Here is a 57,671-nt window from a genome sequence, read left to right as displayed (position 1 = left end):
GTTTTCTAAATAAAGCATAAATTAAATCGAAATAATAAATAACGTGTACACGTTATTTAGTTAATTCCAACTTACTATTTTTTATATTTACGAAATATTGTATAATACTATATATTGATGTACATGCTCAATTGACACACGTAAAGACATTTAAAGAAGGAGCATATATGGATCCAAGTTTTGTTATCAGCCGTTTAACTACAGGAGATTGTGCAGCAGCAGCCGCAAGAGCTGCCGCAGTTTGTCTGCTCTTTAAAACGGATTATGAATATGTATCTATCCAACATGGAGATAATAGTCCCAGGACTATTTCTGTATATCAGGTATCTTCGGCTTGTAATGACGAATCAGCCCATTACTATGCCATTATGGAAGGTGGCAATCCACCTGACATCAGAGAAAAGGCTGAGATTCACGTAACAGTTTCCAAAATTAAAAATTTATATGACGTAAGCGATAATGCTCATATCGACATGAGATATGGGAATCTTTTCTTGTGTGGCGGCGAAGGAATCGGCACTGCGCAGATGGATACTGCTGACATCAAAAAAGGTGAACCTCTTATCGAGAAAAATGCCAGAAAACTCATATTTGATGCAGTTGGAGAAGCCTGCGAGATCTCAGATGGAGCTCAGCTCCTTCAGATTACAGTCAGCTGCCCTGATGGAATGATGATAGCAGCCAAGCAGACTATGGGACAGAACATGTTTACTGGTGGCATCTCGATTCTTGGTGATTACGGCAGGATTTTTAGAATCCATCAAAGGGACATTACAAGTTCAATTGCAGATCAGGTCAAGAAACAGGCAAATCTTGGGGTTAAAAACTTCCTTGTAGCTCCAGGTAATTACTGTGCAAAAGAAATAAATGACAGCCTTCACGTATCTCTTAAGACTGCAGTTAGATGTTTTAACTATCCAGGTGACGCAATCGATGCTATAGTTGCAAATGGCGGCGAGAACATGCTTCTTGTAGGAAATGTAGGTAAACTCGTTAAGCTTGCGGCAGGTATCATGAATACTAATTCCTATGCATCTGACGCCAGAAGAGAGATCTTTTCCGCACATACAGCAATAGTGGGCGGAACCTCTAGTCAGGTCAGAACAGTCATGGGATGCAATACAACAGATGAGATTCTTGCACTACTTGATTCATGGGGCATTAGGGATAAAGTAATGTCAAGCATCATGTTAGAGATATCAAACGCTGTTTATAGAAGGAGCCATGGCAAGCTCAAGTTTGGCGTTGCGCTTTTTTCAAAAGAATTTGGACTTTTGGGACAGACTGATGATACCAGAAATGTACTGGTCAAGGTATCTCAGGAGCAATATGCATTATCACTTAAGTTAAAATGATATAGTAGGAGATGTAGACGTATGAAAAATATTCTTTTTGTGGCATCAGAAGGGGTTCCTTTCATAAAAACAGGTGGACTTGCTGACGTAGTAGGTTCTCTTCCTAAGGATATCGATAAACGATATTTCGATGTCAGGGTGGTGTTGCCACTGTATAAGTGCATTAGCCAGCCAATGAAAGACAAAATGGAGTATGTCTCAAATTTCTACATGGATTTCCATTGGAAAAATGAATATGTAGGAATCTTTAAAGCAGAAATTGACGGAATTAAGTATTATTTTATTGATAACGAATTCTTTTTTAACGGAATGAAGCCCTATGGCGACGACGTTATTTTTGAGATAGAGAAGTTCGCCTTCTTTTCTAAGGCAGCTCTTTCTATACTTCCTGTTATTGACTTTAGACCAGATATCATCCACTGCCATGACTGGCAGACAGGACTTGTGCCGGTTTATTTAAAAGAGAGATTCCAGGGAAGTGAGTTCTATAGAGGAATTAAGGCTGTTATGACTATCCACAACCTTAAGTTCCAGGGTAAGTATGACATTAAGACAGTTCAGGATATCACAGGTCTGCCAGATTATTACTTTTCACCTGATAAGCTTGGCCTATACAAGGATGCAAACCTTTTAAAGGGAGGAATTGTCTACTCAGATGCCATTACTACAGTTAGTAAGGCTTACGCAGAGGAAATCAAGACAGAGTTCTATGGTGAAGAGCTGGACGGACTCCTTCGTGCAAGGGCTAATGACCTTAGAGGTATCGTAAACGGCATCGACTACGATGAATTCAATCCTGAGACCGATAAGTATATTCCTTACAACTACAACGCCATCAACTTCCGCAAGGAGAAGGTCAAGAATAAAAAGGCTCTGCAAAAAGAACTGGGGCTTAAGGAAGATGAGAAGGTCATGATGATCGGTATCGTCTCAAGGCTTACTGATCAGAAGGGCTTTGATCTTATCAACTACGTTCTTGATGAGCTTTGTCAGGATGCAATTCAGCTTGTAGTTTTGGGAACAGGTTCTGAGCAGTACGAGAACTCTTTTAGACACTTTGATTGGAAGTACAATGACAAAGTTTCAGCAAATATCTATTATTCTGAACCTATGTCACACAAGATATATGCGGCTTCTGACGTATTCCTTATGCCATCACTTTTTGAACCCTGTGGACTTTCTCAGCTAATGGCGTTAAGATATGGTACAATACCGATTGTAAGACAGACAGGCGGACTTATTGATACCGTTGAGCCTTACAACAAATTTGAAAGCACAGGAACAGGTTTTGGCTTCCTCAACTACAATGCTCACGAGATGCTTGGTACAATCCGCGAAGCAGAGCATGTGTATTATGATCAGAAGCGCGAATGGAATAAGATGATCGATCGTGCCATGGCAGTTGACTTCTCATGGAAGGTTTCCGCTGAGAAGTATCAGGAAATGTACGATTGGCTGAAACCTTAATGATTATTTATGAATAGACAGGAAAATTCAAAGAAAAATCTATTAAAGCAGGCTGGTATTCTTGCGATAGCTGGTATTATCTCAAGAGTTATCGGCCTGTTATATGGTAGTCCACTGGCAGCAATAATAGGAGATGAAGGAAATGGCTATTATGGAGCTGCTTATAATGTTTATACCATTATTCTTTTAATATCTGCATATAGCATTCCATCTGCTATGTCCAAGATTATCTCAGGTAAACTCGCGGTAAAAGAGTATAGGAACGCACACAGGATCTTTAAATGCGCTCTTGTATATGTTTCAATCGTAGGCGGAATCGGAAGTTTCATTTTGTTCTTTGGAGCAGATATTCTGGCAACCGGTAATTCTGCACTTGTTCTTAGATTTTTTGCACCAACGATCTTCATATTTGGCTTCCTTGGTGTCCTCAGAGGCTATTTCCAGGCCCACAGGACAATGGTTCCAACATCCATTTCTCAGCTTATCGAGCAGATTCTCAACGCTATAGTCAGCGTCGGCGGAGCCCTTATTCTTACTAATATTGCGGGCAATGAAGATACTACCAAAAGAGCTGTCTACGGAGCCATTGGTAGTGCCATCGGTACAGGTTCAGGAGTTGTCATAGCTCTTTTGTTCATGTACTTTGTATACTGTGTTAACAGAAAAGGAATTCATAGGAGAGTAAATGCAGATACCCATGAAGATATGCCATCCTCTGAGATATTCAGGATGATCCTCATGATCGTTACGCCTTTCATTATCAGTACTGCAATCTACAATCTTTCTTCATACCTGAATAATGTTTTCTTTAACAGGATCCTTATGCATGTGAGAAATATTGATGAGCAGAAGGTTGCAACTATGTATGGAATCTTCATTAGAAAGTCCATGCTCATTACAAATATTCCTATAGCTTTTGCCAGCGCAGCAGCTTCTGCTATGATGCCAGAGCTCTCAGCAGCATTTTCAAAGGGAGATAAAGCTGAAGTTAGAGATATTGTCTCAAGGGTTCTTCGAGTGATCTACATGATCTCAGCACCATGTGCTGTTGGTCTTTTTGCCCTTGCAAGACCAGTAGTTACAATTCTGTTCCCACAGAAGTCTTCTATAGGAGAGGCTTCAATGCTACTTATGGTTCTGTCTGTGACAGTAATCTTTTATTCAATATCAACTGTAACAAACGCAGTACTTCAAGGAATAGGTCAGCTTATTGCACCTGTTATCAATGCAGCACTTTCACTTGTTGCTCAGGCAGCTATACTGGTGCCACTTCTCTTATACACTGATCTTAATGATATCGCACTTTGTATCGTGACTATTGTTTATTCACTTATGATGTGCGTACTCAATAATGTTGTAATGAAAAAGCATATTCGTGTTCGAAACGACTTCAAAAAGGCGTACATTCTTCCAACAATTTCAGCAGTAGTCATGGGCGGCGTAGCTTTTGGAGTATATAAGCTCTTTGAATTTTTGTTTGGTCTCTTTGTGCCTAGCTGGTACTTCGTGAATCTCTTTGCAACTATGTTTGCAGTTGCCGCCGCAATTCCAGCCTACTTCGTAGTGCTCATCAAGTCCGGCGGCGCAACAGAAGATGATATCAAGCGTTTCCCTAAGGGTACAGCAATCGTGAGGTTGCTCAAGAAGTTTAGGGTGATGTAAGCTTTATGGCCCTTGTCTTTGTAAATGAAGGCAATATGACAAGATTTCTCTTAATTCTTTACCCTTTTGGCCTATTTTAGCCCCTTTTTGCAAGTTTTATTTTCAATAGCGAGGCGGTTTTGAAAAAACTTTACCCCTAATCACGAATTTAGGGGTAAAAAACGAATTCTTAAGCAATCTTAAGAAATTCCTACAATAAATCTTAAGATTTATCTGCTACACTAATATTTGAGCTCATTCAGAGCGAAATGCAACTTTCTGTTGCAAAGGCGATTTATGCCGACAATCCCATAATCTGCTACAAAAGAGTTAGTTGTTGATAAAAAAAGGCGGTGATATAATTACAATGACTGAAAGCGAAAAACAGCGAGTGGACTGGCATTCCGGATTTGAAGGTGGCTTGATGCTGAGCTTGCGCGCTTATGCAAAAGATATTGAGGTGGAGCGTGAACATCCTCTTTCAAGCGAGCCACTCAGAATTGACTATCTAGTTATCAAGAAGCGCCACGATGTTTATGTTGATAATGCAATCGGGCGAGATTACAGGACTTACAATATCATTGAGTACAAGAACCCAAATGATGAGCTCAATGTTGATGTTCTGTGGAAGGTGATTGGATATACTTGTATCTTCAAAAGCCTTGGAAAGACGGTCGATGAGATCAAAGCAAGCGAGATAACAATATCGATATTTAGAGCGGCCAAGCCAGTTAAGTTATTTAAGAATTTAAGAGAAAAAGGTGTGAGAGTCGAAGAGCAGGACCCTGGTGTATACAAGGTTTACGGAATGATAGACATTCCGATATCCGTTGTTGTCATCAGTGAGCTCAGAGATTCAAGTTTAAAAGCTTTATCTGTAATGAGAAAGAAAGCAGATGAAGATACAGTAAGACAATTCCTTGAAGAGGCAAGTAAATACACTGAGCCAGGAGACAAGCGTTTTGCTGACGCGGTGCTACAGATCAGTACCATGAGCAACAAGGAACTGTATGATAAGCTGAAAGGAGATACTAGTATGTGTGAAGCATTGAGAGAACTTATGGCTGATGAACTTAAGGATGCCGAGAACAAAGGCGTTGAACTGGGTATAGAAAAGGGAATAGTACAGGGTATAGAGCAAGGAATAGAACAAGGAATAGAACAAGGAATAGAACAGAGAGACTTTGATAAGATTTCTGACATGCTCCGAAGAGGAAAAAAGCCAGAAGAGATCGCGGAATTCTGTGACTATCCATTAGATCAAATCTTGGACGTACAGAACAAATTAAAATAATCCAAATGGGTAAAGAATAAGCAAAAACATGTAAATATAGACAAAAAAGGCGACAAAACTGTTGCCAAGAATAAAAAGACTTCTACCATCTTGGTAGAAGCCTTTTTACATTACATTGCTCCAAGTAAAAAATGAGCCCTAACCTCCGTCCCTAGGTCTCAAAAAATGGTCCACTAACCCCGTCCCCTAGGTCCATTTCGGAAGTCAACCTTAGCAGCAGTAGCCGATGAGAAGCTTCAGCGTATTCTCTGCGCCGTCGCGGTGGCTGCGTTCGTAGCCGTGAGATGCATAGACACCTGCGCCGATGAGACCGTGGCGTAGGTCATTGCCGGAGCGGAGAGTAGCTTCAACGTCGCTGCCGTAATGAGGGTAAATGTCTACAGCGTAGTCAGCGCCTGTGTCCTTGGCAGCTTTCATAAGAGCCTGAACGATAGGATAGCTGTAAGGGCCGCCGCTGTCCTTGGCGCAGATAGAAACCTGACGCTCTGTGCAGGTAAGACCATCGCCAACACAACCCATGTCTACTGATATAGCTTCTGTGCAGCCTTCAGGAACTGAGCCGCATCCGCCGTGTCCAACTTCCTCAAATACAGTAATATGAGCATAAAGAGCTCTCTTAGGAGTGATCTTGTTCTCCTTGATATACTTAGCAAGACCAAGAAGGATTCCTACGCTAAGCTTGTCGTCAAGGAAACGGGACTTGATGTAGCCAGACTTGGTAACGCGAACATTAGGTTCAAAGCAAACAATGTCGCCAACAGAGATGCCGAGCTTTTCAACATCTTCCTTAGAATTAACATCCTCATCAAGGACAATTTCGCAGCTCTCCCAAGTTCTCTTGGTATCATCGTAGTCGCCATTCACATGGATAGAAGCGTTGTTTAGCTGGAAAGTACCCTCATAGATGCCATTAAACTTAGTAACAACGCGGACATTCTCAGTCTCAGCATTGTTAGGGTTCATGCCACCAAGGTTTGTAAGCTGGAGACGGCCATTTGACTTGATAGTAGCAACCATACCTCCCAGAGTATCTGTGTGAGCCTCGAGTAAAAGACCATTTTTCTTGTCTTTACCTGTAAGATCAACGATAACGCCGCCCTTGTTAGTGAGAGTAGCCTTAAAACCAAGATTTTCAAATTCCTTCTTGACCCAAGCTGCAGCCTCCTCAGTGTAGCCGGTAGGAGAGTCAATGTTTAGAAGATCTGAAGTCTCTTTGACAATAAAGTCTGTGTACTTTTTAAGATTCAATTTTTTCATTTGTTTTCTCCTTCATTTATAAGTCTAAGTCCCGAAATGTCAGGAGCTATAGCCATAGAATAATTAGTGTAATATACCACAAAACCAGGCTTTGCGCCGTTTGGCTTTTTGACATCCTTGCGTTTAAGATAGTCAATCTCAACCTTTTCCTGGTTCTTGCCCTTTGAATAGTAGGCAGCAAGAGCCGCAGCCTCCTCGAAGGCTCTGTCAGGCACCTCCTTACCCCCTGTTAAAAGAACTACGTGTGACCCTGCAATCTTCTTGGAATGGAACCACCAGTCGCCCCCGTTAGCCATCTTGAAAGTAAGCTCATCATTCTGAAGATTGTTTTTACCCACATATATGTCAAAACCATCAGAGCTCACATAGTGTAAAGGTTTTGAAGTAACCTTGTCCCTTCGGCCCTTCTTGCCATTGTAGTGAGCCTTAAGATATCCGCTATCAACAAGCTCCTGCCTTATCTGAGCAAGGTCAGCCTCATTTTCTGCAATCTCAAGAGCTGACTCTATTGATTCAAGCTGTGAAACCGCCTCCGAAACTTCTTTGATCTGTTCATCAAGAGCCTCAGCGGTACGCTTAAGCTTGGTATATTTGTCAAAATACTTCTTGGCATTCTGATTAGGTGAAAGAGTAGGATCAAGAGGAATCGTCACATCCTCCCCGGTGTTGTAGTCATTCACTGTGATAGACTTATCACCCTCCTTGGCGCTGTAACCATAAACAGTAAGAAGTTCGCCGTAAACCCTGTATTTGTCTTTCTTTTCGCTATCAGCAAGCTGCTTGGTCTGAAGGTCAAGCTTACGGACATTACGTTCAAGGGCAGTCTGGACGATCTTGCGAAGGTCAACAGACTTCTGGCGTATCCTAGTAGCCACGTCTTTCTCAGCATAATACTGCAAGATCAACTCAGATATATCACCCACTTCCACACACTCAAACCTACCAGAAATTCCTCCCACAGCATCAACAGAACCATCCACAGAATCATCAACAGATTCCCCATCAGAAGCTCCATATATCTTTAGAGGAATAGAAGAGTATTCTTTAGGAACTCCCTCTTCATATATTATCTGAGGCACAAACTCTCCATTTCTTACAATACTCATAACCTCATCAAAAGCCTTGTAAACCGCGATAGCCTCCGCCGTCTCAAGCGCAATAGCAGACTTATCCGCGTCCACACTAGCTCTATAGCAAATCTCTTGAGCAATAATAGGACTAAGACCAGTATATGAACCATAAATAGCTTTAAATATAGGCATCCCCTTACTCAGAACACAGGATGAAAATTCATCTGCAGAAGTCTCAAGAGGATTGCACTTATCCTGACTTGGAATAAAGTACTTCCTGCCAGGCAAAACCTCACGGACAGAACTTACTGAAGCAGGGATATGCTTGATAGAGTCAATGATCACATCCTCCTCATCAGTAAATATGATGTTACTGTACTTGCCCATGATTTCGATGATAAGAGTCTTGTGACGAAGATCCCCCATTTCATCAAGGTGCTCAACCTCCATCCTGATGACCCTCTCAAGGCCCCCAGGCTGAGTCACAGACACAATGCGGCCATTCTGTATGTGTTTACGAAGCAGCATACAGAAATTAGGCGCAGTCATAGGTGAGTTCTTGTTGTCATCAGTCATGTAAACAAGAGGAAGAGTAGCATCAGAAGACAGCACAAGCCTCTTTTGCTTGATACCATATTTGTCCGCATTCTCATAGGACAACTTAACGGTGATAACAAGCTCATCACTTTCCGGCTGAGCAATCTTATATATACGTCCACCCACAAGGTAGTCGCTTAAATCTTTGGTAAGATTTGCAATTGTAATTCCATCAAAAGCCATAATAAAAAACCTTTCTAAAATAGAACAGGAATACCGTAGAAATCCTATTCAATAAAAAACATATTCAGTATAGCATAGAATCAGCTTGTAAGCCCTAATTTAAGTTAAAAAATTCTTCTTGTAAACGCTTACATTTCTATGCTATAACTTATTATGAAAAATAACATTTGAAACAACAATGTAAGAGGTTACATTTTAAGGAGGATATAGCAATGGAACAATTAAACTATGATGTCTTATCAAGATCAGGCTACGAAGGCTTCATCCAGAAGGAAGCTCCAGTCAAGGTGCTCCAGTTCGGCGAAGGCAATTTCCTTAGAGCCTTTGTAGATTACTTTTTTGACATCAGCAATGAGAAGGCAGGCTTTAACGGCAAGGTAGCCCTGGTGCAGCCAATCGCCCAGGGCCTCACAGACCTCATCAACAAGCAGGAAGGTCTCTACACCCTGTACCTTCGTGGCAGCGAGAACGGTCAGAAGGTCGATATGAAAAGAGTCATCTCAGCCGTAGACTGTTGCCTCAACCCATACAATAAGAGTGACTACGACAAGATGATGGAGATCGCAGCAAGCGACGACCTTGATATCATCGCATCCAATACTACAGAAGCAGGTATCGCCTATGATCCAGCCTGCAACTTCGCAGATACTCCAGCAAGCAGCTTTCCTGGTAAGCTCACTCAGGTCCTCTATACCAGATTTAAGGCTGGCAAGAAAGGCGTAGTAGTTCTTTCCTGCGAGCTCATTGATAATAATGGAAAAGAGCTCCTTAAGTGCGTAAATCAGTACATCGACCAGTGGAACCTTGAAAGCGACTTCAAGACCTGGGTGAATAAAGAAAATATCTTTTGCTCAACCCTTGTAGATAGGATAGTTCCAGGTAGGATCCGCGACGAAAAGGAAGTAGCAAAGCTCGAAGAAGCAAACGGCTACCATGACGAACTAATCGACGTAGGTGAGATCTTTGGCGTGTGGATCATTGAAGGCCCACAGGAACTTGAAGATAGACTCCCATTTAAAAAAGCCGGCGTAAACGTCCACGTTGTTCCAGACGTTATGCCATACAAGCACAGAAAGGTTAGGATCCTAAACGGCGCTCACACAGGCTTTGTCCTTGGAGCATACCTTGCTGGCTTTGATATCGTAAGAGACTGCATGCACAATGAGACAGTAGCAGGCTTCATGAACAAGATGTTAAACGAAGAAGTTATCCCAACCCTCGTAGATCACCTTGATGAGAACGACCTCAATAACTTCGCTACAGCAGTTAAGGATAGATTCAATAACCCATTCGTAAACCATGAGCTCATGTCAATTTCCCTTAACTCAACAAGTAAGTGGAAAGCCCGCAACATGCCATCATTCCTGCAGTACATTGACAAGAATCATAAACTCCCAACTTGCCTTACAATGTCGCTTGCAGCTTATATCGCATTTTATTCAAATGATGTTCAGGAGCTCACTGAGGCTGGCCTTGTATGTAAGAGACCAAAAGGCAATACCTACACAGTAAGCGATAATAGATGGGCTCTTGAATTCTACTATGAACACAGAAATGATTCAGAAAAAGACCTTGTGGCAGCAGTACTTGGTAATGAAAAGATGTGGGATCAGGACCTTAACAAGATCGAAGGCCTCACAGAGAAAGTAACAGAAAACTTACATCTCATCAGAACAGAAGGCGCAGAAAAAGCTTACGCTTCCTGCCTATAAAATTCCATGCTATAATATTGCCTGTTGCGATTAAAAATAGATGAGGTAAATAATGAGTATTTTAAACGTTGAACACTTAACTCACGGTTTTGGTGATAGAGCAATATTTGATGATGTGTCTTTTAGACTGTTAAAAGGCGAACATATCGGCCTAGTAGGAGCTAACGGCGAAGGTAAGTCAACCTTTATGAATATCATAATAGGTAAGCTCATGCCAGATGCCGGCAAGATCGAGTGGGCCAAGAATGTAAAGGTAGGCTATCTTGATCAGCACGCAGTCCTCCATGAAGGCATGACCATCAGGGACGTGCTGGCATCAGCCTACGAGCCACTTTATGACATGGAGCGCAGGATGAACGAGATCTGCGACGCCATGGGTGAAGCTGATGAAAAGACCCTTGAAGAGTACATGGAAGAGCTTGGAACCATTCAGGACCTTCTCACCAACCACGACTTCTACCTTATAGATTCCAAGATAGAAGAGGTTTCAAGAGCACTGGGCTTTTTGGACCTTGGTCTTGATAGAGATGTTACAGAGCTTTCCGGAGGTCAGAGGACCAAGATCCTCCTTGCTAAGCTTCTTTTGGAAAAGCCTGATATCCTTCTCCTAGACGAGCCTACCAACTACCTGGATGCAGAGCACATCGTATGGCTCACCAGATACCTTCAGGAATATGAGAACGCTTTTATCCTCATATCTCATGACATTCCATTCCTCAATAGCGTAGTCAACATCATCTACCACATGGATGGCCAGACTCATACCCTTGAGAGATACGTTGGTGACTACGACAAGTTCATGGAAGTCTATGAGATGAAAAAAGCTCAGAGAGAAGCAGCATATAATAGGCAGCAGCAGGAGATCGCAGAACTAAAGGACTTCGTTGCAAGAAATAAGGCCCGCGTTGCCACCAGAAACATGGCAATGGCAAGGCAAAAGAAATTAGACAGCATGGACATTATTGAAAAGGTTCAGGAAAAGCCAAAGCCAGAGTTTAATTTCAAAGTTGCCAAAACTCCAGGTAAGATGATCTTTGAGACAAAAGACCTTGTGATAGGCTATGATGAACCACTTTCATCTCCGCTTAATATCAACATGGAGAGAAACTCTAGGATCGTCCTTGTAGGAGCTAACGGTATCGGTAAGACAACACTCCTTAAGAGCATCCTGGGCCTCATCCCAGCCATCAGCGGCTCCGTAGAACTTGGAGAAAACGTAGAGATCGGTTATTTCCAGCAGGAGATGGATCCTAACATAGAAACAACCTGTATGGAAGAAATCTGGCAGGAATTCCCAGGCTTCTCTCAGTATGAAGTTCGCTCAGCCCTTGCTAAGTGCGGCCTCACAACCAAGCACATCGAAAGCAAGTGCAAAGTCTTATCAGGTGGTGAACAGGCAAAGGTTCGCCTGTGCAAGCTCATCAACCGCGAGTCAAATCTCTTAGTTCTCGACGAGCCAACAAACCACCTAGACGTAGATGCCAAGGACGAACTCAAAAGAGCCCTCAAAGAATATAAGGGCAGCATCCTCATGGTATGCCATGAACCAGATTTCTACGAGGATATTGCTACAGAGATTGTGGACTGTTCTAAGTGGACAACGAGAATTTAATAGTTTTATAGAGTATAGTATGGAGCCAGCCCTGAAAGGGGCTGGTTTTTTGGTGGGCGATTTATAGGATAAATGATGAATTAGAATTTTAACATGGTATTAAATAGCTGCTCAATAGAGTATGGGAAACAGCTTAACAGGAGGATAAAGAAATGAAGAAAAATAATGAATATTGTGCTTGCTCAGGAAGAAGAACTATTACCACGGGATTCGAAGATGATTTTGGTTATTGGGATGTATGTACTAATTGTGGTAAGAAGCTTGAAGATGGGTACCACTATTACAACCATTATGATGGCGAAGATCATGAAGTGTTCTGGGGCCCGAATGGAGATATTATTGATTAAATTTGACTTTTTTTGACTTAATTAAGGGACTACTGGCAAATGTCAGTGGTCTCTTATCTGCAAAATAAACTAATTGCATCATCATTTTAGTAAAGGGTATGTTATAATAAAAAGTAGCGCAATTATGGGAGTTGACGCACTTTTCAGTGCAATTATTCGACCTTCAAAATGGTTGAATGTAATTGGAGAAAAAGGAACAGTATAAATATATGAAGGGAGAAGTGGTGGTTGATTTTTTATTAAGCAATATTGCAAGTGCCATATTTGGTTCGGTATTTACGTCAGTGATTGATTTTTTCAAAAATACGAAAGGTTATATAAAAATATGGTTTGGATTGCTGGGGCATAGAAAAGAAAGAATAAGATTTAGTTGTGGATATCTGTTTCGTATAAAAATGGATAATAAATATCTATTAATTAAAGGAAAAAGAATTGAGCAGTTTCAACCTATTGGGGGAGTCTATAAGTATTACTCTTCATTTAATGACATCAAAAATAGTTTGAATATAACGGAAGAACAAAATTCAATTTTTTATGAAGATGGGGACTTACGAGTATATGTTCCTGGTAAAAATGTCTTAAAGTTTATCCGTTGGTTCAATTCTGGGAAAAATAGGGAAGTTAATGTAACACGGGAATTTTATGAAGAACTTGTAGTTCCAGGATATATACCAGAAAATGCAATAATAAATGCGAAATTTGAGTTTATTAAACAGGCAGAATGTAAACTTGGGTATTCGAATGCATTTAGATGTAAAGAAGTCTTGATTCACAATATTTATGAAGTTACTTTTTCTGATTCTACATATCTGGAAAAGCTGAATAATGTCATTAATCAGGGCGAGAAGAGTTTACGTTTTGTATCTCAGAGTGATATTGAGCGTGAAGCAGTAGAGGTTAATGGCGTAGAAAACAAAATTGGAGCGCATGCAAAAAATGTAGTTTAGAAAGAGGGGGGAATTTTGATTAAGTATTCAAAGCAGCTAATGGAATTATTGAAAGATATAGAAGTACCAGATAGTGATTATGAAAAAGCAGTCTCTCGATATGAAGCGGTAGCAAATTATATAAATAATCATTTTGAACAATATGGTCCTGAACTGTTTTTACAGGGTTCATTTAAGCTAGGTACAGCGATAAAACCATTAACAGATGATGGTGCATATGATATTGATATTGTTTGCTGTATGAAAGCGTATAGTAAAAAACAAATAAGTCAAAATCGTCTTAAGAAGGTAGTTGGTGAAGCTGTAGTTTCGTATGCAAATGCTAATAGTATGAAAGAAGAGCCACACGACGGAAAACGTTGCTGGACTTTAAGCTATGTTGATGAACATAATTTTCATTTAGATATTCTGCCATCTGTAGTGAATGATGGTTGGAGTAATGTAATAGCTTTCACTGACAAAAGAAATCCCAATTATTATGATATATCAAATAATTGGAACATTAGTAATCCTAAAGACTATTACAAATGGTTTATAGAAATATCGCAGCATAGTTTATATAAAAAGCAATTTGCTGCAGTTCAAATGCGTGCTATTGAAAAAGTTCCAGATTATAAGGTGAAAACTCCTCTTCAAAGAGCTATTCAATTATTTAAGCGTCATGCCGAAGTGATGTTTGAAAATGACATGGAACATAAACCATCATCAATAATAATCACTACTTTATCGGCTAAGGCTTTTGGTACATATGGTTCTAATATAGAAAGCTTTGAAGATTTATTATCTATTTTATCTAATAAATTGATTCTGTTTTTGGATAGAGAGAATGGAAAAGAATGCGTAAAAAATCCTGTAAATCAGAATGAAAACCTCTCAGAAAAATGGATGAATGATAATACATATTATCAAGAATTTTTAAAATGGCAAAAAAAGCTTTCTGAGGATTTTTCATTTGATAGATATGAAACACGGGCATTTGCTTACAGTAATCTTGAGGGGAGTTTAAAAAGAAAGCATAGCATAATTTCACAGAATGAACGAAATGTTCTTGCTATACCACATCATAAGAAACCTAAGTGGCGTCTTAAGCTATCTAAGGATGTCAGAATTAGTGCAAAGTATAAATTGAATGGGGGGATATTTCATCCTCTAAAAAACGGAACGCCATTGATGAAGCAAGTAGATTTAAGATTCGAAATACAAGCTGATAATCTGCGTTCATATGATATATTTTGGCAAGTTACTAATACGGGATATGAAGCGTCCAGTGTTGGGCAGCTTCGTGGCGATTTTTATAATTCGGACATTATAGAAGGAAAACGAGTTAGAACAGAATCTACTAAGTATAAAGGTGACCATTATGTGGAAGCATATATTGTAAAGGACGAAATATGTTACGGAAAAAGTGAGCCTTTTTTAGTGATAGTAGTTTAGATAAAGTAAAAAAGTGAAAAAAAGGGGAAAAATGACCAACGAAAGATGGAAGGCTAATTATATAAGCTATTTACATGACGGGAAATTAGGAAATGCAAATAAAGTAAAACGTGAAAATATGCCATCAAAATTGTATCGCTTTGAAAGGGTTGAAGATAATAGATTAATCACCCTACGAAACAATCAATTATATGTATCACTACAAAGGGATTTGATGACCCATATGATGCAAAAGGGTAGCTTAACTGTCAACTATTGAATTAGTTTAATGTTCATATCATATTATGTACACACATTACGACACACATTATGCTTTATAAGGTTACGAAACAAAACAGAAAGTTACGTTTCGTAACCTTTTTTGTTGCCAAAAACATACCTGATTCATATAATGTGCTACATCAGAGTCGACTACTGATAAGGAGCAAGAAGCATGGATGAAAAAGATAAGCAGATTTTGAAGATGATCAGAGACAATGCTCGTATGAGCTATCAGGAGATTGGAAGAAGACTTGACATATCAAGAGTTGCTGCAAAGAAAAGAGTTGCAAAGCTTGAGAGTGAAGGTATCATCCGTCAGTACAACACATACATCAAGCGTGATGATGAGATCACAATGTTGATTGATATTATTACTACACTAGATGGCCTTGACAGAGTGCTTGAGTATGCGGCAACCAGAACAGTTTATGTCAGGCAGATCTATACAACTATGAAGGAGTATCATATTCATCTTGTTGCTGTATCTGATTCATCCGAGCAGATCAATTACATGGCCAAGATAATCAAGAAGGCATGCGCAAATGATATTGTAGAATATCATGCCCGCACAGTCCGAGAGGTTATCAAGGATGTATACGGAGGAATTGAATATGAGCGCAGATCAGAGTCAGGCACTGTCACAGATAATAGAACAGATAACCGGAGATCACATACGTGAAAAGAAGGGTGGAAAGTTCTTTTACCGAATCTATCTGAATTCTAAAATGAGTGAGACACCAATTGAAAACCTCGAACTTGGAGTTAAAGCATACAATAGCTTGAAGCGTGCAGGTTTCTGCACTATCGGAGACTTGGCAGAGGCGATAGCATCTGGAACAGAAATCAGTAAGATCAGAAATTGTGGCACTAAGAGTTGCAGAGAAATCATGGAGAAGCTCTTTTTATACCAGTTAAGTTGCCTTCCACAGGAGAAAAGAGAGAGCTACGTGAAAGAGGTGATTCTCCTTAATGTCAACAAGAAATGTTAAAAAGTACAGTAAACATGCGGGGGTGAATTGTGAGAGGTTTATTGGACTATAAATCATTCATAATGTGTATTATCAAATAACTAGATTCTAACGAACAAATAACTATAAATGAACCCAAAATGAAAAAGAGAGTTTTGAATAGTTCTAGCACTATTTTATGTGGAAAAATGATATAATATTCTGAAGAATGTTTTTTGGGAGTGAGAGAAGTAATGATAAGATTAGCAACAGTATTTTCGGGGATCGGAGCAATTGAACATGCATTGGACAGGATGGGACTTGAAAGTGAAATTGTTTTTGCCTGTGATAATGGTGATGTTAATATTCTCGATAAAGAAGTTGGGATGAATATAGATGATATAGGCGTTGAATTGAGCACTTTAGATTCGACTATCAGGGATATTAGTTTTGCTGATGAATATGATGACCTATATAAGAAACAGCTAGAAGGAATGCTTAAAGAGGCCCAAAAAGAGTATAAAAAGGCGATAAAGGCTCTGAATGCGGTTGATATTAATGAGGAAGCATCGATTGTGGCGCTCCTTGATAAAATAATCTCAATGGATGGCGTGAAGAAATCTAGGGTTAAAGAGTACATAACATTTAAGAATTCTTTTAATGCTGGATCTGATATAGAGAGGAAGTTTAGAAAGCTTCAGATCATCTTGGAAGTAAGCAATGATTTTAAGAAGGATAATTCTCTTGATGAATTAGGAGAGTCATCTGATTTTGAATCTGTAGATAACATAGATTGGAAAGAAATTTCTAGCTCTTTGAAGGCTTTATACGATTATCTAGAGGGAGTAAATGGAAAGAAGATAATTAGAAAAGTACAGGATATTTCTCAGAGAACAAGTCAGTTGTACGAGAAAATCAATTATATGAAGGTGCAAAGGCATCTTGATGATTTGGGCGATGATTGGAAGGCAAGAAAGGAATACATTGACTCGCTGTATAAGGGGCTTGAGTCTAGGAATAAAGTCAAACAGTCATATATGGCTAATTACAAAATAAGTGAGGATGATTTTCATTGGAATGTTGCCTTTTTGGATGGTAAACAATATGAGGGACAGGTAGACTTGTTTGTTGGAGGAAGCCCATGTCAATCATTTTCACTTGTGGGTAAGCAGCGTGGCCTAGACGACACTCGTGGCACATTGTTTTATGAGTATGCTCGTTTGATCGATGAAATAAAGCCTAAAGTTTTTATATATGAAAATGTCAGAGCGGTTACATCTCATGACAAAGGTAAGACTTGGAAGAAAATGCAAGAAGTGTTCAAAGAGCTGGGGTACCATTTCTCATGGAAAGTGCTAAATGCGAGGGATTATGGTATTCCTCAGAATCGAGAAAGGCTTTTTGTTGTTGGATTTAGGGATGATCTCGATTTAGATCATGAATTTGAATTTCCAGAGGCAATGGCATTAGAAAGAAAGATGAAAGATTTTCTTTTTGACAATGCACCTGGCGGATATTTTCTTCCTAAAAAGGGAGTTGAGTTTGTAACCAAGGAAAAGAATCTAGAAAAGAGATTCACACAAATTGATGGTGACATCCAACTTTGCCAAAAGAAAAATCAACAGTTTAATTGGCATGGAGATTTTGTGTTCCAGTCTGAGGATGATGCGGTTAAGAATAATATTCCTGAGTTGGAGAAATATTTCTTATCAGAAAAAGTAGTGAAATATGTGCTTTCGTCAGGAACCAAGAATTTTTATAGTAAGCCAAAGACGGATCTCGACATAGCGCGTCCGTTGTTGACTACTATGCATAAGATGCATAGGGCTGGAGTAGATAATTATGTGACTACAGATGGAAGACTTCGAAAGCTTACACCTAGAGAATGTCTTAGATTAATGGGATTCTCAGATGAGTTTAAGATTGTTGTTGCGGATACGTCCATGTATCAGCAAGCGGGAAATTCTATAGTTGTCGATGTTTTAATCCACATCATGGAAGAGATTCTTTCAGCGTATCCGCAGCTGGAAGGAAAGGAAGAGCTGAATGTTGGAGCCTAAGACTCAGAAAATCAGAATAGCCAATGAAACATATGAAGTGCTTGATGCTCTTAATAACATTACTTTAGCAGATTCTTTTGTTAAGAATAAGACTGGAACGGGGCATGGCGAGGCAAAACTATATGTTGGTAATGTTGGCGATAGATATCATGAGTTTTTCGACAATCTAGATAGGGAGTTTTTCTTTTTAAAAGAGGATTTTGACAAGTATTTGCTTGATGCAAAGGAAGAGTATATGAATCCTCAGCAGGATTATGTAAAAAAAGAAAAAATGCCTGAAATATATTCTGAACTTCAAGATAGGGTGTCGGAGTATGCAAAGAGGATAATGTCTTTTTCTGTTTATCGTAAGGATGTTAATCCACCACGAGTTTATTTACAGTCGGATTCAGACTATTATGACTTGATGAGATCTGTTGGAATACCTAACATTTCATATTTGTCGATAATGAAAGTGAAAAGTAGTGCAGGGAAAGTATATTACTATTGTAGGATCTTTATTGATTACAAATCAGATATAGTCAAGTATGAGTCTCCACTCGCGCAAGCTGAGGAAAAGAAGATTATTGAAAGTAACATGTCCGAGAAAAAGAAGCAAAGCTTGGTAGAGGCAAGGCAAGGACAGGGAGAATATAGAAGAAAGCTGATTGACGATTGCCAATACTGCCCGTTCACGCTTGTGAATGATGAGAGACTGCTTATAGCTAGTCATATTAAACCATGGGCAAGATCTACGGATGAAGAAAAGATAGATTATAAGAACGGATTTGCGCTTACGCCAACCTATGACAGGCTTTTTGACCAGGGATACATTACTTTTACCGATGATAAAACTGTTACTGTATCACCGTGGATTTCTCCAATGAACCAGCATAGATTAAATATATATGATGGTATGAGCTTGCCAAAACTGCAGATAGATGATAAGAGGAGTAAATATTTAGAGTACCATAGGACAAATGTTTATAAAGGTTGAGGTCTTTTGAAAAACAACATGGTCCAAAGAACTATGTTGTTTTTTCTTTTTCACGATGTAATGGTAATAAGAAAGCAGAAATGCCGTAGGAGACATAGGTTAATGGCAGATGTTTTAACTAAGGCCCAACGCAGAAAGAATATGCAGCATATAAAAGCAAAAAATACCAAAATAGAGGTATTGCTGCGAAAAGAATTATGGAAGAGAGGCTATAGATACAGAAAGAATTATAATAAGCTTCTCGGACATCCTGATATCGCACTCACAAAGTATAAGATAGCTATATTTTGTGATGGCGAGTTTTTTCATGGAAAGGATTGGGAGGTTTTAAAACCAAAACTCAAGAATAGTAATAACAGTGAGTTTTGGATAAGTAAAATATCGAGAAACAAGGAGCATGATAATGAAGTAAATAAGAAGCTATTATTCGAAGGGTGGACTGTTATAAGGTTTTGGGGAAATGATATCAAGAAACACCCAGAAGAATGCGTAAAGACTATTGAAGAGACTATTATGGATCTCAAGATAAATCATTTTAGAGAGGAATGATTCCAAAATAACAGATAAGCAAAAGGGTGGAAAATATAATTCGGGAATTAGATGAATAACATAATTTATTATCGAATTATACAAGAGAGACAGCAAATGTTGAGGGGACTAAAAAGAAGCTTTTTTGCTGCGTGAAACATTTTTGGAGGTATGGGTAATGAACGTAGAAAACTATAGAGAACTTGTGCATGAAGATATTGAGCTTGCGGCTAAAGCAAGTGAATCCTCACTGCAAGATGAATTTCTTTTATATGCAACCGGTGTACTTGCAAATGGAGAAGAATTTGATGACTTCACAGAATGCCATTATGAGGGTGTGACCCGAAGAAACGGAAGAATGGCCATAGATGGTTATTCTAAAGATGAGACAGATGGAAGCATATGTCTCTTTATTGCTGATTATCATGGGCCGGATGATGATGATTCTATTATGAGCGAAGATATAAACGCTATGTTTAAAAAACTTCGCCTTTTTGTTGAAGAAGCAACTAAGCATGAGATTTACTATGACATGCAAGGCAGTGATGCGGCTATAGATTTGGCTAGAGATTTATATTATGACAGTGAAACTATTACGAAGTATAGATTCTATTTATTGACAGATGCTTATAATAAGCAACGTTCAAAGACCATTAAAGATGACAAAATTGGCGAAAAGACAGTTGAACTGAATGTGTGGGATATTTCCCGTTTGTTTGACTTGGTATGTTCTAAAGCGCAAAAAGAAAGCGTTGAGATTAATCTGTCTGATCTTGGCTACAAAGGTATTCCTTGTGTAAAAGCTGTAGAGTATGAAAATGTTGAGGCAGATATTGAGCTTCCGGTTAAATATGATTCAGAGTTGGAAAACGAAGAAGATGATGGGACACCGGAAAATATTGTGTCATACGCTTCATATTTAGCAGTTGTACCAGGGCAGGTATTGAATGATTTGTATTTAGAGTATGGTTCTAAGCTTCTTGAAGGCAATGTACGTTCATTTTTGAGTGTTAGGGGCAAAGTAAATAAAAGCATACAGTCTACAATTAAGAACTATCCCGAAATGTTTTTTGCATATAACAACGGAATAGCAGCTACTGCGACGGATATTGACACGGAAATGACGCCTGAAGGGTTGATTATAACAAGGATTAAGGACCTTCAGATAGTTAATGGTGGACAAACAACGGCCTCAATAGCTAATACATTGTTAACTGCTAGGAAAAACGAAAATGTGGACCTAAGCAGATTATTCGTCCCAATGAAAATATCTGTACTAGAGCATTCAATGGCTGAAAAAATAATACCGAAGATTTCAGAATACTCTAATTCACAGAATAAAGTAGATGCATCTGATTTCTTCTCTAACCATCCATTTCACATTAGGATGGAGGAGTATTCTCGTAAAACGCCAATTCCGTCAAATGGTGGAAATCAGTTCCAACAGTACTGGTTTTACGAAAGAACTAGAGGTCAGTATAACCAGGGCAAGATGAAATTCGGAGCAAAATCAAGCCAGTTAAAGAAATATACTGACAGATATCCGGAAAAGATGGTTATTACCATGCTTGATCTTGCTAAGTACATGGAACTATATGAGTGCGCTCCAGATGTTGTTAGTAAGGGAAAGCAGAAAATGCTGCAACAGTTTGCTGAAGAAATAAAGAGCTCTTGGCAAAAGAATAATGATGAGTTCAATGCATTCTATTACAAGAGAGTAGTAGCATTGGCAATAATGTATAAATGCACAGACCAAATCATAAAAGAAACAGAGTGGTATAAAGAAAAACGTTCATATAAAGCAAATGTCATTGCTTATACATTGAGCTTGATTTTCTATAATATTCATCACAATAGAAAAGGCTATGAAATTGACTTTGATAAGATTTGGAATATGCAGGATATTTATGAAGAGCTTGAAGATCAGATTAAAGTTTTAACTAAAGAGGTATATGACTTTATTACTGGTCCTAGAGAAACTGAAAATGTAACGGAATGGTGTAAAAAGGAAGCATGTTGGTCAAGAGCAAAGGCTAAGGTTTGGACATTCAATGACCCATTCTTATATACATTGGTTTCAAAAAGTGAGATGGAGAATGAAGTCAATGAAGAAAAAGCTACCAGAAAAATTGCCAATGAAGTGGATTCACTTAAAGAAATTTTGGCAAGAGGCTCAGATTACTGGAAACAAATGATGGAATGGGGAGACAATAGAGGCTTATTGTCAGAGAAGGAAATCTCAATTTTAAAAATGGTAATAAACATGAATTATACCGGAAGAATACCTACCGATAAACAGGCAAAAGTAGTGATGAGTGCTAAAAAAAGGATGATTCAGGAAGGGATGCCTTTACAGTTCTGAACATGGAGGAAATTTAGATGATTGATTATAGCTTGCCAATATACGATGATCCAAGAAACTGGATAAAAAATGCAAGAAACAAGAAGTTTGAATGGAAAAATATCCTTTTAGCCAATAAAGCTAATGATGAAGAATTAAAAAAATTCTTAGAGAATCAGGTTGACATGAATTTTTGGCCAGATTTGTCCGTTGATGACTGGAAAGCGTTGGTTGGATTGCAGCAGGATTCTGAAGAAAAAACAAAATTTATAGAATTAAGCCATGGAACTGCTTTGATATATGATCCCAAACAGGACAATGCAGTTACTATACCTACGGATGAGTATTCATCATGGCAGTTGTATAGAAAAAAACTTCTTGCTGATGGTTTAAAAAAGGAGTCTGTAGATGAGATTGAGAGAGCAACTCTAAAAATCCTAAAGAGGCTTAGTAATGATACGCGTGAGAGCGGGCCGATTAAGGGTTTGGTTATAGGTAATGTTCAATCTGGAAAGACAGCAAATATGGCGGCTCTCATGGCCATGGCTGCTGACTGGGGCTGGAATATGTTCGTCATCCTTTCGGGAACGATTGAGAATCTTCGTCTGCAGACACAGACGCGCTTATTTAATGATTTGAACCAAACTGGAAATGTAGCATGGAGAGCGCTTGAACATCTTGGAAAAAATGTTGATATTTCTCAAAAGGCTCAAAGTCTCCATTTTGAGGAAAAGGCGAGAGATCGCTATTTTACAGTATGTCTTAAGAATTCTACGAGATTAAAGAATTTAATTCAGTGGGCACAGGTCGATAAAAACAAACAGAAGCAGATGAAGATGCTTGTTATAGACGATGAGGCAGATCAGGCTGGAATCAACACGGGGCATGTTGATGAGGATGAAAGAAAGAAAATTAACGCACTGCTTTGCTCGCTCGTTAATGGTAAAGACGAGAATGGACAGGATATTGATTCAAAGTATCAGGCTATGAATTATATTGGCTATACTGCTACTCCTTATGCCAATATTCTGAATGAGTCAAAGGAGGAGTCGTTATACCCTAGAAACTTTATTAGTACTTTGGCTGTTTCAAAGGAATACTTTGGCCCTCAGCAGATATTTGGTTATTCGGGCGACTCTGTGAATTATGAAGGGATGGATATTGTCAGAATTATTTCTGACAAGGATCTGAATGAGTTAAAAAACATTCATAATGGTGATGCCTATAGTACTCCCAAAGCGCTGTTCGACGCTGTGGCTTGGTTTTTGTGTGGAGTAGGATGCATGCGCATTTGGGGATATAAAAAGCCAGTAAGCATGCTAGTTCATACAAGTCAAGCAACAAAACATCATCAGCAGATTGCAGATGCAATTAATGAATGGTTTGAAAGTCATTCAGATGAGCAGATAATTGATAAGGCAAGAAAAGTATGGGAAGAGGAAACATCTAGATTCACATTTGAAGATTTTAGAAATCAGTATCCTGATTATGACAGACAGGATGATGAGATTAATCAGTACCCATCATTTGAAGAGATTGAAAAAGAAATACGAATTATCCTTGGCGATCATGTTTCAAACATTAAGCTGGATGACGAGGGTGAGTTATCTTATCACAAAGGAATACATCTGTGTATAGATAACTGTGTAAATAACGGTATAACTGATGGATATCATGTAAGATTGGCTTATCCTGACAAGGATAAGATGCCGGAAGTAGCACCTGCATTTATTGTTATAGGTGGAGCAACATTATCCAGAGGATTAACGCTTGAAGGGCTGTTTAGTACGTTCTTTATTCGTTCAGTCGGACTGGCAGATACATTGATGCAGATGGGTAGATGGTTCGGGTATAGAAAGAACTATGAGCTATTACCAAGAATTTGGCTGACTCAAAAAACCAAAGAACAGTTTGAGTTTTTGGCTGCTTTGGACCAAGAACTAAGAGATGAGATTCAGTATATGGATGTGAATGGAAGAAGTCCGTCCGAGTATGGTCCCAAGGTAAAAAACTCACCTATGGTCAGTTTTATTAGAATAACTGCTAAAAACAAGATGCAGAGTGCAACGCCAGCAGAAATGGACTATAGCGGAACATCTAATCAGACTTATCTGTTCGATAATGATCCGGATATTTTGGGACAGAATATTGAAAACACAATGGATTTTCTGTATCAACTTGGTGATGAATGGGTTCCGGTACATCGTTACGACCACCAAAAGCATGTGGCTATATGGAGAAATGTATCATTTAACAGAATAAGAGCTTATTTGGAGATGTTTAGATTCCAAAAGCGTTTAAGTGTTTTTAACGATACAAAGCCATTATTGGATTGGCTGCAGGAGATGACAAATGCCAATAAACTTGGGGACTGGAATGTAATTGTTGCAGGAAAGTCCGATCCTACCAATGGAACGTGGGAATTACCAAATGGTACAGTTATAAACAAAGTTAAACGTAGTAAGAAAAACAATCAGAATGAATTGGAAAATGACATCATAAATATTGGCGCATTGAGAGATCCGGCAGATCTTGTGGCTGACATAGATTTGGATGGAATATCCAATAAAAATTTAAGGAATGAGATAGAGGATTTCCTTAATCACTACAATGCTAAAGGCGCCGCTGCTTATAGAGATAAGTCCGGGCTTAATACCACGCCGCAGTTGCTGATTTATAGAGTTGATAAAGACTCAAAAGCAAAAGATAGCGCAACAAGAATTGATTTAAATGCGCTAGAAGACTTAATAGGTTTATGTTTGTATATACCAGGCGGTAAGACAGGAACAAGTTACGCTTCTACCGTATCTATCAAGATGTCTAACGATATTTTTGACGGTGATGCAGATTTGGAGGATATAGATGCAGATTGAAATTGCAGAAGCTGGAAGAATGACTCAGTCAGGTAGTTCATTACTCAGACTGATACAGAATAATAACATGCCAGCTTTGGATTTGCTTGTAAGAGAATCTATACAGAACAGCTTGGATGCTAGAAAGAACGATTCAAGATACGTTGAAGTTGATTACTTAACAGGCAAGTTTAATAGCCAAAAGTTAGGTGAAGAGTTAGAAGAAATTACAGATTCCCTTAATCAGAGGTATGGCAAAAAGGAATATGACTATATTGCGATTCGAGATTCCAATACTGTCGGACTAACAGGCGTGATGGACTATAAGCATATTCAGAATAATGCTTATGGTAATCTCTTAAAGCTTGTATATGAGATTTGTAAGCCACAAGAAGCGGAAGGTGCTGGTGGATCTTGGGGAATTGGTAAAACTGTCTATTTTAGAATAGGAATAGGCTTGGTAATTTATTACTCAAGAATAGTAAATGAAGAAGGTGAGTTTGAATCTCGTTTGGCTGCATCGCTAGTGGAAAATGAGTTGGACCCAAATGCTATGATCCCTGTATACGATGGGATGATCAAAAGAGGAATAGCATGGTGGGGCGATAAAACAGGAACAAATAGTACGCAGCCAGTGACTGATGAAGGCTACATAAAAAAATTTCTTAAGATTTTTGGTGTTGAGGAATATAAAGATGATGAAACGGGTACAACTATAATAATTCCGTATATCAATACAGAAGAACTATTAAGAAATAACAGGACTGAGTATACAAATGACCAGGAACAAGAAGTAATCCCTTTTTGGGGCACTGATATTGAGCAATATCTATCTATAGCAGTACAGAGATGGTATGCACCTAGATTGAATAATAAGACTTATCAGCAAGGAGCTTACCTTAGAACTCGAATAAATGGTAAGGGAATTGCTCTTGATTCGATGGAACCAGTATTCCAAGTGGTTCAGTCATTGTATAACCGTGCGCAATATGTTAATGAAGAGGATATACTAACGGACCTTTATCTTAATAAAGAAGTTATCGTCAAAGATATAAAGGTGAAGAACACGCTAGAAGACACAAAAATTGGAACGTTGGCGTTTGTAAAAGTTACAAGAGATTTGCTAAAAATGAACGTTCCTGATAACAAGCCAGAACCTTATATGTTTTTTAATAACGAGATAAGGGATACCGAAGTAAACAAACCAACTATTTGCTTTACAAGAAAACCTGCCATGATCGTTTCATATGAAAATGTTGGACCATGGGTATCGAATATTCCGCCCTCAGGAAAAGATGAGTATATAATTGGTATCTTTGTATTAAGTTCGTTTAACAAATTGAAAAACAGCCCTACACCAGGAACTATTGAAGAATATATAAGAAAAAGTGAGATGGCTGATCACACATCTTGGGGAGATTGGAGTGAAGGAAATTATAATCCAAGGTTTGTATTTAAAATTCAGAATAACATAATTAAAACAGTTAGTAGTGAGTATTCTTCCAAGCCAGAGAATCATAAGCCCATAGTTAATTCGGGATTGAGTAAGCTGTTTGGTGATATGTTATTACCGCCAGAAGGAGGAACTCTTCCTGGTCCTGATCCAGATCCTGTAAATCCACCAAATCCTAAGGATATAAAGAGGAGCAGGTTTAGATTTGCCGTTGAAGCCAAGGGAATAAAGTATTTGTCAGACAGGATGATTATTCCAATGGTATTAGAAACTTCTGCAAAGAGGAAGATATCGAGAACAGGGTTTGATGTCTTGATCGATTCGGAGTCGAAAAAAATTGATATCAATGAATGGGAAAATAAAATGAAAATGGAAACACCATTCACGATAAGCGATTTTAGAATTCAGATAGATAATCTTAATGGAGAAAAGATATCTACAGAAGAGCAGTTTTCTGACAGTGATTCTATAGAGGTTGAGAATATTGTATTTGCAAAGAAAATTTCAAAAAATGGAACCTGCCATGGCTTGAGTATTTTTGCTGAGGAACCTCAGTTTATAAAGGCAAAGATATATGTAACTGTTAATCTGAAAAGAAGAGATATAAAACCATCATTTGTTTTTGAAAAGGAGTCTGAATAATGTCTAACAGTATAATGTTATATCCTTCTTTGGATGATGAACTTATAAGCCGCATAAGATTTCAGCCTAAAAAGTATGAGTTTTACTACACCGATAAAAATGATGATGAATATGATCTTGTTAATGAGCCAATCGAGGCTGCATCATCAGTATATATAATAAAGGACGAGAAGGGCGTATGGACGCAAGATAACAATAATTTATGCTTTAGACGAAAGTATTGTCTAAGAACATTTCAATGCCTTTTCGGTGAAAATGGAGTAGCTTGTACAAATGCTTCACTAGGAATTGGAATTCAATGGACCTCGCTTGATTCAAGACAAAGAGGCGTTATACCAATAAGTGTGTTTGATGCATCGGATACAATTCTTGAAATAGAGGCTGAAAAGAAATTTGGAAAAGCTCAGTTACGAGGAGAAGTCTGTTTTTCTACAATACTATATATTGCTAAGGCGGGAACTCCAACGGAAAATGAACATCATTTGGCAAATACTGAAGGATATATTTTAGGAGAACTTGATACTTTTACGATAAAACTTGACGGTTCAGGCTCATCATTTCCGATTTATGAAATTAGTGATCCAGGGCAGCCGCTTTGGTATATTCAGTGTAACTGGATTGATCCCACAGCAGAAAAGTTGTCTGAATGTGTATCGATAATCTTTAATACAGCACATAAGAATTATTCATATCTAAACAGAGAGGATAAGAACTTTGATTGCCAATTGCTATCAGAGATTATGGCCAGCGCAATCACATTACTAATTGAGAAAGTAAGATTAGAACCCGGTTATTGGGATCAGATAATGCAGGGAGAAGATCTTGAAACTGGAAGTGTTGGACACGTAATTTATTACTTTATGAAAACATTGGAGTGGGATTTGTCTACACCGGAAACAACGTCACTAAGTGCAAGAAAACACTTTGATCAAAGGATAAAATAATGGAAATTAAAACATTAACTAGAGGGCAAGCGCAGGAAGCAATGCAGGATTGGGTAAATAATTATCCAAAACTGCCGGAGATTGATTCGGATTATTATCAGCTGCGAGCTGATTTACAGGCCATTAATAATACTGTTAGAGAAGAAATAAGTAATAATACTAAAATAAAAAGACAAGACTATTATCTCGATTATAGGTTTGGCTTGTTATTATACGATTATTTAAACAGACAAAAAGGATTCTCGCTAAGAGTGGCGGCTAACGATGGCTTTTGGAGATTTTTATCTGTTCAAGTAGTTCCGGATGTCGTGGCTCAGCGTTGGGGTAAAGATAATGATAGCCATTTTTGGAGTCAGCCAACTAGAAATTGGCTCAGATCTGTATGGTGGTTTGTCTATCTTGCCTGGCAGGGAGACTTGGAGTCAACAGAACAGATTTTGTCATGCTCTCATTTTACAACAGATACAATACTAAATTTTGAAGAACGAACCGGAAGAAAAGGGACACATGTTGAGGCATATAGGGAAATAATCAAGTGTTATGCGTCAGTTCCATCGGATGTATTAAAGAAATCAAGAGGAAAGAACAGTGATGATCTTTTTCGTGTGGTTATGAAGCTTAATACTGCAAGAATGCTAGTGATGGATCCTACACTTTATCTTGGCGGAGAAGAAGCTTATGCCAAATCATTATTCCTTGATGCGGGGGTGGATTTGGATGCTACCTAAGATAATTGATTTGTTTTCGGGATGTGGAGGGCTGACCTTAGGATTTGAAAAGGCTGGTTTTGATATTGTTGCAGGTATTGAACTGATGCCAGAAGCATGTAAAACAATATCATACAATTTAGATTATCGTTATGGACGCGAGCAGACACATATATGTGGTGATATAACGGAAATTGATGCAAATGTATTTAAAGATCGTTTTGGCGATGAAGGCTGTATTGTTATCGGCGGACCTCCTTGTCAGGCTTATTCTTTGGCAGGAAGAGCTAAACTAAAATCTCTTGGTGAAGATAGGGTTAATACTAATGATGCAAGGGGATACTTATATCAAGATTTCTTGCGTTTTGTTTATGATTTAGATGCTAAAGCAGTTATTATGGAAAATGTGCCGGAGTCCACGAATTATGGTGAAATGAACATTCCGGAAATAGTCTGTGAATCTCTTGAGAAGCATGGATATAGAGCGTACTGGACGATACTAAATGCTGCTGATTTTGGTGTCCCTCAGTTAAGAGAGAGAGTTATTGTTTTTGGAATTAAAAACTCCGAGCCGGGTAAAATAATGTTACCTATTCCTACCCATAGATGTGGTTCTGATTATCAAACACAGTGCCAAAAACGTTTTGAAAGCTTTGGGAAAAATGAGCATTTTAAAATTCCAAATTCTTCTGATAATGCGTGCGAGGCATGGGTTACAGTTGGCGAAGCGTTTTCAGATTTACCGTCTCTGTTTCCTACTGCCAACTCAAAATATAGGGCAGTGAATCTTAATGAGGAGATGGAATATGCTACGGAACCTCAAAATGCATACCAAAAGGTAATGAGAAATTGGTATGGAGCTGAAAGCTTCGGGTCCTCAGCTAATGCATTTAGGAATAATAAGCGAGATTTTACAATTTTTGAGAGAATGCGTCAGGGGGACAATTTTACTGTAGCTGCACAGATCGCAGATGAATTGTTTGAAAAAGAAGCAAAGATGTTTAACTATGAACCAGGATCTGAGAATTATAAGAAATTAAAGAAAAAGATGGTTCCTGTTTATGATCGTGATAAGTTTGAGAATAAGTGGAAACGATTAGAAGAAAGTAAACCTTCACATACACTTGTTGCGCATCTGTGTAAAGATACGTATAGCCATATTCATCCGACAGAACCTAGGGGAATATCTGTGCGTGAAGCAGCTAGAATTCAATCATTTCCGGATGACTTTTATTTCGACTGTTCTATGGGAGATGCATATAAACAGATTGGAAATGCTGTTCCGCCGTTGTTGTCATATGCAGTTGCAAAGTCTGTGTATGGTGCATTTGAGGAGAATACTAATGAGAACAATTGATGAAATTAGGGAAGGATTTGCTTCACTCACAACAAATGGAGCCCAACTATTAAGTTCATTGCCGCATGATTATCCTGCGTATGTTTTGAGAACAAATGATGGTTTTGGGGTGGCATTAGAAGTAGAGGAAGAATTTGAAATATCCGAGAGATTTAACAGCTGCCGTTTTCATACAGCACAGCTGAGAATGGAAGGGGAACTTAAAAATTATCTTTTACTTGATTCCATGTTTGAAGATTACAGATATGAATTTGCTTCGTTATGCACCGAGTTTGTTGAGCCAGGTGAGGATGGAAAAAACAGAGATTCCATTCTGTCTGATCCGTATAAGTGGTGGGAAAGATGGCGAGAACTTGTAGGCAATACAAGTCGTGAAAAACGTGTATATAATGTTATTGCAGAAATGCTTGCTTTGGTTGAAAAATATAAAATCGATCCATCTACAGAATGGGCGGCTACAAAAAGCGGAAGTCATGATATTGAGTGTGCTTCCGAAAGCTGTGAAGTAAAATCAACGATTAAGAGATATGGGGCTACCATTACCATATCAGGGCAACATCAGTTGGAGCATGTGAAACCACTATGGTTGTATTTCTGCAGGATGGAAGAGTCTTTGGAAGGAGTGTCGATTAATGATGTCAAAAAGACTCTTGCTTCTGTAGGTTATGATGAAAACAAATTGGAAATTGAATTGGAGCGCCAGGGATTTGAAAAAGGCTCCAATATTAGGAATAAGAAATATAAAGTATTAGAAAAAAGAAAGTATGAGGTAAATGATTCGTTCCCAAAAATTGTTCAGGAGTCATTTAAAGGGGATAAGTATCCAGCTGCTGTTGTTCATATCGAGTATACAGTTGATTTGGATGGAATAGAATACACCTCTTGGTAATAATATGTTTAGAGTAATAGAGACTTTTAGTGGTATAGGAGCACAGGCTAAAGCATTAGAACGATTAGGTATTAAATATGAGATTGTAAATACCTGTGACTGGGACATTAATGCGATAATAGCGTACTGCCGAATTCATAAGGGTGTAATTGATGTTAGCGCCTGTAAAGAAAAAACAGATGAGGAGATTGAGACTTTCTTACGTAATACAACATTGAGCTTGGATGGGAAAAAGCCAATATCAGAGTATGCGTTTAATAGACTCACTCCAGAATTCAGGCGCTTGCTTTATGCTGCAATAAAACAGACTAGAAATTTTGTAAGTATTACCGATGTTCATGGCTCTGACATATATGAAGGAGCTGATTTGTTGACATATTCATTCCCGTGTCAGGACCTTTCTTTATGTGGATGCTGGCATGGAAATAAGAGTGGAATAGCAAGAGATGCTCATAATAGATCGGGAATGCTATGGGAAGTAGAGCGTATATTAAAGGAAATGCATTCAGCTAATAGACAACTTCCTAAGTTTTTGGTTATGGAAAATGTAACCAATATATTGTCCACAACACATAAAAGAGACTTTGATGATTGGAAAGATACATTAGTAAGCATGGGATATGTAAATCATATCTACAGGCTAAATGCTAAGAATTTTGGCGTTCCCCAAAAGCGAGAGAGGGCATATATGATTAGTGTACTTTGCGGGGGTGATTCAGCAAAGGAAGCACTGATAGATAAGTATTTTTCAGAGAATAATCTAGAGGAGGATTTAATAGCTCGTAGGTATAGATCTAGAAAATTCTATCTCAGAGACGTTTTGAAACTGGATTATAGAAAAAAATGCTACAGAGAAGAAGCTAATGCAAGTCAACCCAATGATACTCCTTCACGTGTGAAGATTTACCAGGAAAATGACATGCTTTATGATGGCAGAAAGATAAACGAAATTTATGTTAATACCGTGACTACAAAGCAAGACAGGAATCCCAATTCTGGATTGATAACATATGACAGTGGAAGAGAAGGGAAATCAAAGTGGAGATATCTGACACCAAGAGAATGCTTCATGCTTATGGGATTTGATGAATATGATTACGATGCGGTTATATCTGACAATCCTGAGTTTAAGAAGAATACTAGGCTTTTAACAAATGAAAAGCTTATAAAGATGGCGGGAAATAGTATCTGTGTAGATGTTTTGGAGGCAATATTTAAACAGCTTGTTGAGATGAACAGGCTTGTGTCTTCAGATTTGAATGCATATGAATTTAATGGAAGCGAGTTTCATAGGGATCACGCGTAAGATATCATTATTGTATATTTAGGAGGAAGTATGGCAAAAAAGTTGTATAGTGCTTATGTACAAGAGGGAAGTGATATTCTTTTACATGTTCTTGCAGATTTTATCGAGAAAAATATGAAAAGGGTGTATCGTTCTAACTGGTGGAATGAGATATTAGGGATGTTTTATAATGCTGCTCCTGCATTACCAACAGATGGAAGCGATGAAGAGCTCATAGACTCTTTGGATTTCGCAAGGTGTATAAAAATAATTACATGGAGATGGCGTGAGGTTTTTGAAGATTCATTTGGCGACAATTCTCGAATCTGCAGTAACTATGTACATGAGTTATTAGGTGTAAGAAATGCTAAAGCACATATTGGTCGAAAAGACATAGAACAGCAGGACGCAGAAAGAGCATTAGATACAATGCTTAGACTGTGTAAATATATAGATACAGATTCTGCAGAAAAAATAAAAGAAATATATAAGGTGGTCCGAAATGGTGGGAATGAAGCATTCATAATTGATGGACCTACTTCTATAGATGTTCCGACCAATGTTGAGGTAGAGGACTTGCCGGAAGGCTCAATAAAGAACCTGAAAGACTTGGTTGGAACTGAAGTAGTAAAAAAGACAACATTAACTAAAAAAATAACTCTAGGTGGTAAAGTTCAGGCTTATCCTATCTATAAGGTAAGGCTGGATTATTTGTATTACAATGATCAGAATGACCGTGTAGGAACTTGGATTTCAAGGTATTGCGCTGAGAATGGTATGGATTCTTTGGCTTCATTAAAACGTGAAGAATATAACAACATCGTTGAAGAATTTGTATATGAGAGTAATCCTGACGCAATTAAGAAAACCCAAAAAAATATTCTTCGATACGGACAAAGGGAACCAGGAGTAACGCTCATTGATGGGCGAATAGTCGATGGTAACAGACGTTATACATGTCTGCGGAGAATTGGCAGGGAGAGTACTGATACTCAGTATTTTGAGACTGTATTAATAGATGTGGATGCTGAGGCTGATAAGAAAAAAATCAAGTTGCTTGAGCTTGCTATTCAGCATGGAGAGGAAAAGAAAGTCGATTATGATCTGATTGATTATGCTATAGGAACATATAAAGATGTATATCAGACTCATTTGCTAACTATAGAGGAATATGCAAGCAGCACCGAAGAATCAGTTTCAGAAGTGCAGAAGAGAATAGATATAGCAAGAATAATTGTTGAATTCATGGAATATGTCAGGTTGCCAGAACGGTATTATATTGCTAGAGAATATCAAGTATATAGTGTTTTCGATGAAATGCTTCCTGTTTTAAATAAATTGAGTGAAGAAGACAAGGAGCAATTAAAGAATATTGTATTTAATAATGTTTTGCTACAGGCAAATCGAGATCAAAGGAAGTTTATACGTGATATTAAAAAACTTGTTAGTGACAATGCCTACAGGGAGTACTTTGATAATCAAAAAGACATTAACAATCTGATACATGAAAAGTTCGATGCTATAGAAGTTACAAGTAAAAATGATCTTGACGATTTTGCTAATAATAATGCAATTCTGAAAGAAAAACTAAGAAATTCTATAGAACAATCTTTGCAAAGCTCAAAAGAAAAGAAGGCATTATTAAAGCCAATTGAGAATGTAACTAAAAGTGTTTCACTAATGGCTGAAGTAGATGAAAATACATTTGGCAAAATGAACACAGAAGAGAAAGAAGAATTATTGGATGGTATTAATCGCCTTAGTAATGTGTTGGATGAGTATGGCGCAAAATTGGGAACGGATGACAGTGGCCAGGCAATAATGCTCAAACCACTAAAACTTGCAATATCTAATGCGAATAATCCGGCAATAATATGCAAAAATATTTTTGAGTGCATTTCTTCAGAAAGTATAACTGTAAAGCTCACTGCTGTAAAAGAGAGTGTTTCGCAGAGTGACAGTTGTGAAGTACAGCTGTTTTTTGTGGATTCATCATATAAGAAGGTTAGCACTGTTCAGAGTGAAACAATTTATGTAGGACAGGAGTCTGAATGTACTTTAACAGTATCGGCAGATGTAGCAGAAGAGTATGTATATTTGGTCATCCAGTTAGCTGATAATGATAAAGATGAAGCGATAAGAATTATTCCATTCGAACTTGATCGATAACGGAAAGGGGAGCATATTGGCTCCCCTTATATTTTGTATTTGTCTAGAGATCTTTCCAAAGATTTGACTTAGTGTAGTAATCCAAAGCTGTTTTTGCTGAATCAATCATTTTTTCTCTAAGGTAGAGAGGCTCTATTACTTGAATTGATGAACCATATCCTCTGAGCCATCTTTGAAATTCTGAAATTCCGATGATGTAATCTTCGTAGTAATAGAACTCGCCCTTTTTATAAAAGTGACAGATACCTTTGCGATGCTGGGTGTCGTTTTCAATTTTTTGAATAATATTTGTGGTTATATCTGTAATTACTAGTTTTACATGTTCTGGCTCGGAGGATTCGTTGAAGAAAGATCCCCACATGTATTTTTTCTTTGGATTGTCATTAATTATGGGAAAAGGCTGTCCGTCATTAATGAGTTTTATTGTTGAAGTGACTCTATCTAAACGATAATTATAATTATTTGCGAGTTCAAAATAAATCCAGTTATCAACGACATTTGTTGAGATATTTATTGGGAATCCTTCATGGCTTTCGACTCTCCCGTCTCTGTTTTTGTAGCTAAAAGAGATTTTTGAATGATTTTGAATGGCAGTTTGTATTACTTCTTGGTTCTTTCTGATGCTTTTATCAACTGTGCTTGTATTGTCTTTACGTTCATATATTCCGCCATGCTTGAATGACATTTTTGATTCGCCCAGGTTCTGAATTGCACTTAATTCCAGCGGACTTAACCCAATAAGTTGGTCTTCGGCTGGGGGTAATACTTTAAGGTCAATAGTCCATATTATATGGTCATATTTTCCGGAAAGAAGTTTTTCTGAAAAGAGTTCTTCGTCATCTAGATACTCTTCAATAACGGAGTAATCTAGGTCTGATGATTCTATATCTTCACCACTGATGCATGCAGACAGAATATTATTACTCATGGCATGAAGAATGAATCTACGCGTGTATTCTATAGGAATGTTACAGTATTTTGAAAGAGTAGGGATGGTAGCATCAAACTCTTCAGAATTAATGAGAGATATTAAATCGCTAATAATGTCAAAAGTGGTGATATTATTCATGTAAGAATTTTTCCTCTAAATGATTGTATTTTTCGAGTGTTCTGTTGTATGTGTTCATCATTTTTTCTTTCAATTCTTGTGGCTCTACAGCTAAGACAGAGTAGCCAAAACTCCTAAGAAATCTTGCAAAATCGTCGAGACCACGAATGTTGTCTTCATATACGAATTTATAGGCGCAGTCATCTGACGGGGAATTTATCGGGCGGATTGAGGCATTTTTTCGTATACTGGCAAGGCTTTTAAATCGGGGAATGACATTTCCAAATTCTTGAAGAAGTATCTTCACGTGATGAATATTAGGTTCAAAACCGGCAGCAAACATTTCGTCATATATTTTGTAATAATCAGGAGAGTGGAATATGGAATTAACTTCATCGGTGTCGGTAATATGGCCAACAAAGTCAAGCCTGTCAGCTTCTATTCTGTTTTGTGTGTGGTTCTTGCACAAAGCATAAAAAGCGCCTGTTTCTACGCTATAGAAGAGCAGACCAACTGAAATCGTATCATGACGTTCTCTGCCATTATAAGAAGAATGGATTGTTATGCGATTCTCTTTATATGGATGGCTAATAAAATCATTGAATTTATCAATCTGTTTTTGATTGATCTGGTTTAGTTTTCCAAAACGTCGTTGCTCATGATCATCACTATCCCATGAAATAATGTTTTGAATTTTCTTGTAAGCATGTTTTACAGGCAAAAGCTCAGAGGTTGTAGTTATATGCTCTTCGTATTTTTGACAAAATTCAAATAAACTGTCCGTGGAGACAGATATTATGAAAGTGGCTTTTCTGGTTAATTCATATTTTGCTTTGGGAGATCCTTTTGTTGAAACAAGGCCAAGTTTTCTGAGAACAGAAAGGTCTTTTCGCAAAGTGGTGACTGAAATACAGTTGGAAGCCACATCAATATCGGGTGCATCGAGATAAGGGTCTGTCATTTCTGAACGAAGTGACTTTATAAGATGATTGTCATCAAATACTTTTTTTGTATTTAGTTTCAAAGAATAATCAGATTCGTAGTCTTTGACTTTTAAGGATTTTAAGACGAGGTCTCTGAAAGATAGTTTCCCAAAGCGTGCTAGAAGAAAGATGATAAACCACATGCGAATATCTCTGTCATTTATCGTTGGAAGAATTATCTGATTATCCTTTGTCTCCAATTTGATCAGACCACTTCTAGCGGGGGAAATGATCGTGTAACCATCATTTTTTATGGATTTTAATACTTCGCTTAGTCTAGATTTAGAAATGCCACATTCTGAAATAAGCTGTATTCTGCTAATGTCTTCATTTGAATGGTTTTGGAGATATTCCAATACCATTTTTTTGTAATCTGTCTTTGCCATATTCACCTCAAAAAAAGAATCTATCTATATTTTAAGGCATTTAAATGAAATAACAATATATAATTCGGATTTTAGATGAATATAACAGCGTACTATCTACATATAAGGAACGACACAAAAAACAATTTATTAAGGAGGAATCACATGAAGCATATAGTTGTCGATTTAGAAATGAATAATATCAATCCAAAATCAGAGGCAAGAAGCATCTGTACTATGGAAACAATAGAAATTGGCGCTGTTATGCTTGATGAAAATTTAAAAGAAATATCTTCTTTTCGCACATATGTTAGGCCAGAGTACAATACGGGAATAGTTAAGAAGATTACAAAACTAACTGGTATAACCAATGAAATGGTTCAAAATGCTCCTGCCTTTAATGAAGCGTTTAAAATGTTTACGAGTTGGTGCTTTGGACCTGAAGACGAGGTAATTATCTATGCCTGGAGTGAATCAGATTATGATCAGATTTCAAAGGAAATGCTACTAAAGGGATATGAAATGTCAGAAAAGGAAAGCACGATTCTAGGCAATAGGTGGTCTGATTTTCAGGATGAATTTGATTCACATCTCGGCTTTGAAAGACAGGTGTCACTAAAAATGGCATTAGAAATGGCTGGAGTAGATTTTTCTGGGAGGGAACATGATGCTTTGGATGATGCTAGAAATACTGCGGAGTTACTTCATATTTTCAGAGATGAGAGCTTATTTAATAGAACTCTTCAGAAAATAAAAGAAGTTATGGAACCTTCCAAGCTAGAAACATTGGGAGAAATGATAGATTTTTCGATGTTTGCGTTAGTTTAATATAATTCGGGAACTTAATGAACATGCATGGCTATTATACATATATAAGCATAATAGCTATGCAGATAACATTCCTCAAGACGATTTAAAAGAGGTCATACGTACCTCCTTTCATTTGTGGTTTTGTTCTCTTTACATTGTATGACCTCTTTTAAGTTGTCTTTTGTTTGTTGTTGTTCATGTTTAATCAGATTTCGAATGAAATGATCCTTCCTCTGGATAGTAGAAATCTGATGCTCTATAGATAGAGCCTCTAGGCTGGTAGAGGGATATAGAAGAGATCAGCTGGCCGAACACTTTCTAAAGTTAACTCTTAATTGAGTTAGTAATAAACATTTTTATAAACCATTGTAATTTATAGGAGGATATTAGTTATGGCAGAGTTAAAGTGCCCACATTGTGGTCAGGCGTTTACCGTTGATGATGCAGAGTTAAGTTCAATAATAAGCCAGATAAGAGATAAAGAGTTCAATAAGGATCTGGAAAAGCGTATTGAGGAACTTGAAGAGAATATGGCTGAGAAACATAAGTTAGAGCTGGATGCCATGCGTAATGAGGTTATCCTTGAACTGAAAAATAGCCATGAGAAGGAAATGGAGAAGCTAAGAAAGCAGATTGATAAGCTTGAGACTGACAAGAGTAAACTTGAGGGCGATAAGCAAAAACTTCAGAGTAAGATAGAGAGTGCAGAGTCTAGGCAGGAGATTGCAGTACTTAAAGCTGTTAAGGATGCTGAAAATGAAATGCATGATCTTGAAAAAGAACTTCAGTCAGAAAAAGAGAATTCTTTGGTGCTCCTTAAGGAAAAAGATCAACAGATTGAGTTCTATAAGGATTTAAAGACGAAAATGTCAACTAAGATGGTTGGAGAAACACTTGAACAACACTGTGAGATACAGTTCAACCAGCTTCGTCCTACGGCTTTTCCAAATGCATATTTTGAAAAGGATAACGATGCTAGATCTGGCAGCAAGGGAGACTTCATTTATCGTGAAGAGGATGAAAATGGAAATGAAATCATATCTATAATGTTTGAAATGAAAAATGAGATGGATACTACATTTACAAAGCATAAGAATGAGGACTTTTTTAAAGAACTTGATAAAGACCGCCGGGAGAAAAATTGTGAATACGCAGTGTTAGTATCTCTGTTGGAGTCGGACAATGACCTTTATAATGCGGGTATAACAGATGTTTCTTATAAATATGACAAAATGTATGTAGTAAGACCGCAGTGTTTCATACCAATTATTACATTACTGCGAAATGCAGCAATGAATGCATTGACGTATAAGCAGGAATTGGCAGATATAAAAAGTCAGGACATTGACATTACAAACTTTGAGGATTCGCTCCTTCAGTTTAAGAGTGATTTTGGTAGGAATTATGATATTGCGCATGACCATTTTGACAAAGCAATTGATGAGATTGATAAGACCATTTCTCATTTGGAAAAAGTTAAGAAAGAGTTACTGGGATCTGATAATCAGCTTAGAGTTGCTACTAATAAAGTCGATGATGTAAGTGTAAAAAAACTTACTAGGAATAATCCTACAATGAGAGCTAAATTTGAAGCTTTGAGTACCGGCAAGAATACATGAAAAATGGAGGTTTTAAACTATGAGGAGAATATTATTAAGTTTACTAATGGCAGTAATGATGATTGTAACAGCTGCGGGAATGACATCAATATCTGTAGAAGCAGCTGGTAAGAATAAAACAGCTAGCAGTTATTCATCAAGTAAGAGCAAGAACAGTTCAAAGTCAAAGAGTAAGAGTACTTCTAAGTCAAAATCAACAAGCAGCAAGAATTCATCTAAGAAGAGTAGCTCTAGGTCAACAAAGAAATCCTACGATTCTTATGATGTACATAATTACCAATCAGCGCAGGAATTTGCAGATGACAAGTATGAAGAGTTCTATGATTACGAAGATGACTACGATGATGAAGACGAAGCATATGATGCAGCAGAAGATTACTGGTATGATCACCACTAAGATGTTAAAGAGCTATCGCTATAGATAGCTCTTTTCCTATGTTACAGGAAATAGTATTAATGTTATCATTGATTATAAGGGCATTACATCAGACTTAATACATGATAAGGTGAAAAGCATGGTTGGAAATTATCCAGTAATAACATTATGCGGAAGCACTCGCTTTAAAGATGAATTTATGGAAGCTCAGAAGAGGCTTACATTGGAAGGGAATATAGTGATCAGCGTTGGCCTCTTTGGTCATTCAGGAGATCAGGAAGTCTGGGAGAATATGGACGAAGGGACTCTCACCAAGACTAAGGAAATGCTTGATGATATGCACAAGCGCAAGATAGATATGGCTGATTCTATTTATGTTATCAATGTTGGTGGTTATATTGGAGAGAGCACAAAGTCAGAGATAGAATATGCTAAGGCACATGGAAAAACTATTGAGTATTTAGAGTGATAATAATAGATGGGCATGAGATATTTTCGACTGATGAGGTAAATAAAATTTACTTTCGGAGGGAAACTTATGAAACCAGTTTGCAAAGAAATATTCAGAGCCATCCACGAAGGAAAATGGCTTAAAATTGAATATCAGAATAAATCTGGTGAGATTACCCATTACTGGATCAGCATAAAGTCGATTGATGTCGGCAAAAGAATGATGCTGGTAGATGGTCTTCATTTGACTCTGTATACTATTGAAGAACTTCACATATATATTGATTCAATTAAATCGGCGGTAATTCTTGATGGTACATATTGCCCAGTTAATAAAGCACTTGTTGATGATATCGCAGAATACCCTGATAAATACAAATCTCTTTTTGATAGTGTCGCAAATCTGAAAATACTAAACTATCTTGAATTATGCAACAAGATGGATACAATTCCCTTTTTTACAGAATATGAACTTATCAAATACTTGGATAGGGACTCTTTTGATGGTAAAGAATATAAACTCAGGAAAGATCAGTTTGCAGAGATTGTAAAGAATTTTTCTGTCACAGCAGATAGGAAAAAGCGTTCTGCTCAGACAGGAAATATACGTATTAAGAATCTGGCTATTAATGTACTTAGCATTAATACAAAAAAGGGTTTATATCCTCTTGCATATAGAAAACTTGATTTTAATGTAAAAGCTGCCAGCATGGTTCCAAATGAGTCAGTTACGATTTGTACAGAGTTTATGATTGATGGGACTCAAAAGGAAAGTATCAGGAAATATTTAGATGCAGGAGACTATGAGCTTCTTGATGATTTTGAGAAAAATCAGGAACTCATAAAAAATGCTATTACGGAGTATAGCGCAGGTAAGGCGATTGTTGATGATATGCCTTATATTATCGGAATTGGTAGAGATATAATTATTGATCTACATACAGAGTATAAGGGCATAATTGAAATGTATGAGAACGATAAGGTAACATTTCCAATTAAGGCCTTTTTTGGCGATTTACTAGAAAAACCAAGGAGAATTAAAAACTATCCCATTGCGTTATTAGATAACAGAATCAATCTGGATCAGCTGCTATCAATAAATAAGGCAATGAGATATCCAACTGCTTACATTCAGGGACCTCCTGGAACAGGCAAGACGAATACGATCATAAATACTATAGTGACTGCTTTCTTTAATGAGAGAACAGTTCTTTTTGCGTCCTATAACAATCATCCAATTAATGGAGTATTTGATAAGCTTACTAACCTAAAATATAGTGATAGCCTTATTCCGTTTCCCGTATTACGTCTGGGAAATCTAGACAAAGTAAAGGAAGCGGTGCAATACATACGTGAGCTGTATTCACGCGTTGAAACAATTGATGTTTTTGACAAGATACTTGATAAACGTAAAGATGATCGTAAAGAACGTGCAAAACGGTTGACGGATCTTTTAAAGCTCTATGAAGATTATATAGAGTTAAATGAGAGAAAAGATACAATTAACAGCCTTATTGAGTATCAGGTTGGTAAAACAACTTCAGCGGCCCTTTTTCCTTTTGAATTAGATCTTCAGGGGAGGCAGATAAAAGAGATTGATGAGGAACTCTCAAAGATACCTAGGGTGACAGAAGAAGATGCGCTTAAACTCATGGATAGAAATGAGGAAGAGTTTTTAGAGTATCTTTATTATGTGTCTGCTAAATATGTAAAAAGGTTAGGCGAGGATAAATACACTGACCTTAGGAATATTATAAATAATTCGAACATTGATGATGCGGCAGTAGCGCTTAATAGGTATATTTCAGATTCAGATAATGTTAGGAAACTTCAAAGGGTTTTTCCTGTAATAATTACTACCTGTATTTCTGCTCATAGAATTGGAAAAGCTGAACCTCTTTTTGATATGACAATAATTGATGAAGCCAGCCAGTGCAATACTGCAATGACTTTGGTTCCAATTATAAGAGGCGAAAATCTGATGCTTGTAGGTGATCCGCAGCAGCTCAATCCGGTAATTTTGTTGGATGATTTCACCAATAAACGCCTAATGAAGGAATATAGCGTTCCGGAGGAGTATAACTATCGGACAAATTCGATATATAAGGTGTATCTTGCTAGTGACTCTGTCAGTGATGAGATATTACTTCATAATCATTATCGATGTGATCCGAGAATTATTGGATTTAATAACAAGAAATATTACAATTCCCTACTTAAACTTAAGTCGGAAGCAAAAGACGAAGAGCCACTTGTATATGTTGCAGTAGATAACAAAGAGCAAGCAGTAAGAAATACTTCTGCAGCTGAGACTAATAGTATTGTTGAGTATGTTAAAGTAAACAAGGATAAGAATATTGGAATCATCACCCCTTTTGTTAATCAGAAGGATATGATAAATAATGCTCTTAAGGAGCAGGGAATTGAAGATGTTACGTGTGGAACGGTTCATACTTTTCAAGGTGACGAAAAGGATGTAATTCTTTTCTCTACAGCTATTGGGGCAAGTACGCAAGCTGGAACCTATGAATGGCTGAAGTCTAATCGGGAACTGATAAATGTAGCCACTTCTAGAGCTAAAGATAAGCTTATTGTTTTGGCAGATCCTAATAATGTTGAAAGGCTTCATGCGCAGAGCGAGCAAGATGATGACCTTTATGAGCTCGTCCAATATGTTAAAAGTGAAGGTAAAACGGTAGTCACACCTAAGGAGACAAATTCAAGAGCTCTGGGAGTTAAGCCATTTAGTACAGAGACAGAAACAGCATTCTTACAGAACTTGACTCATGCATTGGAAAACATATGGCTAACGCAATCGAAGTATGCGATTCATAAAGAAGTTGCCATATCACAGGTATTTAGAGACAACATCGGATACGAGGGACTATTTTATACTGGAAGGTTTGACTTTGTAGTATATGAAAAACAAAATGATCGGGAAATACCTCTTTTGGCAATTGAACTAGATGGAAAGGAACATCTTGAAGACGAAGTTGTCCGTAGACGTGATGCACAGAAGAATAATATTTGCCGTGAACATGATCTGCAGCTTATAAGAGTCGATAATACTTATGCTCGAAGGTACAACTATATAAAAAGCATACTGATGAGTTATTTTAAGGTTAGACATTAGAAATACTAGGGATGGAGGATTCTGAGGCGTAGTAGTGATTGAGCCTTAGAGATAGGCATATGAATTCTAATGATATTTTAAAGAAGTATTTTGGATATGATTCATTTAGAAAAGGACAGGAAGATGTCATTGAATCAATTATATCTGGAAAAGATGTTCTTGCTATCATGCCGACTGGAGCAGGAAAATCTATTTGCTATCAGGTATCTGCTTTAATGCTTCCTGGCATAACTATAGTTATATCACCTCTAATATCGCTTATGCATGATCAGGTTAAAGCCCTTAATGAGGTAGGAATTCATGCGGCCTATATTAATTCTTCGCTATCAGAAGTACAGATATCAAAGGCAATTGAAAATGCTATAAATGGAATTTATAAGATAATTTATGTGGCTCCAGAGAGACTTGAAAGTATCGGATTTGTTAGATTTGCAGAATCAGCAGATATATCAATGGTAACAGTAGATGAAGCACATTGCATATCTCAATGGGGACAAGATTTTAGACCAAGTTATATGAATATTGTCTCATTTATAAATCGGCTAAGAACTCGCCCAATAGTCAGTGCGTTTACTGCTACAGCGACTAACGAGGTAAAAAGAGATATTGAGTTTACATTGAAAATGGACAATCCTGATGTTTACGTTACTGGATTTGATAGGGAAAATCTTTATTATTCAGTGGAAAACTCTAAAGGTAAGGATGACTTTGTTCTAGATTATGTGAAAAATCATGCCAAAGATAGCGGAATTATTTACTGTGCTACAAGAAAAAATGTAGATATGTTATATGAAATGCTTTGTAATAGCGGATTTTCTGTTGCAAAGTACCATGCTGGAATGGGAAATGACGAAAGGAAAAACAATCAGGATGATTTTATATATGATAGAAAGCCTGTTATTGTTGCGACTAATGCCTTTGGAATGGGTATTGATAAATCCAATGTAAGATTTGTTATTCATTACAATATGCCCCAAAGCATGGAAAACTATTATCAGGAAGCTGGAAGAGCAGGTCGAGATGGAGATGAGTCGCAGTGTATCTTACTTTTTTCGCCACAGGATATAATAATTGACAAATTTCTTTTAGATAAAAAGGATTATTCAGGTGTAGATGAAGAAGATATAGATACGCTTAAGCAACGAGACCTGAAGCGCCTAAATATCATGGAAAGGTATTGCAGGACAACCGGTTGTTTAAGGAACTATATCCTAGGATACTTTGGTGAAAAGGTTTATGAACCTTGTGATAATTGCGGAAATTGTCATAGAAAATATGATGAAATAGATATGACATCACAAGCTAAATGGGTTATTAATTGCGTGGCTGAGACAAAAGGAAGATATGGTATTTCTATTGTAGTAGGTACGCTTCTGGGGGCAAATCGAGCTAGATTAAGAGAATTGGGGACTATCAATTATAAGTCATATGGTGCGTTGAAAGGTACTGGAGAGCAAGAAATACGCCTTTTGATTAATCAGATGATGATTGATGGTTATTTATATCAAACTGACGAGCAATATGCAGTGCTTAAAATGGGAAATGTAGAGCCACTAAGAGTTGGTTCTAAAGTACTAGTAAAGACATATGAAGAGAGCTCTAGCAAAAAGATTAAGAAACCTAGAAAACGTGGAACAGATGAACTTACAAAAGCAGGGTATGAATTATTTGATGTATTAAGAGAATTACGAACAAAATATGCAAAAGAAGAAGGCATGCCGCCATATATAGTATTTGGAGATAAGACACTTATTGATATGTGCGTTAAACTTCCACGTAATGCAGAAGAAATGCTTAACGTATCTGGAGTAGGAGAAAATAAGCTGCAAAAATATGGTAGTGGTTTTCTAAAAGTTATTTCAGAATTTTTAGAGGCAAATAAGTCTCCAACATGTATTCGAATTGAATCATCAGAAAGTAACGAGGAAATTTCAAATACTTCTTCCAAAAAGAAAAAAAAGAAAAAGGAAGAGTTCTATTTGAATGTTCATGATATAGATAAATTTGAATACAAAGAGTTGTATTATATCAGCGAGATAAAAGATGAGCTGAATAGAATATGTAGTGTAGATAATGTAAAAAAAGCTACAGCTACTAGAATTTGGGATAAGTTAGTTGAACTTGGATTGACTTATGAAGATAGTGCGGATGGTATCCATGTTAAGAAACAGACTGAGCATGGCAAACAAATGGGAATTACAACAATAAATAGGATAAGCCAAGCAGGAACGGAGTATACATTACTGATGTATCCAGAATCTGTTCAAAGACTTGTAGTTGAATCCTTTGTAAACAATTCTTCTGATAATGATCAAAGCGGTTATGTTGATGAGGAAGATAAGGAAGGCACAGTCAAGGAAACAAAGAAAAATTATTCTCAATGGGTTGAGGAATATCCTGATTTTGTGGTTATAAATAAGGAGGGAGATTTTTATACTGTTCGAGGTGATAGTGCTAGAATAATTGGAAAAATAACAAATCTTAGCCTTAGTGAATCAGATAATCCTGTAACGGGAACACCTGGACTTCAGACTATGACAAGAGTTTTAATTGTAAATGAAGTAAATTATGTTGTCATAGAGAATGAAAAGGTGGTTGAGAATAAAACATTTCTTGAAAATAGGTTTTATGTGCTATTGGATAATTAAATATGTATTAACAGGTCTTTTACCTAGAAAGTTAAAGGAGTAAACTATGAACTTTATTGGAAATTTAATTTGGATGTTATGTGGTGGCTTATTAAGTGCCATTGGCTGGTGGATTGCAGGAGTATTTTGGTGTATCACAGTAGTGGGCATTCCTGTGGGGCTGCAATGCTTTAAGATGTCATCTTTATCACTTAATCCATTTGGAAAAGAGGTAGTAGATGAAGGCGGAGCAGTGTCTTTTTTACTGAATATCATATGGCTATTTGTTTCCGGACTAGAACTTGCTTTAGCTAATCTATTTATTGGATGTATTCTTTGCATTACGATTATTGGAATTCCTTTTGGAAAGCAGTTTTTCAAGATTGCCAAGCTTTCTTTATTCCCGTTTGGAGCTAGGATTGTACGAGAGAGGACTATCGCGTGTTAGGAGAGGGCAACAGCTTACCGATTCAAGGGCTTAAGATTGAGTGGGACAAGATAGACAGATTCAGTTATTTGCGGAATATAGATGCATTTAGGGATTTGGAGTATCTTTCTTTTAATAAGAACATCACGATATTTGTGGGAGAAAATGGCAGCGGCAAGTCTACTATGCTTGAAGCTATTGCTGTCAGCTATGGCTTTAATCCCGAAGGTGGAACCAAGAATTATAGCTTTTCAACCTATGATTCTCATTCAGAATTGTGCGATGCTATTAGATTATCTAGAGGTTATAATAAGCCAGGTTGGGGATATTTCCTAAGGGCTGAGAGCTTTTATAATGTTGCAACGGCCGAAGAAATGTATAGCAGAGAAGATCCTAGAGGAAGACAGGAACATTTCCATGAACGTTCTCATGGAGAAAGCTTTTTGCAACTTGTTCAGAGCAATTTTAAAGGTAATGGATTATATCTTTTGGATGAGCCAGAAGCAGCTCTTTCTCCTCAAAGACAGCTGACACTCCTTTTGGAAATCGTAAATTGTGCAAAGGAAGATTCTCAGTTTATCATGGTAACACATTCGCCTATTCTACTTGGCATACCTGGAGCTGAGATCCTGAGCTTTGATGATGGACAGATACATCCGATAGAGTACGAGGATACTGATAGTTATCAGGTCACAAAGATGTTTGTGGAAAATAAGGAACAGCTGCTGAAAAGATTATTGAGTGATGACTAAAAATTTACCAAACATAAATGGAGGAGCATTTGCTCCTCCATTTTAGCTTCCATACAAGTATCAGCCTACATACATGAGTTCATCGAATAGATCTCTGATAAGTGTGCCATTGAATTTAGCGTCATAGCCAGTTTCTGAAAGGGGAATCCTGACCACGGTGCCGTCATCCAATTTTGTATCTAGTGCTGGGATATCCTCGTAGTAATTAACCAGGGTATATGTGCTTCCTGCTGGAACAGTGATCATGTTGCCAGTTGGGTTACCATCTGAGTCTACAACTTCAAGATCCAGGGCTTTTTTGGATGTGACCTTCTCTGTGCACACATCCTTAATTGTGCAGCCAATTTCGGCAGGTGTTGGCATTCCATCTTCGCCTACCTTGTAAACTACTGAGTAGCTAAAGGTTCCGAAGCTATCATCTCTGCTGCCAAGTCTTAAATGAGATGGATCTGTATAACCATCTTTGGTTGATGCTTCATTGTCTACCCCGATATAAGCGAACCAGTTGTCTCCTACGAATTTGGCTGTACCGTCTGTTATATCATATACAGCAAGTTGGAAGTAATCATTTTCGCAGTTTAATTCAATGTAGATATACTCCTTGCCTGCATCTGTTTTGAAGCGGAAGCATTTGTTTGCTGTTTTATATAGTTCACCGTAAGATACCTCATCTGATGTTGCTTTCTGACCGTTGTTTACGAGGGTGAGGTTATCGTAGGAGATGAAATCATCACTTTCTTTTCCTTCATAGGTGAAATAGAGTGGCGTATCTCCTGGATCTGCCTCAGAGCTTATCATTGGGATGCCTGCTGGCTCTAGGATGTATGCATCTATGTCCGTTTTAGTAACTTCACTTGATGCCTCTTTTGCGCTATCATCTGTAACAGTTGTTGCTTCTTTTGTCAGATCCTTCTCAGTGAAGTATCCCTGTTTGTATTCGTAGATGTCTTCTAGATGATCGATGTATCTGAGTTCGTCATAATATCTCTTTTTGCCGCTCTCCTCATCAGTGTAATAGCCAAGGGCAGTGAATCTAAGTGTGGCGCCAGAAACGAAGGCATTCTTGTAGTCATAAAAGTCGATGAATGTATCCCAGGAATCGTCTACATATCCTATAAATTTGTAACCGTCAATAATTGCGACCTGTTCTTCGTGGGGAATAAGCCATGCAGTCATGAGTAGTAGAAGGCCAATGCGTGTTTTTAGGAAAAGAACTATTGCAGCAATTATGGCCACAATGGAGCCGATCTTTAATTTGATGTTTTTGATCTTGAAGATCTGCTGCAGTATTCCTATGATGAAAACTAATGCTGTGATACCCAGCCAACATACATTAATCCAGGCTCTGAGCTGTAGATCAAATATTCTGAGGCTCCCCTGAACCAGGAGATATAGCGCCAGTAGGATGCCGCTAATGGCTAATAGGTTTTTTAAGAATTTTTTCATGGAATTTACCTCTGGATGTGATTATACACAATAAACAGATGGTAGGATAAAATTGTTGATAATGGAATGCAAAATGAAATGCTAAATGTTATTATTTACTAAAAGGTTAATGCCATTGAAGGATGATAAAACTATGACAGAAACTAAATTTTCAGTACCATTTTGTACATGTACAGACACGGCTTGTCCATGTCATCCAACAAATCATGATAAGGGGTGTACTCCCTGTATTTCCAAGAATTTAGCACAGCGCGAGATACCAAGCTGCTTTTTCAAAAAAGCTGGAGGAGTAAAGCCAACTAATGATTGGTACTTTGAGGATTTTGCAGCTCTTATGAATAGCTTGGATGAAACTAAAGCAGAATAATTGGAGGGTATGAGGATGTTGTGCAATTTACATGTGCAATTTAAGCGTGCAATTTTGAGGGGCAATTTTGAGGTTGGGCATGCCTTTTGATTTACAATAATTTGTTTGGCATGCCAATTTTGGAGTTTTAGCTTGAACAAGGCATGCTATTAGCGAGTCTTTTGAGAAAAAGGCATGTAGAAAAAATACAGATTAATAAAAAATGGCATGCCCATTCGAGCTAAAAACATGAAAAGGAATGCCGATGTTTTTTTATGATAGATGAAATGTAGAGGTTGCGGATAGGGATGTTAGACCTTTTACAGAAGTTAGAAGTTGTTTGGATTTTGAAATCTGAAGGTAGATTCTATGTTCTTTAAAAAGAAAGCTGAAAAGAAAACCTACGACAAAGAAAACAAGAAGCCTGTGATCAAGGCGAGCATTTGCAATGGGGAGCAAGTTGCCGGATTTCAGGATATCCATACTGGTGCTTTTGAGGAGGTTATGCTCATTACAAATTCAGATGATCTCTTTAAATTCAAAGATGAGTATGGAATCAGCGGAGATGTAGAAAAGATATACTAAAGTTATGCATTTGGGGGATATGCATGAGGGGGCAGAAGCAGAGGAAAGCTGAGATTAAAAGACTAGTTCTTGCAAAGACTGATGGAGTGTGTGCTCGCTGCGGAAGAGTTATTTCTTTTGAGAAGGCTACGATCGAGCATTTTATTCCTAAGTATCATGGCGGAAGTGATGACGAGAGGAATCTTTTACCATTATGCAAGAACTGTAATAAGCAGAAGGGTTCAAGGATAGTAACTGTAGAGGATTACTATCCTTTTTTAAAGACTGAGTTTTACTCAGAGGCAAATGATTACAAATTAGAATGGGAGAGTGAGAAAAATGTGGGAAGTAGGCAGCATTTAGACGTGTAATAATTCACAAAAAAACAATTAAATATGATGATTTTTATGATTGCATGAAAGTTACAATATTTATTGGATCATTGTGTCTATGCGTTTATGCATGGATTTTGTTTTTTCTTATGGAGGTAAATATGGTAACAAGAAAGGATGCAATCAAAAAACTGTCTGCTATTGGTTCGGCAACATTATTGGTCGGAACAATGATAATGGGTACATCAATCACAGCGTATGCGGAATTTGATGATCCAAACCCTGAGTTTGGTGAAATTATTCTTATCAATGATGGTGAGGTATTAGGTGAAAACTATGGTACCGTCTACGGTAATTTTGGAACTGTTACTGAAAATCATGACGATGGGACGATTGTTACAAATCATGAAACAGGCATAGTTAAGACTAATGATGTAGATGGTTATGTATCGCAAAATTATGGAGAAGTAACCGATAATTATGGCTCAGTAAAAGTAAATGGTGGATTGGTAGTAAATAATTTTGAAACAGGTTCTGTAAAGGAGAATAGTGGCAATGTTGTCACTAATAATGGAGATATTTATAAAAACAATAAAACAACTACTGAAAATAACGGTTACATTGAAAAAAATTTAGGATTAGTTGATACAAATAACGGAGATATTAAAGAAAATAGTAGTCCGTTCAATGGATTTAATCCTGTAGTTAACACAAATAATGGCGAAATTGTTACAAATTCCGGAGAGGTTAAGGACAATAGCAATCTCATCACAACAAATAAGGGAAAAGTTGGAGAGAACAATGAAACTATCATTACCAATTTTGGAACTGTGGTATTAAATAATGGTGCTATTGAAGAGAACATTGGCATAGTTGAAGATAATCAGGGATCGATCCTACGTAACTATAGTAAGAGTGATATTGGCATTAAATCTGGCAAAGCTGCTGAACATCAGTATTGGTATGTAAGCATTGATGGTAGTTGGTATAGTCAGGGCATTGATGTTTCTTTTGTTAAGGACGGTAGTTTTGTAGAAAACAGTTACTATACTGATTGTTACCTAGAGCAGGATACAGATAAGCAGGGAACTATTAGAATTTCTCCTAGAGAGGAAGGCTATAAGATCGCATTAGGAAGTGGAACTCAATCAGTTACTACATGTCAGGTAGAGCTTGTGCAGGATGGTAATGATTATTTAGTTAAGATATCATCTATTACTGGCGTTTCCAATCTTACTCTCGCTCAGCTTAATCTTGTTGTTCAAGCAATTCAGCAGGGAGGCGGCGGAGCATCAGGTGGCGGAGCACCAAGTGGAGGAAATATTACCATTGTATTAGATGAGTCTGTTTCTTTGGCTACAGACAATGGCGGATCATCAGGTGAGAGCGCTCAAAACGCCATCACAGTTTCTCAGCCAATTGCAACTGCATATGCTGCTATAGGAACTAATGGTCCTTCAGTTCTTGGAGCAAATCGTGAGGCATCAAGAACTTTATCATTTAAAATGTCAGCGATCACAGATGCTCAGTACAAGAATGCAGTTATCGCAAACATTGGTGCCACACCAGCAGGTGGTGTTTTACGCATTCAGACTGATACTATCGCATGCTTCGACAGAGCAATGCTTGAAGCATTTGCCAAAAAAGGAAGTATCACTATGGAGGTTCTTTTCCCTGTTGGAAAAACTATGATGAAAGTGACGATTCCTGCAGGATTTGCTATTGATAATCTTCTTGATAGAAAGGGTTATTGTGGATTCCTTAATTTGTTGGGGATCATTGGAGGAGAGGAAGTTACTAGATAAGGAAAAGGTTTAAAGGATAGAAATAAAAAAGCGATCTTTGATCGCTTTTTTTATTTAATAACAATATATCGGTTTTTTATGTAAATTAAAATCAATATATTGAAAAAAGACTTTACAAAACAATAAGAATTGTGTTAATTTTATAGTGTGATGAAAATTGAATATGGAGGAAGCTTATGGATAGTAATACGATGGGTGAAAGAATACGCACAATGCTTTATGAAAAAGGCATGACGCAAAAAGACCTGGCAACAGCGGCCGGTATCACCGAGGCAGCGGTTTCACTTTATATTAAAGGAGACCGAGTACCTAGATCAACAGTATTATCAAAAATAGCGATAGCACTTAACACAACGCCAGAATACTTGATTGAGGGCATTCCTAATGACGTAAAGGGGGAATTGGGCTACGCTAGAAGGCTTATTGCAAGAAATGTTGAACAGATGACAAAGAGTGAGAAAATGGAACTTATTAACATTCTGATGGGAGCTGATGATGATCAATAGCAAAGGGCTTAGACTTAAGGATGAAATATATGAATATATTAAGGGTGAGGTTATTTTTCTTTTTGTGAAGTTAGGGATAAAAGGGATTCCGATTAATGGTTTTGAAATAGCTTATAAGATGGGGATTGTGCTAGTACCTTATTCGACAATGAGTAGGAGAAAGTACAAAAAGGTTAGAAAAGAACGTGAGGGATTCTTTGTTGAGGAAAATGGTGTTGAGTATATATACTACAACGATATTGATAGGTCTTATGAGAGAATAAATATGACCATTTTACATGAGATTGGGCATTGTGTGTTGGATCATAGAGGTATCAATCCGGAAGTTGAAGAAGCAGAAGCCAATTTTTTTGCAAAGTATGCCATTGCTCCTCCGGTATTAGTTGATAAAATTAACCCACAATGTCCAGATGATATATATAATGTGTTTGAAATTAGCTATGAAGCAGCCTGCTACGCTTGGCAATATTATAAACTATGGAAAAGATTTCATTACGCATATGGTGGTTATACTGATTACGAGCAGATATTGCTGAAGTTACAGGAGATTGCTTGAGATAATAGAGAAAGGATGGTGAATATTTCAACTAAATTACATAAGTAACTGGAATATTATTTAGACGACCAACTAAATTGTATTCCGAAACATATGTGGTGATACGAATGCCCTCCAAACAAGTATGACGGCTTCGTATTTCCATACAAAATAGTATGGGGGTAGGAGACCCCTTTAATATGAAAAGTGCAGTTTTTAGAAATAATCCACTATTTCTAAGAAACGAATTTGAGGTGGATAGTAAATGGCAGTTGCCGCTAATAAGAAAACAGAATTTTGAAATTGATGGTGTAGGACTTATAGCGATTTCTGACACAAAATATAATGACAAAGAAACTAATCGTAAAAAAGGAGTTCATTTCTTTGTAGATGATTACAAATTTGAAAATGTTTACCGTAATCCAGAGAGAGCACTAGTGCGTTTATCACAATATGCATTCATTTGTACACCAGACTTTTCAACATACACGAACATGCATTATTGGAGGCAATTGGAGAGCATCGCTCACAGTAGGTGGTGCGGAGCGTTTTGGCAAGACCAAGGTCAAAATGTACTTCCAACTATTAGTTGGGGGCTTAAAGATTCTTATGAATTTTGTTTTAGTGCTGTTGAGAAAGGCTCCATGGTTGTAATTGGAATGATCGGATGTAAGCATTCGAAGGAATAATTTCTTAACGGATATAATGAGATGCTTAACAGGATTGAGCCCGCTAAAATACTTTGCTTTGGCACACCATATGACGAGATGGAGGGAGATATAGTAATTGTAGACTACATTGAGTCAAGAAAGGTGGTGAGATAATGGGAGGTAGAGGAGCTAGTTCTGGAATAAGCGTAAAAGGAAAGATATATGGAAGTGAATATAAGTCTCTTTTGACTTATGGAAATATTAAATTTGTTGTTCCAATTGATGGTAATACTACAGCACCGATGGAAACAATGAGTCAAAATAGAGTTTATGTAACATTGGATGGCGATGGTAACCCAAAGTTTATCACTTATTATGATAAGGAGAACAAGCGCAGAAAACAGGTGGACTTAGATGTTCCACATAAGGGAATGTCACCACATACGCATCATGGGTATTTTCATAATGAAAATGATTTAAAGAAAGGTGCGGCGAATTCTACTACACAAGAAAAGGCGTTGATTAACTTGGTAAATTCAGTTTGGAAGGAGAAGAAAAATAATGCGTGGACCAAATGGAAAAATCGTAAATAAGCTTTCTTGGGATGAATATATCAAGTGGCAAAGGTGGGATGAATGGCCAGATCGATCAGATGATCCGCCATTAACTGTAGAAACGTCTTTTTGGTATGGCAATGAAGAGTTTATGATTACTTTTCTAAATGAGAGATATGTTATAGTCAAGCAACCTGAGTTTTCTACAGTAGTTGAATGCAATAACTTCATAAAGCTTTTGGAAATGCCATTTATCGAAGGAAAGTCTTTTAAAGAATTGTTACCGGAGTTTCTTTTTGAAGTATAAAAAAGCCCCTTAAGTGCGACCAAACACTTAAGGGGAAATATTATTTGAGGATAAGAATACCCTCCAAACAAGTTACCTCATTATACATCTTAATGTATATACAGGTCAATCTCATTCAACATTTATTAGATATGAGGAAATGTAAAAATGTGTTACACCTAAGGGTTATGACTTATTAGATAATATAATATTGATTTACACTTAAAATTGACCCGGGTTTAATACTTAAAACTGACCCACCCCAGATGGTGGATCGCGAGTATAAAACCATTTCGATTATACACTGTACCTTGAAAATTTAATACTTAGAATTGACCCACCTCTTTGAGGTTATATAGAATTCTTTCCGTATGTAAAAACATATGGAAGGAGGAAAAGAGGTGAAAGAATTGGAAGACTGGGTGGCTGTGCACAAAGTGTACAAACAGACTGGTTCCAAAAGAGCTACGGCTTCTATTCTTGGGATAGCCAGAAATACGGTCAGAAGTCTATTAGAAAAGACTGAACCTCCTGTCTACAACCGGACAGAGTACAGCTCCAAGATTGATCCGTTCAAGGAACAGATCATTGCCTGGAGGTGTGACCCATTTAACTTCAATGGCACCAGGATATTCAGTGAATTACAGAAGCGTGGCTACAAAGGCAGTATAGGACCTGTCTATTACTTTTTAAGAAGAGTGGATGAAGATGTTGGAAACAGTATCAGTAGTAAGGCAACGACAAGGCACGAAAGCCCTCCGGGTGACCAGGCTCAGTTTGACTGGAGTGAGTATCAGGTGCTTATTGCAGACAGGTACATGACAGTATACTGCTTTTCCATGATACTGGCTGCATCAAGAAAGAAGGCGATATGTTTTTCTTTACGGGAAGATGCTGATGCTATATATGAAGCTGTTCAGGAACTGTTTGATGATCTGGGAGGCGTAACACTGGAGCTTCTTATTGATAATCCCAAGGCGTTTGTTATCAAGAATAATCCAAAGTCAGAGGAAGAAATAAAATATAATCCTCATGCGCTGGCCATGGCTCTGCATCTTGGTGTTGAGCTCAACGCATGTCCATGCTACTGGCCACGTAAAAAAGGGAAAATCGAGAGACCATTCAACTATATCGAAGAACAGTTCATAAAAGGGAATGCCTTTGCAAGCATGGAGGATCTGAATTCCCGAGGGAAAGCTTTTATAAATGAGTGGTGCGACAAGAAGCATTCCACCACCAAAAGAATTCCAAACCAGCATTACCTGTTGGAAGAAAAAGCTCTGTTACAGCCGCTTCCCAAGGAACACTACTATGCAACCAGCAAGCTTAAGCGGAAAGTCAGTCCTGATAGTTATCTCAGTATCGGTGGCAATAAATATAGTGTTCACGTCAGATATGTTGGAAAAACACTATACTACAGGCTGAATTATGGCTTCAGGATCATGTTGTATGACTCACAGGGACATTTCATAGAACATCAGGAAATATCTTATGAAAAACATGAGATCCGTACCAATCCTGACCACTATGAGCCCATTGCAAAGAAGGTATCAACTTCTGTTCCGCAGATAAGGCGTGACTTCACTAAGCGCTTTAGTAATGGTGCACGTTATCTTGAAGCAGCAGGTCGTAAGTTTGACCAGCCTACATTCCATGCCAGAAGGATAATGGAACTCCAGGATCTTTACGATGATGATACTCTGGACAGGTTTATAGGGCTGGCCGTCGATGAAGGAAAGATGGATATCAAGCTGTTCAAAGAGATGCTTCGTGAGTATAACTCAGGAGAGCGAAAACTTCCGGAGGCTAACGAAACTGAAGCTACCGCCCTGATAATCGGTACAACGGCCACTAGTGAGCTTACGAGAAGCTGCAGCTACTATGAGAACTATGCAAAGGAGGTTCTGAATGCTTAACGACACAGAACACAAAAGCGCATACATAGAAGCAAAGATGAAGCAGTTCAAGCTCGTAGATATGCGCGCCCAATATAAAGACATCATTGAAGAAGCAACACAGGAATCACTGGGATATATGGATTTTCTCCTCAGGCTATTGGAACTTGAAGACAGTGGAAAAGCCAGCCGTAGAACAGAAAAGCTTCTTGTGAAAGCCGGTTTTGATAATGCATCTTCTCTTGAGGACATTGATTACAGCTTTAATCCGTCGCTGGATAAGGATAAGATCGATGAACTCGGAAAGCTTACTTTCCTGGATAACCGTGAAAATATCATAATCATTGGGCCACCTGGAGTTGGTAAGAGTATGATTGCTACGGGAATAGGTCGTAACGCCTGCAGAAGAGGCAGGAAAGTCCTTTTTGTTAATGCAAAGGAACTTGTCGACAGGCTTTATGATGAGATGCTTGCCGGGAATCTCCAGCAGATGCTTGATAAGCTGAATCGTATTGAGCTTCTGATAATAGACGAACTTTCATACATAAAAATGGACAAAGAAAGAGAGAGCATGTTTTTCCAGATCATCCGTCAACGATACGAAAAAAGCTCCCTCATTATCACCACTAATCTCCCAATGGGTAGATGGGATGAAGTATTTACCGGACAGCTTGCGGCAACTGCAATACTTGACCGCCTGCTGCATCACTGCCATGTGCTTAGTATAACGGGAGACAGTTACCGTGTCAAAGGGTCAAAAATAAGTGTTAAAAAACAGAAAGGTACAGAAAAATGAACATAACAAGCGATAGACAGCGATTCCTGCAGGATGAGCTGAATAGATATGAAAAATCCACACCAATGAATGAGGCAGAAAGGAAGGTTCTTCATGAATGGGTTGCTGCTGGCAACAGTGTGCACGAGAACTCATGCAATGCTGAAGACGGCCATGGAAACTACATTGATTTTCTTGACATTTACAGGGAGGAACAGGATATCCGTGATACCCTTAGCACTATGGATGATGAAGAAAAAGAAGAATATCTTGCCGAACTGAGAGGTGAAGACACTATTAAAAGCCTGAGAAAGCAGCTTCATGAGTTGTCGTATAAGTCAGATGTATATGAGAAAGTACTTCGGAGACACAAGCTCATTGAAGAGGCTGAAGCCCTTATGGAAGAAGGACGAGCTCTATCCAGAGCATTCGATGAATGGGCTGAAGCAGAAATGGGCAAGCTGTCGGAAGGAGAACTATCATGGTTAAAATAAGAGATAAAAATCTCCCTGAACTTGCAGGAATATACAACAATGGCGGAAAGGATGCTCTTTACCAAACGCTCCGAGAGTCATTTGGAATAAAGTATCCTTGGTCAACGCTGTCAAGAATGAAGAGCATGGATTCCCTGGGATACGACGAAACAACTGACAGATTCAGAGCTGAGCAATGCAAACAGGCAGATGAGAACTTATTTATGTCGATGGATGAACTATGCTCCCCAGTTAAACCACAACATATATGCGAGGACAAAATAGAAAGAAATGCTCCCAAGGCTGAGGCTATGGAGAAGCTCGTGAAGGAACTTATCGGTGACAGACTACTAGAACTTAGCAGGTATGTTGTCATGGATACCTTGAGCAAGACAATGATCATAGATAAAACAGCACTTACCGGTGCTGGATACACACTGGTAACTCATTAAAAGGTGGGTCAATTCACAGTGTAAAAATCGAGATTTATAAATAAAACTGACCCGCCCTCAAAATCGCACTGGCGGATCTAGGGGTGGGTCAGATTTAAGTGTAAAAGTGGGTCAATTTTACTTGACATTCAACAT

The 57,671-nt window shown here is 37.8% G+C and carries 49 protein-coding genes; 44 read left to right on the top strand and 5 right to left on the bottom strand.

Going from position 1 to position 57,671, the window contains the following annotated elements; all coding sequences use genetic code 11:
- Nucleotides 1-167 precede the first annotated feature (167 nt).
- The 4 genes from cbiD (at nt 168) to BUA02_RS14240 (ending at nt 5,757) form a co-directional block, all read left to right on the top strand.
- A complete protein-coding gene (cbiD, locus tag BUA02_RS14255; RefSeq protein ID WP_072705421.1) occupies nt 168-1,355 on the top strand; it encodes a cobalt-precorrin-5B (C(1))-methyltransferase CbiD in 1,188 nt (395 codons plus the stop codon).
- A gap of 21 nt (nt 1,356-1,376) precedes the next feature.
- On the top strand, nt 1,377-2,822 hold the full coding sequence (gene glgA / locus BUA02_RS14250) for a glycogen synthase GlgA (protein ID WP_071175921.1): 1,446 nt from the start codon (nt 1,377-1,379) through the stop codon (nt 2,820-2,822).
- A gap of 9 nt (nt 2,823-2,831) precedes the next feature.
- Nucleotides 2,832-4,484 carry a putative polysaccharide biosynthesis protein gene (locus tag BUA02_RS14245; protein WP_072705420.1) on the top strand — a complete coding sequence of 551 codons (1,653 nt, stop codon included), beginning with the start codon at nt 2,832-2,834 and terminating at the stop codon, nt 4,482-4,484.
- A 346-nt stretch (nt 4,485-4,830) separates the two neighbouring features.
- The gene (locus BUA02_RS14240; protein WP_143147439.1) at nt 4,831-5,757 is read left to right on the top strand and encodes a hypothetical protein; all 927 of its coding nucleotides are present in this window, start codon (nt 4,831-4,833) and stop codon (nt 5,755-5,757) included.
- 210 nt (nt 5,758-5,967) lie between these two features.
- On the opposite strand, the gene BUA02_RS14235 is transcribed toward BUA02_RS14240, so the two are convergent.
- Together BUA02_RS14235 and BUA02_RS14230 are read right to left on the bottom strand one after the other, a co-directional pair.
- On the bottom strand, nt 5,968-7,014 hold the full coding sequence (locus tag BUA02_RS14235; RefSeq protein WP_072705418.1) for a M42 family metallopeptidase: 1,047 nt from the start codon (nt 7,012-7,014) through the stop codon (nt 5,968-5,970).
- The gene (locus BUA02_RS14230) at nt 7,011-8,864 is read right to left on the bottom strand and encodes an Rqc2 family fibronectin-binding protein (RefSeq protein WP_072705417.1); all 1,854 of its coding nucleotides are present in this window, start codon (nt 8,862-8,864) and stop codon (nt 7,011-7,013) included. The genes BUA02_RS14235 and BUA02_RS14230 overlap by 4 nt, the downstream gene beginning before the upstream one ends.
- A gap of 212 nt (nt 8,865-9,076) precedes the next feature.
- On the opposite strand from BUA02_RS14230, the gene BUA02_RS14225 reads away from it, so the two are divergent.
- The 19 genes from BUA02_RS14225 to BUA02_RS14130 all read left to right on the top strand — a co-directional run bounded on the left by BUA02_RS14225 (nt 9,077) and on the right by BUA02_RS14130 (nt 34,327).
- A complete protein-coding gene (locus tag BUA02_RS14225; RefSeq protein ID WP_072705416.1) occupies nt 9,077-10,576 on the top strand; it encodes a tagaturonate reductase in 1,500 nt (499 codons plus the stop codon).
- Between the two features lie 52 nt (nt 10,577-10,628).
- Nucleotides 10,629-12,188: an ABC-F family ATP-binding cassette domain-containing protein gene (locus tag BUA02_RS14220; RefSeq protein WP_072705415.1), complete on the top strand. Its 1,560-nt coding sequence runs from the start codon at nt 10,629-10,631 to the stop codon at nt 12,186-12,188.
- 152 nt (nt 12,189-12,340) lie between these two features.
- Entirely contained in the window at nt 12,341-12,535 is a 195-nt protein-coding gene (locus BUA02_RS14215) for a hypothetical protein (RefSeq protein ID WP_072705414.1), read from the top strand.
- A 209-nt stretch (nt 12,536-12,744) separates the two neighbouring features.
- A complete protein-coding gene (locus tag BUA02_RS14210) occupies nt 12,745-13,482 on the top strand; it encodes an SMODS-associated NUDIX domain-containing protein (RefSeq protein WP_083572784.1) in 738 nt (245 codons plus the stop codon).
- Between the two features lie 15 nt (nt 13,483-13,497).
- Nucleotides 13,498-14,916 (top strand): nucleotidyltransferase, encoded by a 1,419-nt coding sequence (locus tag BUA02_RS14205; protein ID WP_207647724.1) that lies wholly within the window; start codon nt 13,498-13,500, stop codon nt 14,914-14,916.
- 433 nt (nt 14,917-15,349) lie between these two features.
- Nucleotides 15,350-15,856 carry an Lrp/AsnC family transcriptional regulator gene (locus tag BUA02_RS14195; RefSeq protein WP_072705412.1) on the top strand — a complete coding sequence of 169 codons (507 nt, stop codon included), beginning with the start codon at nt 15,350-15,352 and terminating at the stop codon, nt 15,854-15,856.
- Nucleotides 15,789-16,166, top strand: coding sequence for a DNA-directed RNA polymerase subunit alpha C-terminal domain-containing protein (locus BUA02_RS15620; RefSeq protein ID WP_178297678.1), 378 nt, complete (start codon nt 15,789-15,791; stop codon nt 16,164-16,166). Before BUA02_RS14195 ends, BUA02_RS15620 begins: the two co-directional genes overlap by 68 nt.
- Before the next feature lie 212 nt (nt 16,167-16,378).
- Nucleotides 16,379-18,184, top strand: coding sequence for a DNA cytosine methyltransferase (locus BUA02_RS16150; RefSeq protein WP_072705410.1), 1,806 nt, complete (start codon nt 16,379-16,381; stop codon nt 18,182-18,184).
- A complete protein-coding gene (locus tag BUA02_RS14180; protein WP_072705409.1) occupies nt 18,171-19,160 on the top strand; it encodes an HNH endonuclease in 990 nt (329 codons plus the stop codon). The genes BUA02_RS16150 and BUA02_RS14180 overlap by 14 nt, the downstream gene beginning before the upstream one ends.
- A gap of 102 nt (nt 19,161-19,262) precedes the next feature.
- Nucleotides 19,263-19,709 (top strand): very short patch repair endonuclease, encoded by a 447-nt coding sequence (locus BUA02_RS14175; RefSeq protein ID WP_072705407.1) that lies wholly within the window; start codon nt 19,263-19,265, stop codon nt 19,707-19,709.
- Between the two features lie 157 nt (nt 19,710-19,866).
- Nucleotides 19,867-22,050: an AIPR family protein gene (locus tag BUA02_RS14170; RefSeq protein ID WP_072705406.1), complete on the top strand. Its 2,184-nt coding sequence runs from the start codon at nt 19,867-19,869 to the stop codon at nt 22,048-22,050.
- 17 nt (nt 22,051-22,067) lie between these two features.
- Complete coding sequence (locus BUA02_RS14165) at nt 22,068-24,902, top strand: Z1 domain-containing protein (RefSeq protein WP_072705405.1); 2,835 nt, start codon at nt 22,068-22,070, stop codon at nt 24,900-24,902.
- Nucleotides 24,892-26,976 (top strand): hypothetical protein, encoded by a 2,085-nt coding sequence (locus BUA02_RS14160; RefSeq protein WP_072705404.1) that lies wholly within the window; start codon nt 24,892-24,894, stop codon nt 26,974-26,976. Before BUA02_RS14165 ends, BUA02_RS14160 begins: the two co-directional genes overlap by 11 nt.
- Nucleotides 26,976-27,920, top strand: coding sequence for a hypothetical protein (locus BUA02_RS14155; RefSeq protein ID WP_072705403.1), 945 nt, complete (start codon nt 26,976-26,978; stop codon nt 27,918-27,920). The genes BUA02_RS14160 and BUA02_RS14155 overlap by 1 nt, the downstream gene beginning before the upstream one ends.
- A complete protein-coding gene (locus BUA02_RS14150; RefSeq protein ID WP_072705401.1) occupies nt 27,920-28,648 on the top strand; it encodes a DUF6339 family protein in 729 nt (242 codons plus the stop codon). Before BUA02_RS14155 ends, BUA02_RS14150 begins: the two co-directional genes overlap by 1 nt.
- The gene (locus BUA02_RS14145) at nt 28,599-29,984 is read left to right on the top strand and encodes a DNA cytosine methyltransferase (protein ID WP_242946517.1); all 1,386 of its coding nucleotides are present in this window, start codon (nt 28,599-28,601) and stop codon (nt 29,982-29,984) included. The genes BUA02_RS14150 and BUA02_RS14145 overlap by 50 nt, the downstream gene beginning before the upstream one ends.
- Nucleotides 29,971-30,873, top strand: coding sequence for a PD-(D/E)XK motif protein (locus BUA02_RS14140; RefSeq protein WP_072705398.1), 903 nt, complete (start codon nt 29,971-29,973; stop codon nt 30,871-30,873). Before BUA02_RS14145 ends, BUA02_RS14140 begins: the two co-directional genes overlap by 14 nt.
- Nucleotides 30,874-30,877: 4 nt before the next feature.
- Nucleotides 30,878-32,179 (top strand): DNA (cytosine-5-)-methyltransferase, encoded by a 1,302-nt coding sequence (gene dcm / locus BUA02_RS14135; protein ID WP_072705397.1) that lies wholly within the window; start codon nt 30,878-30,880, stop codon nt 32,177-32,179.
- 30 nt (nt 32,180-32,209) lie between these two features.
- Nucleotides 32,210-34,327, top strand: coding sequence for a Swt1 family HEPN domain-containing protein (locus BUA02_RS14130; protein WP_072705395.1), 2,118 nt, complete (start codon nt 32,210-32,212; stop codon nt 34,325-34,327).
- Nucleotides 34,328-34,370: 43 nt separating this feature from the next.
- Here BUA02_RS14130 and BUA02_RS14125 read toward each other — a convergent pair whose 3' ends face one another.
- The gene (locus tag BUA02_RS14125; protein ID WP_072705393.1) at nt 34,371-35,396 is read right to left on the bottom strand and encodes a WYL domain-containing protein; all 1,026 of its coding nucleotides are present in this window, start codon (nt 35,394-35,396) and stop codon (nt 34,371-34,373) included.
- On the bottom strand, nt 35,389-36,744 hold the full coding sequence (locus BUA02_RS14120) for a WYL domain-containing protein (RefSeq protein WP_072705391.1): 1,356 nt from the start codon (nt 36,742-36,744) through the stop codon (nt 35,389-35,391). Before BUA02_RS14120 ends, BUA02_RS14125 begins: the two co-directional genes overlap by 8 nt.
- A gap of 144 nt (nt 36,745-36,888) precedes the next feature.
- Between BUA02_RS14120 and BUA02_RS14115 the strand changes: the two genes are divergently transcribed.
- The 8 genes from BUA02_RS14115 to BUA02_RS14080 all read left to right on the top strand — a co-directional run bounded on the left by BUA02_RS14115 (nt 36,889) and on the right by BUA02_RS14080 (nt 46,917).
- Nucleotides 36,889-37,551: a 3'-5' exonuclease gene (locus BUA02_RS14115; protein ID WP_072705389.1), complete on the top strand. Its 663-nt coding sequence runs from the start codon at nt 36,889-36,891 to the stop codon at nt 37,549-37,551.
- A gap of 374 nt (nt 37,552-37,925) precedes the next feature.
- Nucleotides 37,926-39,152, top strand: a complete 1,227-nt coding sequence (locus BUA02_RS14110; RefSeq protein ID WP_072705387.1) for a DUF2130 domain-containing protein — start codon at nt 37,926-37,928, stop codon at nt 39,150-39,152.
- A 19-nt stretch (nt 39,153-39,171) separates the two neighbouring features.
- Nucleotides 39,172-39,549: a hypothetical protein gene (locus BUA02_RS14105; RefSeq protein ID WP_143147438.1), complete on the top strand. Its 378-nt coding sequence runs from the start codon at nt 39,172-39,174 to the stop codon at nt 39,547-39,549.
- A gap of 118 nt (nt 39,550-39,667) precedes the next feature.
- Nucleotides 39,668-39,997 (top strand): hypothetical protein, encoded by a 330-nt coding sequence (locus tag BUA02_RS14100; protein ID WP_072705383.1) that lies wholly within the window; start codon nt 39,668-39,670, stop codon nt 39,995-39,997.
- Nucleotides 39,998-40,066: 69 nt separating this feature from the next.
- Nucleotides 40,067-43,111 (top strand): AAA domain-containing protein, encoded by a 3,045-nt coding sequence (locus BUA02_RS14095; RefSeq protein WP_072705381.1) that lies wholly within the window; start codon nt 40,067-40,069, stop codon nt 43,109-43,111.
- A gap of 59 nt (nt 43,112-43,170) precedes the next feature.
- Nucleotides 43,171-45,759, top strand: coding sequence for a DNA helicase RecQ (recQ, locus tag BUA02_RS14090; RefSeq protein ID WP_083572782.1), 2,589 nt, complete (start codon nt 43,171-43,173; stop codon nt 45,757-45,759).
- Nucleotides 45,760-45,805: 46 nt separating this feature from the next.
- Complete coding sequence (locus BUA02_RS14085; RefSeq protein WP_072705379.1) at nt 45,806-46,186, top strand: YccF domain-containing protein; 381 nt, start codon at nt 45,806-45,808, stop codon at nt 46,184-46,186.
- A complete protein-coding gene (locus tag BUA02_RS14080) occupies nt 46,180-46,917 on the top strand; it encodes an AAA family ATPase (protein ID WP_083572781.1) in 738 nt (245 codons plus the stop codon). Before BUA02_RS14085 ends, BUA02_RS14080 begins: the two co-directional genes overlap by 7 nt.
- A gap of 60 nt (nt 46,918-46,977) precedes the next feature.
- On the opposite strand, the gene BUA02_RS14075 is transcribed toward BUA02_RS14080, so the two are convergent.
- Nucleotides 46,978-48,363 carry a hypothetical protein gene (locus tag BUA02_RS14075; RefSeq protein WP_072705377.1) on the bottom strand — a complete coding sequence of 462 codons (1,386 nt, stop codon included), beginning with the start codon at nt 48,361-48,363 and terminating at the stop codon, nt 46,978-46,980.
- A 133-nt stretch (nt 48,364-48,496) separates the two neighbouring features.
- Here BUA02_RS14075 and BUA02_RS14070 point away from each other — a divergent pair, with 133 nt between their 5' ends.
- The 13 genes from BUA02_RS14070 (at nt 48,497) to BUA02_RS14010 (ending at nt 57,536) form a co-directional block, all read left to right on the top strand.
- On the top strand, nt 48,497-48,730 hold the full coding sequence (locus BUA02_RS14070; RefSeq protein WP_072705375.1) for a DUF6485 family protein: 234 nt from the start codon (nt 48,497-48,499) through the stop codon (nt 48,728-48,730).
- A gap of 348 nt (nt 48,731-49,078) precedes the next feature.
- Nucleotides 49,079-49,294, top strand: coding sequence for an aspartate dehydrogenase (locus BUA02_RS14065; protein ID WP_072705373.1), 216 nt, complete (start codon nt 49,079-49,081; stop codon nt 49,292-49,294).
- Between the two features lie 23 nt (nt 49,295-49,317).
- A complete protein-coding gene (locus tag BUA02_RS14060) occupies nt 49,318-49,644 on the top strand; it encodes an HNH endonuclease (protein ID WP_072705371.1) in 327 nt (108 codons plus the stop codon).
- Between the two features lie 122 nt (nt 49,645-49,766).
- Nucleotides 49,767-51,410, top strand: coding sequence for a hypothetical protein (locus BUA02_RS14055; RefSeq protein ID WP_072705369.1), 1,644 nt, complete (start codon nt 49,767-49,769; stop codon nt 51,408-51,410).
- A 176-nt stretch (nt 51,411-51,586) separates the two neighbouring features.
- Nucleotides 51,587-51,916, top strand: coding sequence for a helix-turn-helix domain-containing protein (locus tag BUA02_RS14050; protein WP_072705367.1), 330 nt, complete (start codon nt 51,587-51,589; stop codon nt 51,914-51,916).
- Nucleotides 51,906-52,472, top strand: coding sequence for an ImmA/IrrE family metallo-endopeptidase (locus BUA02_RS14045; protein ID WP_072705365.1), 567 nt, complete (start codon nt 51,906-51,908; stop codon nt 52,470-52,472). Before BUA02_RS14050 ends, BUA02_RS14045 begins: the two co-directional genes overlap by 11 nt.
- 179 nt (nt 52,473-52,651) lie before the next feature.
- Entirely contained in the window at nt 52,652-53,140 is a 489-nt protein-coding gene (locus BUA02_RS14040) for a DUF4417 domain-containing protein (protein WP_178297677.1), read from the top strand.
- 134 nt (nt 53,141-53,274) lie between these two features.
- The gene (locus BUA02_RS14035; protein ID WP_072705363.1) at nt 53,275-53,694 is read left to right on the top strand and encodes a hypothetical protein; all 420 of its coding nucleotides are present in this window, start codon (nt 53,275-53,277) and stop codon (nt 53,692-53,694) included.
- Nucleotides 53,663-53,962, top strand: coding sequence for a hypothetical protein (locus BUA02_RS14030; RefSeq protein WP_072705361.1), 300 nt, complete (start codon nt 53,663-53,665; stop codon nt 53,960-53,962). Before BUA02_RS14035 ends, BUA02_RS14030 begins: the two co-directional genes overlap by 32 nt.
- 380 nt (nt 53,963-54,342) lie before the next feature.
- Nucleotides 54,343-55,857 (top strand): IS21 family transposase, encoded by a 1,515-nt coding sequence (gene istA, locus BUA02_RS14025; RefSeq protein WP_178297661.1) that lies wholly within the window; start codon nt 54,343-54,345, stop codon nt 55,855-55,857.
- On the top strand, nt 55,850-56,632 hold the full coding sequence (gene istB / locus BUA02_RS14020; protein ID WP_072703992.1) for an IS21-like element helper ATPase IstB: 783 nt from the start codon (nt 55,850-55,852) through the stop codon (nt 56,630-56,632). The genes istA and istB overlap by 8 nt, the downstream gene beginning before the upstream one ends.
- Nucleotides 56,629-57,105: a hypothetical protein gene (locus tag BUA02_RS14015; RefSeq protein ID WP_072703989.1), complete on the top strand. Its 477-nt coding sequence runs from the start codon at nt 56,629-56,631 to the stop codon at nt 57,103-57,105. The genes istB and BUA02_RS14015 overlap by 4 nt, the downstream gene beginning before the upstream one ends.
- On the top strand, nt 57,093-57,536 hold the full coding sequence (locus tag BUA02_RS14010; protein ID WP_072703987.1) for a hypothetical protein: 444 nt from the start codon (nt 57,093-57,095) through the stop codon (nt 57,534-57,536). The genes BUA02_RS14015 and BUA02_RS14010 overlap by 13 nt, the downstream gene beginning before the upstream one ends.
- Nucleotides 57,537-57,671: the final 135 nt, after the last annotated feature.

This window comes from Butyrivibrio hungatei DSM 14810, from assembly GCF_900143205.1.
Classification (GTDB): domain Bacteria; phylum Bacillota; class Clostridia; order Lachnospirales; family Lachnospiraceae; genus Butyrivibrio; species Butyrivibrio hungatei.
Note: the sequence above shows the minus strand (reverse complement) of the source record. Positions and strands in the feature narration are given on the sequence as shown.

Excerpts from the sequence above, each read along its gene's own strand:
- BUA02_RS14110 (WP_072705387.1), top strand. The coding sequence starts at position 37,926 with ATGGCAGAGTTAAAGTGCCCACATTGTGGTCAGGCGTTTACCGTTGAT.
- BUA02_RS14105 (WP_143147438.1), top strand. The coding sequence starts at position 39,172 with ATGAGGAGAATATTATTAAGTTTACTAATGGCAGTAATGATGATTGTA.
- BUA02_RS14010 (WP_072703987.1), top strand. The coding sequence starts at position 57,093 with ATGGTTAAAATAAGAGATAAAAATCTCCCTGAACTTGCAGGAATATAC.
- BUA02_RS14120 (WP_072705391.1), bottom strand. The coding sequence starts at position 36,744 with ATGGCAAAGACAGATTACAAAAAAATGGTATTGGAATATCTCCAAAAC.
- BUA02_RS14245 (WP_072705420.1), top strand. The coding sequence starts at position 2,832 with ATGAATAGACAGGAAAATTCAAAGAAAAATCTATTAAAGCAGGCTGGT.
- BUA02_RS14235 (WP_072705418.1), bottom strand. The coding sequence starts at position 7,014 with ATGAAAAAATTGAATCTTAAAAAGTACACAGACTTTATTGTCAAAGAG.
- BUA02_RS14040 (WP_178297677.1), top strand. The coding sequence starts at position 52,652 with ATGAAAAGTGCAGTTTTTAGAAATAATCCACTATTTCTAAGAAACGAA.
- BUA02_RS14125 (WP_072705393.1), bottom strand. The coding sequence starts at position 35,396 with ATGAATAATATCACCACTTTTGACATTATTAGCGATTTAATATCTCTC.
- BUA02_RS14165 (WP_072705405.1), top strand. The coding sequence starts at position 22,068 with ATGATTGATTATAGCTTGCCAATATACGATGATCCAAGAAACTGGATA.
- BUA02_RS14070 (WP_072705375.1), top strand. The coding sequence starts at position 48,497 with ATGACAGAAACTAAATTTTCAGTACCATTTTGTACATGTACAGACACG.
- BUA02_RS14175 (WP_072705407.1), top strand. The coding sequence starts at position 19,263 with ATGGCAGATGTTTTAACTAAGGCCCAACGCAGAAAGAATATGCAGCAT.
- BUA02_RS14035 (WP_072705363.1), top strand. The coding sequence starts at position 53,275 with ATGGGAGGTAGAGGAGCTAGTTCTGGAATAAGCGTAAAAGGAAAGATA.
- BUA02_RS14015 (WP_072703989.1), top strand. The coding sequence starts at position 56,629 with ATGAACATAACAAGCGATAGACAGCGATTCCTGCAGGATGAGCTGAAT.
- dcm (WP_072705397.1), top strand. The coding sequence starts at position 30,878 with ATGTTTAGAGTAATAGAGACTTTTAGTGGTATAGGAGCACAGGCTAAA.
- BUA02_RS14220 (WP_072705415.1), top strand. The coding sequence starts at position 10,629 with ATGAGTATTTTAAACGTTGAACACTTAACTCACGGTTTTGGTGATAGA.
- BUA02_RS14230 (WP_072705417.1), bottom strand. The coding sequence starts at position 8,864 with ATGGCTTTTGATGGAATTACAATTGCAAATCTTACCAAAGATTTAAGC.
- BUA02_RS14140 (WP_072705398.1), top strand. The coding sequence starts at position 29,971 with ATGAGAACAATTGATGAAATTAGGGAAGGATTTGCTTCACTCACAACA.
- recQ (WP_083572782.1), top strand. The coding sequence starts at position 43,171 with ATGAATTCTAATGATATTTTAAAGAAGTATTTTGGATATGATTCATTT.
- BUA02_RS14155 (WP_072705403.1), top strand. The coding sequence starts at position 26,976 with ATGTCTAACAGTATAATGTTATATCCTTCTTTGGATGATGAACTTATA.
- BUA02_RS14045 (WP_072705365.1), top strand. The coding sequence starts at position 51,906 with ATGATCAATAGCAAAGGGCTTAGACTTAAGGATGAAATATATGAATAT.
- BUA02_RS14130 (WP_072705395.1), top strand. The coding sequence starts at position 32,210 with ATGGCAAAAAAGTTGTATAGTGCTTATGTACAAGAGGGAAGTGATATT.
- BUA02_RS14180 (WP_072705409.1), top strand. The coding sequence starts at position 18,171 with ATGTTGGAGCCTAAGACTCAGAAAATCAGAATAGCCAATGAAACATAT.
- BUA02_RS16150 (WP_072705410.1), top strand. The coding sequence starts at position 16,379 with ATGATAAGATTAGCAACAGTATTTTCGGGGATCGGAGCAATTGAACAT.
- BUA02_RS14085 (WP_072705379.1), top strand. The coding sequence starts at position 45,806 with ATGAACTTTATTGGAAATTTAATTTGGATGTTATGTGGTGGCTTATTA.
- BUA02_RS14095 (WP_072705381.1), top strand. The coding sequence starts at position 40,067 with ATGAAACCAGTTTGCAAAGAAATATTCAGAGCCATCCACGAAGGAAAA.
- BUA02_RS14210 (WP_083572784.1), top strand. The coding sequence starts at position 12,745 with ATGAAGGGAGAAGTGGTGGTTGATTTTTTATTAAGCAATATTGCAAGT.
- BUA02_RS14215 (WP_072705414.1), top strand. The coding sequence starts at position 12,341 with ATGAAGAAAAATAATGAATATTGTGCTTGCTCAGGAAGAAGAACTATT.
- BUA02_RS14100 (WP_072705383.1), top strand. The coding sequence starts at position 39,668 with ATGGTTGGAAATTATCCAGTAATAACATTATGCGGAAGCACTCGCTTT.
- BUA02_RS14160 (WP_072705404.1), top strand. The coding sequence starts at position 24,892 with ATGCAGATTGAAATTGCAGAAGCTGGAAGAATGACTCAGTCAGGTAGT.
- BUA02_RS14225 (WP_072705416.1), top strand. The coding sequence starts at position 9,077 with ATGGAACAATTAAACTATGATGTCTTATCAAGATCAGGCTACGAAGGC.
- BUA02_RS14030 (WP_072705361.1), top strand. The coding sequence starts at position 53,663 with ATGCGTGGACCAAATGGAAAAATCGTAAATAAGCTTTCTTGGGATGAA.
- istB (WP_072703992.1), top strand. The coding sequence starts at position 55,850 with ATGCTTAACGACACAGAACACAAAAGCGCATACATAGAAGCAAAGATG.
- glgA (WP_071175921.1), top strand. The coding sequence starts at position 1,377 with ATGAAAAATATTCTTTTTGTGGCATCAGAAGGGGTTCCTTTCATAAAA.
- BUA02_RS14115 (WP_072705389.1), top strand. The coding sequence starts at position 36,889 with ATGAAGCATATAGTTGTCGATTTAGAAATGAATAATATCAATCCAAAA.
- BUA02_RS14195 (WP_072705412.1), top strand. The coding sequence starts at position 15,350 with ATGGATGAAAAAGATAAGCAGATTTTGAAGATGATCAGAGACAATGCT.
- BUA02_RS15620 (WP_178297678.1), top strand. The coding sequence starts at position 15,789 with ATGAGCGCAGATCAGAGTCAGGCACTGTCACAGATAATAGAACAGATA.
- BUA02_RS14240 (WP_143147439.1), top strand. The coding sequence starts at position 4,831 with ATGACTGAAAGCGAAAAACAGCGAGTGGACTGGCATTCCGGATTTGAA.
- BUA02_RS14150 (WP_072705401.1), top strand. The coding sequence starts at position 27,920 with ATGGAAATTAAAACATTAACTAGAGGGCAAGCGCAGGAAGCAATGCAG.
- BUA02_RS14060 (WP_072705371.1), top strand. The coding sequence starts at position 49,318 with ATGAGGGGGCAGAAGCAGAGGAAAGCTGAGATTAAAAGACTAGTTCTT.
- BUA02_RS14075 (WP_072705377.1), bottom strand. The coding sequence starts at position 48,363 with ATGAAAAAATTCTTAAAAAACCTATTAGCCATTAGCGGCATCCTACTG.
- BUA02_RS14170 (WP_072705406.1), top strand. The coding sequence starts at position 19,867 with ATGAACGTAGAAAACTATAGAGAACTTGTGCATGAAGATATTGAGCTT.
- BUA02_RS14065 (WP_072705373.1), top strand. The coding sequence starts at position 49,079 with ATGTTCTTTAAAAAGAAAGCTGAAAAGAAAACCTACGACAAAGAAAAC.
- BUA02_RS14050 (WP_072705367.1), top strand. The coding sequence starts at position 51,587 with ATGGATAGTAATACGATGGGTGAAAGAATACGCACAATGCTTTATGAA.
- BUA02_RS14145 (WP_242946517.1), top strand. The coding sequence starts at position 28,599 with ATGCCAAATCATTATTCCTTGATGCGGGGGTGGATTTGGATGCTACCT.
- cbiD (WP_072705421.1), top strand. The coding sequence starts at position 168 with ATGGATCCAAGTTTTGTTATCAGCCGTTTAACTACAGGAGATTGTGCA.
- BUA02_RS14055 (WP_072705369.1), top strand. The coding sequence starts at position 49,767 with ATGGTAACAAGAAAGGATGCAATCAAAAAACTGTCTGCTATTGGTTCG.